This window comes from Brevibacillus sp. NRS-1366 (assembly GCF_050467985.1).
This window is the reverse complement of the sequence record NZ_JBITPN010000060.1, coordinates 1-57,671: the sequence shown is the minus strand read 5'-3', so window position 1 is coordinate 57,671 and position 57,671 is coordinate 1. Positions and strand designations below refer to the sequence as shown.

General features: G+C 48.1%; 54 protein-coding genes (1 of these 54 running past the window's edge). 14 read left to right on the top strand and 40 right to left on the bottom strand.

What is annotated here, in order from left to right; translation table 11 throughout:
• From ACIFQN_RS32985 to ACIFQN_RS32955, 7 genes are all read right to left on the bottom strand, one after another.
• A protein-coding gene (locus tag ACIFQN_RS32985) for an ABC transporter ATP-binding protein (protein ID WP_429837285.1) crosses the window boundary here: on the bottom strand, positions 1–560 show its 5' portion. 463 nt of this gene lie to the left of the window's left edge; only the first 560 of its 1,023 coding nucleotides appear in the window; it begins with the start codon at positions 558–560; the stop codon falls past the left edge of the window.
• A 60-nt stretch (positions 561–620) separates the two neighbouring features.
• Positions 621–1,556, bottom strand: coding sequence for an ABC transporter permease (locus ACIFQN_RS32980; RefSeq protein ID WP_429837360.1), 936 nt, complete (start codon positions 1,554–1,556; stop codon positions 621–623).
• A gap of 9 nt (positions 1,557–1,565) precedes the next feature.
• Complete coding sequence (locus ACIFQN_RS32975) at positions 1,566–2,498, bottom strand: ABC transporter permease (RefSeq protein WP_429837284.1); 933 nt, start codon at positions 2,496–2,498, stop codon at positions 1,566–1,568.
• Between the two features lie 15 nt (positions 2,499–2,513).
• Complete coding sequence (gene pepV, locus ACIFQN_RS32970) at positions 2,514–3,947, bottom strand: dipeptidase PepV (RefSeq protein ID WP_429837283.1); 1,434 nt, start codon at positions 3,945–3,947, stop codon at positions 2,514–2,516.
• Positions 3,940–6,021: a sigma-54 interaction domain-containing protein gene (locus tag ACIFQN_RS32965; RefSeq protein WP_429837282.1), complete on the bottom strand. Its 2,082-nt coding sequence runs from the start codon at positions 6,019–6,021 to the stop codon at positions 3,940–3,942. Before ACIFQN_RS32965 ends, pepV begins: the two co-directional genes overlap by 8 nt.
• Positions 6,022–6,093: 72 nt before the next feature.
• Positions 6,094–7,758, bottom strand: coding sequence for a peptide ABC transporter substrate-binding protein (locus ACIFQN_RS32960; RefSeq protein WP_429837281.1), 1,665 nt, complete (start codon positions 7,756–7,758; stop codon positions 6,094–6,096).
• Positions 7,759–7,827: 69 nt separating this feature from the next.
• Positions 7,828–8,853 (bottom strand): asparaginase, encoded by a 1,026-nt coding sequence (locus ACIFQN_RS32955; RefSeq protein WP_429837280.1) that lies wholly within the window; start codon positions 8,851–8,853, stop codon positions 7,828–7,830.
• Between the two features lie 386 nt (positions 8,854–9,239).
• On the opposite strand from ACIFQN_RS32955, the gene ACIFQN_RS32950 reads away from it, so the two are divergent.
• Positions 9,240–10,358: a deoxyribonuclease IV gene (locus ACIFQN_RS32950; RefSeq protein WP_429837279.1), complete on the top strand. Its 1,119-nt coding sequence runs from the start codon at positions 9,240–9,242 to the stop codon at positions 10,356–10,358.
• A gap of 74 nt (positions 10,359–10,432) precedes the next feature.
• Here the strand turns inward: ACIFQN_RS32950 and ACIFQN_RS32945 are convergent, their stop codons facing one another.
• Genes ACIFQN_RS32945 through ACIFQN_RS32935 form a run of 3 tightly spaced genes read right to left on the bottom strand, consistent with a single transcriptional unit; the run spans position 10,433 to position 13,641 of the window.
• The gene (locus ACIFQN_RS32945; RefSeq protein WP_429837278.1) at positions 10,433–11,404 is read right to left on the bottom strand and encodes a GDP-mannose 4,6-dehydratase; all 972 of its coding nucleotides are present in this window, start codon (positions 11,402–11,404) and stop codon (positions 10,433–10,435) included.
• Between the two features lie 30 nt (positions 11,405–11,434).
• On the bottom strand, positions 11,435–12,478 hold the full coding sequence (locus ACIFQN_RS32940; protein WP_429837277.1) for a beta-propeller fold lactonase family protein: 1,044 nt from the start codon (positions 12,476–12,478) through the stop codon (positions 11,435–11,437).
• A gap of 35 nt (positions 12,479–12,513) precedes the next feature.
• Positions 12,514–13,641, bottom strand: coding sequence for a glycosyltransferase family 61 protein (locus ACIFQN_RS32935; RefSeq protein ID WP_429837276.1), 1,128 nt, complete (start codon positions 13,639–13,641; stop codon positions 12,514–12,516).
• Positions 13,642–13,859: 218 nt separating this feature from the next.
• On the opposite strand from ACIFQN_RS32935, the gene ACIFQN_RS32930 reads away from it, so the two are divergent.
• Entirely contained in the window at positions 13,860–14,123 is a 264-nt protein-coding gene (locus ACIFQN_RS32930) for a hypothetical protein (protein ID WP_429837275.1), read from the top strand.
• Positions 14,084–14,596: an adenylyl-sulfate kinase gene (gene cysC, locus ACIFQN_RS32925; protein ID WP_429837274.1), complete on the top strand. Its 513-nt coding sequence runs from the start codon at positions 14,084–14,086 to the stop codon at positions 14,594–14,596. The genes ACIFQN_RS32930 and cysC overlap by 40 nt, the downstream gene beginning before the upstream one ends.
• Before the next feature lie 85 nt (positions 14,597–14,681).
• On the opposite strand, the gene ACIFQN_RS32920 is transcribed toward cysC, so the two are convergent.
• Positions 14,682–15,401, bottom strand: coding sequence for a class I SAM-dependent methyltransferase (locus ACIFQN_RS32920; protein WP_429837273.1), 720 nt, complete (start codon positions 15,399–15,401; stop codon positions 14,682–14,684).
• A 133-nt stretch (positions 15,402–15,534) separates the two neighbouring features.
• Between ACIFQN_RS32920 and ACIFQN_RS32915 the strand changes: the two genes are divergently transcribed.
• Positions 15,535–17,274 carry a phospho-sugar mutase gene (locus ACIFQN_RS32915; RefSeq protein WP_429837272.1) on the top strand — a complete coding sequence of 580 codons (1,740 nt, stop codon included), beginning with the start codon at positions 15,535–15,537 and terminating at the stop codon, positions 17,272–17,274.
• A gap of 21 nt (positions 17,275–17,295) precedes the next feature.
• Here ACIFQN_RS32915 and ACIFQN_RS32910 read toward each other — a convergent pair whose 3' ends face one another.
• The 9 genes from ACIFQN_RS32910 to ACIFQN_RS32870 form a co-directional block, all read right to left on the bottom strand.
• Complete coding sequence (locus ACIFQN_RS32910) at positions 17,296–17,844, bottom strand: dTDP-4-dehydrorhamnose 3,5-epimerase family protein (RefSeq protein WP_429837271.1); 549 nt, start codon at positions 17,842–17,844, stop codon at positions 17,296–17,298.
• 13 nt (positions 17,845–17,857) lie between these two features.
• A complete protein-coding gene (locus ACIFQN_RS32905) occupies positions 17,858–18,769 on the bottom strand; it encodes an NAD-dependent epimerase/dehydratase family protein (RefSeq protein WP_429837270.1) in 912 nt (303 codons plus the stop codon).
• Between the two features lie 77 nt (positions 18,770–18,846).
• Positions 18,847–19,404 (bottom strand): dTDP-4-dehydrorhamnose 3,5-epimerase, encoded by a 558-nt coding sequence (gene rfbC / locus ACIFQN_RS32900; RefSeq protein ID WP_429837269.1) that lies wholly within the window; start codon positions 19,402–19,404, stop codon positions 18,847–18,849.
• 112 nt (positions 19,405–19,516) lie between these two features.
• Entirely contained in the window at positions 19,517–20,263 is a 747-nt protein-coding gene (locus ACIFQN_RS32895) for a class I SAM-dependent methyltransferase (protein WP_429837268.1), read from the bottom strand.
• Positions 20,264–20,277: 14 nt separating this feature from the next.
• The gene (locus ACIFQN_RS32890) at positions 20,278–21,306 is read right to left on the bottom strand and encodes an N-acetylneuraminate synthase family protein (protein WP_429837267.1); all 1,029 of its coding nucleotides are present in this window, start codon (positions 21,304–21,306) and stop codon (positions 20,278–20,280) included.
• A 16-nt stretch (positions 21,307–21,322) separates the two neighbouring features.
• Positions 21,323–22,117 carry a cytidylyltransferase domain-containing protein gene (locus ACIFQN_RS32885; protein ID WP_429837266.1) on the bottom strand — a complete coding sequence of 265 codons (795 nt, stop codon included), beginning with the start codon at positions 22,115–22,117 and terminating at the stop codon, positions 21,323–21,325.
• 22 nt (positions 22,118–22,139) lie between these two features.
• On the bottom strand, positions 22,140–22,898 hold the full coding sequence (locus tag ACIFQN_RS32880; protein WP_429837265.1) for an SDR family oxidoreductase: 759 nt from the start codon (positions 22,896–22,898) through the stop codon (positions 22,140–22,142).
• A 20-nt stretch (positions 22,899–22,918) separates the two neighbouring features.
• Complete coding sequence (locus tag ACIFQN_RS32875; RefSeq protein WP_429837264.1) at positions 22,919–23,890, bottom strand: Gfo/Idh/MocA family protein; 972 nt, start codon at positions 23,888–23,890, stop codon at positions 22,919–22,921.
• A 16-nt stretch (positions 23,891–23,906) separates the two neighbouring features.
• A complete protein-coding gene (locus tag ACIFQN_RS32870) occupies positions 23,907–25,223 on the bottom strand; it encodes a glutamate-1-semialdehyde 2,1-aminomutase (protein ID WP_429837263.1) in 1,317 nt (438 codons plus the stop codon).
• A 120-nt stretch (positions 25,224–25,343) separates the two neighbouring features.
• On the opposite strand from ACIFQN_RS32870, the gene ACIFQN_RS32865 reads away from it, so the two are divergent.
• The gene (locus ACIFQN_RS32865; protein ID WP_429837262.1) at positions 25,344–25,991 is read left to right on the top strand and encodes an acetyltransferase; all 648 of its coding nucleotides are present in this window, start codon (positions 25,344–25,346) and stop codon (positions 25,989–25,991) included.
• On the opposite strand, the gene neuC is transcribed toward ACIFQN_RS32865, so the two are convergent.
• The 16 genes from neuC to ACIFQN_RS32785 form a co-directional block, all read right to left on the bottom strand.
• Positions 25,988–27,139, bottom strand: a complete 1,152-nt coding sequence (neuC, locus tag ACIFQN_RS32860) for a UDP-N-acetylglucosamine 2-epimerase (RefSeq protein ID WP_429837359.1) — start codon at positions 27,137–27,139, stop codon at positions 25,988–25,990. The genes ACIFQN_RS32865 and neuC overlap by 4 nt on opposite strands.
• An 18-nt stretch (positions 27,140–27,157) precedes the next feature.
• Complete coding sequence (gene neuB, locus ACIFQN_RS32855; RefSeq protein WP_429837261.1) at positions 27,158–28,189, bottom strand: N-acetylneuraminate synthase; 1,032 nt, start codon at positions 28,187–28,189, stop codon at positions 27,158–27,160.
• Complete coding sequence (locus tag ACIFQN_RS32850; RefSeq protein ID WP_429837260.1) at positions 28,186–29,307, bottom strand: DegT/DnrJ/EryC1/StrS family aminotransferase; 1,122 nt, start codon at positions 29,305–29,307, stop codon at positions 28,186–28,188. The genes neuB and ACIFQN_RS32850 overlap by 4 nt, the downstream gene beginning before the upstream one ends.
• A 36-nt stretch (positions 29,308–29,343) precedes the next feature.
• Positions 29,344–30,360, bottom strand: a complete 1,017-nt coding sequence (locus ACIFQN_RS32845; protein ID WP_429837259.1) for an SDR family NAD(P)-dependent oxidoreductase — start codon at positions 30,358–30,360, stop codon at positions 29,344–29,346.
• A 100-nt stretch (positions 30,361–30,460) separates the two neighbouring features.
• The gene (locus ACIFQN_RS32840) at positions 30,461–31,894 is read right to left on the bottom strand and encodes a hypothetical protein (RefSeq protein ID WP_429837258.1); all 1,434 of its coding nucleotides are present in this window, start codon (positions 31,892–31,894) and stop codon (positions 30,461–30,463) included.
• A 27-nt stretch (positions 31,895–31,921) separates the two neighbouring features.
• Positions 31,922–32,785, bottom strand: a complete 864-nt coding sequence (locus tag ACIFQN_RS32835) for a hypothetical protein (protein WP_429837257.1) — start codon at positions 32,783–32,785, stop codon at positions 31,922–31,924.
• Between the two features lie 123 nt (positions 32,786–32,908).
• Complete coding sequence (locus tag ACIFQN_RS32830; RefSeq protein ID WP_429837256.1) at positions 32,909–34,336, bottom strand: hypothetical protein; 1,428 nt, start codon at positions 34,334–34,336, stop codon at positions 32,909–32,911.
• A gap of 39 nt (positions 34,337–34,375) precedes the next feature.
• The gene (locus ACIFQN_RS32825; protein WP_429837255.1) at positions 34,376–35,815 is read right to left on the bottom strand and encodes a hypothetical protein; all 1,440 of its coding nucleotides are present in this window, start codon (positions 35,813–35,815) and stop codon (positions 34,376–34,378) included.
• Between the two features lie 108 nt (positions 35,816–35,923).
• Positions 35,924–36,658 (bottom strand): TylF/MycF family methyltransferase, encoded by a 735-nt coding sequence (locus ACIFQN_RS32820; RefSeq protein WP_429837254.1) that lies wholly within the window; start codon positions 36,656–36,658, stop codon positions 35,924–35,926.
• A 74-nt stretch (positions 36,659–36,732) separates the two neighbouring features.
• Complete coding sequence (locus tag ACIFQN_RS32815; RefSeq protein WP_429837253.1) at positions 36,733–37,431, bottom strand: class I SAM-dependent methyltransferase; 699 nt, start codon at positions 37,429–37,431, stop codon at positions 36,733–36,735.
• 60 nt (positions 37,432–37,491) lie between these two features.
• Positions 37,492–38,262, bottom strand: coding sequence for a glucose-1-phosphate cytidylyltransferase (rfbF, locus tag ACIFQN_RS32810; RefSeq protein ID WP_429837252.1), 771 nt, complete (start codon positions 38,260–38,262; stop codon positions 37,492–37,494).
• Positions 38,259–39,386 (bottom strand): CDP-glucose 4,6-dehydratase, encoded by a 1,128-nt coding sequence (rfbG, locus tag ACIFQN_RS32805; protein ID WP_429837251.1) that lies wholly within the window; start codon positions 39,384–39,386, stop codon positions 38,259–38,261. Before rfbG ends, rfbF begins: the two co-directional genes overlap by 4 nt.
• A gap of 6 nt (positions 39,387–39,392) precedes the next feature.
• Positions 39,393–40,082, bottom strand: coding sequence for an FkbM family methyltransferase (locus ACIFQN_RS32800; protein WP_429837250.1), 690 nt, complete (start codon positions 40,080–40,082; stop codon positions 39,393–39,395).
• A complete protein-coding gene (locus ACIFQN_RS32795; protein ID WP_429837249.1) occupies positions 40,079–41,035 on the bottom strand; it encodes a GDP-L-fucose synthase family protein in 957 nt (318 codons plus the stop codon). The genes ACIFQN_RS32800 and ACIFQN_RS32795 overlap by 4 nt, the downstream gene beginning before the upstream one ends.
• Positions 41,032–42,423, bottom strand: a complete 1,392-nt coding sequence (locus tag ACIFQN_RS32790; protein WP_429837248.1) for a sugar phosphate nucleotidyltransferase — start codon at positions 42,421–42,423, stop codon at positions 41,032–41,034. Before ACIFQN_RS32790 ends, ACIFQN_RS32795 begins: the two co-directional genes overlap by 4 nt.
• Before the next feature lie 257 nt (positions 42,424–42,680).
• On the bottom strand, positions 42,681–43,424 hold the full coding sequence (locus ACIFQN_RS32785; protein ID WP_429837247.1) for an FkbM family methyltransferase: 744 nt from the start codon (positions 43,422–43,424) through the stop codon (positions 42,681–42,683).
• A 296-nt stretch (positions 43,425–43,720) separates the two neighbouring features.
• Here ACIFQN_RS32785 and ACIFQN_RS32780 point away from each other — a divergent pair, with 296 nt between their 5' ends.
• The gene (locus ACIFQN_RS32780; RefSeq protein WP_429837246.1) at positions 43,721–44,929 is read left to right on the top strand and encodes a glycosyltransferase family 2 protein; all 1,209 of its coding nucleotides are present in this window, start codon (positions 43,721–43,723) and stop codon (positions 44,927–44,929) included.
• Between the two features lie 20 nt (positions 44,930–44,949).
• Positions 44,950–46,146, top strand: a complete 1,197-nt coding sequence (locus ACIFQN_RS32775) for a glycosyltransferase family 2 protein (protein ID WP_429837245.1) — start codon at positions 44,950–44,952, stop codon at positions 46,144–46,146.
• 16 nt (positions 46,147–46,162) lie between these two features.
• Here the strand turns inward: ACIFQN_RS32775 and ACIFQN_RS32770 are convergent, their stop codons facing one another.
• Positions 46,163–46,510: a DUF1360 domain-containing protein gene (locus ACIFQN_RS32770; RefSeq protein ID WP_429837244.1), complete on the bottom strand. Its 348-nt coding sequence runs from the start codon at positions 46,508–46,510 to the stop codon at positions 46,163–46,165.
• Positions 46,511–46,571: 61 nt separating this feature from the next.
• On the opposite strand from ACIFQN_RS32770, the gene ACIFQN_RS32765 reads away from it, so the two are divergent.
• Together ACIFQN_RS32765 and ACIFQN_RS32760 are read left to right on the top strand one after the other, a co-directional pair.
• Positions 46,572–46,937: a hypothetical protein gene (locus tag ACIFQN_RS32765; RefSeq protein ID WP_429837243.1), complete on the top strand. Its 366-nt coding sequence runs from the start codon at positions 46,572–46,574 to the stop codon at positions 46,935–46,937.
• Positions 46,934–47,152, top strand: a complete 219-nt coding sequence (locus ACIFQN_RS32760) for a CAP domain-containing protein (protein ID WP_429837242.1) — start codon at positions 46,934–46,936, stop codon at positions 47,150–47,152. The genes ACIFQN_RS32765 and ACIFQN_RS32760 overlap by 4 nt, the downstream gene beginning before the upstream one ends.
• A gap of 175 nt (positions 47,153–47,327) precedes the next feature.
• Here the strand turns inward: ACIFQN_RS32760 and ACIFQN_RS32755 are convergent, their stop codons facing one another.
• A complete protein-coding gene (locus ACIFQN_RS32755; RefSeq protein ID WP_429837241.1) occupies positions 47,328–48,773 on the bottom strand; it encodes a hypothetical protein in 1,446 nt (481 codons plus the stop codon).
• A gap of 152 nt (positions 48,774–48,925) precedes the next feature.
• On the opposite strand from ACIFQN_RS32755, the gene ACIFQN_RS32750 reads away from it, so the two are divergent.
• Positions 48,926–49,810, top strand: coding sequence for a glycosyltransferase (locus tag ACIFQN_RS32750; RefSeq protein WP_429837240.1), 885 nt, complete (start codon positions 48,926–48,928; stop codon positions 49,808–49,810).
• A 15-nt stretch (positions 49,811–49,825) separates the two neighbouring features.
• Here ACIFQN_RS32750 and ACIFQN_RS32745 read toward each other — a convergent pair whose 3' ends face one another.
• Entirely contained in the window at positions 49,826–50,695 is an 870-nt protein-coding gene (locus ACIFQN_RS32745) for a hypothetical protein (protein WP_429837239.1), read from the bottom strand.
• An 18-nt stretch (positions 50,696–50,713) separates the two neighbouring features.
• On the opposite strand from ACIFQN_RS32745, the gene ACIFQN_RS32740 reads away from it, so the two are divergent.
• On the top strand, positions 50,714–51,196 hold the full coding sequence (locus ACIFQN_RS32740; protein WP_429837238.1) for a hypothetical protein: 483 nt from the start codon (positions 50,714–50,716) through the stop codon (positions 51,194–51,196).
• A 141-nt stretch (positions 51,197–51,337) separates the two neighbouring features.
• Here the strand turns inward: ACIFQN_RS32740 and ACIFQN_RS32735 are convergent, their stop codons facing one another.
• The gene (locus tag ACIFQN_RS32735; protein WP_429837237.1) at positions 51,338–51,589 is read right to left on the bottom strand and encodes a hypothetical protein; all 252 of its coding nucleotides are present in this window, start codon (positions 51,587–51,589) and stop codon (positions 51,338–51,340) included.
• Between the two features lie 130 nt (positions 51,590–51,719).
• Here ACIFQN_RS32735 and ACIFQN_RS32730 point away from each other — a divergent pair, with 130 nt between their 5' ends.
• The 3 genes from ACIFQN_RS32730 to ACIFQN_RS32720 all read left to right on the top strand — a co-directional run.
• Positions 51,720–55,193, top strand: coding sequence for an SBBP repeat-containing protein (locus tag ACIFQN_RS32730; RefSeq protein WP_429837236.1), 3,474 nt, complete (start codon positions 51,720–51,722; stop codon positions 55,191–55,193).
• Between the two features lie 242 nt (positions 55,194–55,435).
• Positions 55,436–55,687, top strand: a complete 252-nt coding sequence (locus ACIFQN_RS32725; protein WP_429837235.1) for a hypothetical protein — start codon at positions 55,436–55,438, stop codon at positions 55,685–55,687.
• A gap of 316 nt (positions 55,688–56,003) precedes the next feature.
• Positions 56,004–57,671: hypothetical protein (locus ACIFQN_RS32720; RefSeq protein WP_429837234.1), on the top strand; the 1,668-nt coding region annotated here is incomplete at its 3' end.

Below are 57,671 nucleotides of genomic sequence, written 5' to 3'. Positions count from 1 at the left end.
AGCGCAGTTGTCGGTTCGTCTGCAATCACCAGCTTGGGCTGACATGCGAGAGCGATAGCAATGACCACGCGCTGACGCATTCCACCGCTAAATTGGTGAGGATACTGGTCTACCCGTTGTTCTGGATCAGGAATACCTACCAGCTTGAGCATCTCGATAGCTCTTTTGCGCGCTTCTTCCCTCGTCACCTTTTGACTGCGGACAAAGCCCTCGACAATCTGCGTTCCTACCTTCATCGTCGGATTCAGCGCAGTCATCGGATCCTGAAAAACCATCCCGATCTGCGTCCCGCGAATCCCCAGTAATTCTTTCTTTGGCAGCTGACTAATTTCTTCCCCTTCGAAAACGACCTTGCCGCCGACAATCTTCCCGGGAGGATTCGGAATGAGGCCCATGATCGCCTGAGCGGTCACACTCTTTCCACAGCCGCTCTCTCCCACGATCGCGACCGTCTCCCCCTTGTCCACATGAAAGGAGACACCGCGCACAGCCTGGACTTCGCCGCCGTATGTCTTGAAGTTTACTTTCAAATTTTCAATTTCCAGCAAATGCGGTTTCATCGCCATTTCTCCCCTCTTCTCTAGCCGCACAAGTGCGTCTCTCGTCACCCTTGTGCGTCTTTAGTCGCGCAGGCGCGGATCCAGAGCATCCTGCAGGCCGTCGCCGAATACGTTAAAGGCAAACATCGTCAGTGAAATCATCAATGCGGGGAAGAACAGACGCCACCAATCACCGGTCAAAATAACGCCAAGACCGTCGTTTGTCATCGTCCCCCAGCTCGCTACCGGCGCTTGTACACCTAACCCCAAGAAGCTCAGGAACGACTCCGCAAAGATTGCAGAAGGAATCGTAAAAGTCAGATTCACGATAATGACGCCGAATGTGTTTGGAATCAAATGCTTGAGCAAAATCCGTGTGAATTTTGCACCGAGCACTTGGGCAGCCAAGATAAATTCCTGGTTCTTCAGTTGCAAAATCTGTCCACGCACCAACCGGGCCATTCCAACCCAGCCTGTGGCTGACAAAGCGATAATAATCGTAAGCATTCCTGGCTCCATGACCACCATCAACAAAATGACGACCAACAGATACGGAAGTCCATACAACACTTCAATCACACGCATAATGATCGTATCGATGCGGTCCCCACGCTTGCCGCGCCCTGCCATGTAACCGGCGATCCCACCGACAGTCACACCAATCACCAGGTCGATCAAGGCTGCTACCACACCGATCGTCAATGAAATTCGCGCCCCGTACCACGTACGCGCAAACATGTCACGCCCCAGTTCATCTGTCCCGAACCAATGCTCGGAGGATAACTCCTGATTTTTTGTCAGCAGACTTTGGTCCGAATAGCTGTACGGAACGAGACTCGGACCAATAATGGCCATTCCCACCAGCATGATGATAATGACCAGTCCTAACATTGCCAATTTATTTTTGATCAGCTTACGAATGACTTGCTGCCCATTGCTGAGACTCGGCCGAGAAATGACATTGGCCTGCACATTTTTGCTCAACGGGCGAAATAACGGGTCAATTCTTGGTTCCATCGCCACAGTTTATCTCTCCTTGTTGGTCAGCTTGATCCGCGGGTCAATTAGGGTGTACGCGATATCAATCAAAAAGATCGTCACAATCAGAATCGCGCTGTAAAAAATAGTTGTACCCAGAATCACCGGATAGTCACGATTGAAAATCCCATCAACGAAGTACTTCCCGATACCAGGAATCGCAAAGATTTTTTCGACGACAAAGGTCCCTGTAATCAAGGAAGCGATCAGTGGCCCCAGGAAGGTGACAACCGGTAGAATCGCGTTGCGAATACCGTGGCGGATGACGATGATCCACATCGGAATGCCCTTTGCCTCTGCCGTACGGATATAATTCTGATTCATGACTTCAATCATGCTTGCACGCATATATCGCGTGATTATTGCCACTGGGCCAAAAGCCAGGGCCAGAGATGGCAGAACTGTATGCATCCACGTACCCCATGTGGCTACTGGAAAAATGGTTAGTTTGATTGCAAAGTAGTTGATCAAAAGCGGTGCCATGATGAAGCTGGGAATCGCAACCCCCATAACAGCGAGTGCCATCGCTACATAGTCCAGCCATTTGTTGCGATTGAGCGCGGCAATAATTCCGAACAAAATACCAAACACCAATGCAATCCCAATCGCTTGAGCCCCCAACCAAGCGGAAGCGCTAAAACCATCAGAGATCATGTCATTGACCCCGCGCGAATCGGATTTAATGGATGGTCCCAGATCGAACATAAGCAAATTTTTCAAATAAAGCACGTATTGGACGGGCAGCGGTTGGTCCAAATTGTATTTCGCTCGCAGGTTGTTGAGAATTTGCTCCGGCAACTGATCTGATTCAGAGGCAAATGGGTTACCGGGGATCGCATGCATCAAGGAAAACGTCAGCGTCACAATGATCCAGAGCGTGACGATCATCATCAAAACACGTTTTACCAGATAGTTTGACATCGAAGTCCTCCTTGTTTACTTAGCCAGCTCGTAGATCGCATGGGCATAGATCGCCATCGCACGCAGCAGGTCATCAATCTCAGCGTATTCGTCAGTTAAATGAGCGGTAGATTCTTTGCCTGGGAAAAGCGGTCCAAAAGCCACACCAGAGCTCATGATCTTGGCGTACGTCGCACCACCGGAAGAAAGCAGATTCGCTGGCAGTCCGGTATGCTCCTCATAAACACGAGACAATGTTTCAATCACCGGATGATCTTTTGGAACATAATGCGACTTAGAGGTTCGCAGATTGGAGATCGTCCAGCCCAGCTCGTCCACACGCCGCTCCAGTTTTTCCACATACTCCTGGCAGGAAATGGTCGCCGGATAGCGGATATTCAAGCGGACACTGCCTCCTTCGCTTTGGCTGTAGCGCAAAATCCCCGCATTGACCGTCAGCTTGCCCGATACCTCGTCCTCACAGGCCATGTGCAGCCGTTCGGCGTAATGATCCTCGTGCAAGATGTCGGAGAGGAGAGAAAGAAACGAATACTCGGATGCTTCAAACGAGAACGCTTTCAAAAAACGGGCTAAGAGCGTGCCGGCATTCACCCCGCGATGAGGCTCCATGCCATGTGCTGGTTTCCCCGCCAAAGAAAATCGCACCTGTCCTGGCTCTGTTTGTTCCACCTGTCCTGTTGTCTGGTGTACCTGAAGATACGTCTCCCACTGTTTGGCAACCTCTTGGAGAACGGTCTCGTCCTGCGCCGAATCCCCCACGTCAATGATTGCAGTCGCTTTGTCCGGAACGCTGTTGCCCTGATCCCCTGAGACGAAAGATACTAGCCGCCAGCCATCGAATGTTTCCGCAGGTGAGCTGGGGGCGATCGTCAGTGTCGGATTGATTTGTCCTTTTTCGGCATGGGTCATCGGGAACGAAGAGTCCGGTGAAAAACCGACCTGCGGTACCTGATCGTGCTCGGCAAAATATTTCATGCAGAGCCATCCACTCTCCTCATCTGTGCCAATGATGAGGCGAACGCGCTTTCGAAGCGGCAGCCCCGAGTCCTTCACCATTTTCAAAGCATAGTAGGCGGCAAGCGCTGGTCCCTTGTCGTCGATCGCGCCGCGCGCATAGATTTTCCCATCCCGGATATCCGGTTCAAAAGGAGGTGTGGTCCAGCCTTCTCCTACTGTCACGACATCGATGTGAACGAGAACGCCGATCTCTTCCTCTCCGTCCCCGTACTCGATCGTTCCAGCATACCCCTGTAGATTCTTCGTTTGAAATCCAGCTCGTTCACCGCGCTCCAGCATCGCTGTGAGCGCTTCTGCTACCCCTTTGCCAAAAGGCTTGCCGTCTGTTGCTGTCGACATGTCTTCGATGCTGTTGATCGACAGAAACGATATCAGATCAGCCACATACGCGTCTTTTTGCGAAAGCGCCCGCTGCTTCCAATAATCACTCATGCAATCCTCCTCCTCCTTTTGTCCGATGAAAACAGGTGAGAAAAGCTTCTCCTTTGGAAGAAATCTGACTTCCTTGTCTTCCTTTGCCTACATGAATCAGTTCATCCTGCTGCAACAGCTTTAAACGATAGCGGAGCTGTTGGGGTGACATCACAAGTCCAGTCTGCTGCAACTGCTCCTGCAAGACATATCTTCCGGTGCCGCCCTGTTTTAGCTTCTGTAATATGGAAATTACTTCTTTAAGGAATCCTCGTTTCTCATACTCGGCGCGGATCGCATCGCATTCGTCTGAGAGACCTTCTTCTGCCAGCGGCGACTCCAGCTCCTCGCGCAGAAACGGCAGATGGTACACATAGGCCTCTTCCTCCACCACATGCGCCAAATACTCCACCACATTTTCCAGCTCGCGAATGTTGCCGGGCCAATCGTAGCGCTCCATCGCTTTGAACGCTTCACTCGTCAGCGTGAATGGAGGACGACGCAAATCAAACGAGTATTTTTTTATAAATTGCTGGACCAGCCAGCCGATGTCTTCCCGGCGGTTTCTGAGAGGTGGCAGATGGATCGGCAATATGTTCAAGCGATAGTAAAGGTCAGCCCGGAAAGAACCTTCGCGTACCATGTGCTGCAGATCCTGATTCGTAGCTGCGATAACGCGGATATCTGTCGGAATCACTTTATTGCCACCGACCCGCATGATCTGCCGCTCCTGCAGTACCCGCAGCAGTCGGTTTTGAATCGCTCCACTGGCATCGCCGATCTCATCGAGAAAAATCGTGCCTTTGTGAGCCAGCTCGAACCAGCCCATATGCCCACCTTTTCGCGCACCGGTAAAGGCTCCTTCCTCGTAACCGAACAATTCGCTCTCCAGCAGCGTTTCGGAGATGGCTGCAAAGTTGACGCCAACAAACGGCTCACGCCGACGCGGCGAGGCATTGTGGATAGCCTGGGCGAGCAATTCCTTTCCTGTCCCTGTCTCTCCGAGCAAAAGCACAGTGGAATTACTTCGGGCAATCTTTCTGGCAATCTGAATGACTTTTTGAAAGGAAACACTTTCTCCGTAAATGTCTTCGAACTGGTACTTGGCTACCAAACCCTTGCTGTAGAGACGCAAGCGATAGTCATGCTCCAGCTTTTCAATTTCAGCCGCCTTGCGAAACAGAAGCAAGCTCCCGAGAAAACTGCCTTCCATGACAATGTGCATTTTGCGGAAAAAGTAGGTTTTGTTCGCCCAATCTACCAAAATATCCTCATTTTCTTCGCATTGCGAAATCAATTCGTAGAAGTCCTTTGGCAGACAATTTGCCGAGCTTTCCCCAACTACACTGCTTCCTGCCAGATTGAGAGTATCAATTGCCTTCTGATTGACAAACTGGATCTTCTCGTTTTCATCAAAGGCAATGACGGCGTCCTCAATCCGGTTGACAATGGACTCTAAGTATTGGCCCAATAAGTGGGCATGTTTGATCTCGTGATTCAACTCTTTCGTAATGTAAATCAGGGATTGCATAGCCCGTGCTGTCACACGCTGAAAATTGCCGCTGTTAAAATGGGCGTAAATCGCAAGCCAGGTAGACAAGTCGATACTGCGAAATCCGATATCCACTACTTTGCGAATATGGAGAGGCACATGCTCTGGCTCTCCGGGGGTGACAGCCACCTCGATATCTGGCGGATACGAGGCACCTGGATAATACGGGTAAACATCAAAGTCGATTCCCGATGCCCGCAGAAGCTCTACGTTTTCAAGCGCCGTCTCTTCTGTATCACTTACCAGCAGCACCTTGACTCCTTTAGGAATCTCCAGCACACCCCGCAGATTGTGGTAAGGCAGCATCCGCTTCGCCACAATCATGCTTGAGCCAGAAGGCAAATAAGGCTCTACTTGCGAAACGATGCTATTCGTTGAAAGAACAACCAAGGCACCCTGGGTAATCGGACGAAACGGCAATTGATCTACCCGGATTGCCTCAATATGAATATCCTCCGAAACCCCTAATTCATGGCACTGACTGACGACTGACTGTAAAAATTCATCCATTTTTGCAACAAATGTTACTGTTTTTTTCTCCATCTCACTCGCTCCAGGATGTAAAGTGAAGACAAGAGCTTTCTATAAGCACAGCTCTTGTCTTCATTTATCTTACTATTTTTTGCCGATCTCCACCCATTTGAAGTCGAGTGTTCCTACAGGGTGACGAATGATGCCTTTTACGTTTGGCTGATCCATGAATACTTTTGTCATAAAGTAGATCGGAACGAGCGGCATATCATCCATGAAAATCTTCTCTGCGTCATGCATCAATTTGAAGCGTTCTGTCTCATCTGCGGTGTTGCGGATTTTTTCGACCAATCCGTCGTACTCTTTGTTGCTGTAGTTGATCCGGTTTCCTGGATGATCGGTTACATAAAGCTCCAGGAAGTTGATCGGGTCGCCATAGTCTGCTGGAATAGTCGAGCGGGAGAACTGCAAATTACGAGCTCGCTGGTCAGCCAGGAACACTTTCCATTCCTTGTTTTCCAGCTTTACATCTACACCCAGGTTTTTCTTGTACATTTCCTGCAGTACTTGTGCGATCGACTTATGCGCATCGCTCGTATTGTAGGTCATGGTTACCGGCGGTAGGGTCGTCCAGCCTTCCTCTTCCATTCCCTTTTTCAGCAGGGCTTTTGCTTGCTCGATGTCGTTATCCTTGATGAAATCCCCGCCCTTTTCGCGGAAATCTCCGCCGGTCGGCTCTGGGAAGCCGGTCGGTATGTGAGCCAATGCCGGAGACTGTTTGCCTTGCACCACGTTATCGATCAACGATTGGCGATCGATGGCGAGGGCAAACGCCTTGCGGATGTTGACATTGTTAAATGGCGGCATTTTGGTATTCATGCGATAGTAGTAAATCGATGCTTCCGGTTCTACTTTGGCTTCACCGGAGTCAATCAGCTTCTTTTTCATGTCGTTCGGCACGGTTTGCACCATGTCGAGCTGACCTGTTTTATACATTTGATACTGGGTATTTTCATCATTGACCATGACCCAGTCGATTCCGGCATACTTAACAGAATCCTTGTCCCAATAGCCATCGTTCTTGACGACCTTGACAGATTGATCGTGCACCCAATCCTGCATTTTGAAAGGACCGTTGGTTACGAGGCTGGAAGCATTCTCTGCCCATTTCGGATTGCTCTCGGCGACCTTTTTATTTACAGGGAAGAAAGTCGCCTGGGTGAGGATGTGCAGGAAGAAGCCTGCCGGTGCTTTGAGCTTCACTTCCAACGTCTTGTCATCAATCGCCTTCACCAAAACGCCATCTGCGCTTCCTTTGCCCGTGTTGTACTCTTCCGCGCCAGCGATGTAGTACGCGAGAAAAGCGGAAGGGAATGCATTGTTCGGATCGAGGATGCGCTTGAAGGCAAACTCAAAATCTTGGGCGGTCACCGGATCTCCGTTGGACCATTTGCTGTCACGCAGTGTGAACGTGTAGGTTTTGCCATCTTCGCTCACTGTCCATTTTTCTGCCATAGCCGGTTGTGGCTTATGATCCTTGTCCAGACGTGCCAAGCCTTCCATGGTGGCGTTCAACACTTCATTGGATGTACTGTCAAAGCCTTTTGGCGGATCAAGAGAAGGTGGTTCCGTCTTCAAATTGAGCTTGAGCATTGCCGCCATATCAGCTTGTCCACCATCTGCTTGCGGCGACTGTCCTGTGGCTGCCCCTGGTTGTGTTGGAGCTGCTGATTGGCTACAGCCTGTTACTGTCAGAACAGCTGCCAAAGCAGCCGAGCTGAGCAGCTTCCACCCTTTTTGCAACTTCATGAAATAATGACCCCCTTTGTCTTTGTGAAGGAATGGTTATAGATAAACGGCTCCCGGGTGAGATGCCATTTATGCACGCAGGGAATGATTCTCTGGCTGGAGAGTAAACGCAGCCTCGATGCGGCCAACGACTGTGCCGCTCATGTTCGTAATCTCTGGATTGGTGTATTCCGCAAGATTTTTCAATGGTCCGTCGATCCCGATTCCTAGCTGGCGAAGCACCTCATTTACGACGAGGTTGATAGCACGTGCTCCTCCGTCTTCGATCTTCACTGCAATGCCAAGCCCCGTCTCGCGGTCACCCAAGCAGTACACGGATTCAGCACCCGCTTTCCCTACAATCCTGCCACCGAAGGCACTCATCAGGTCTGTACAATATCGGTTATTTCCCCCTACCATTTCGGGGTGGGTGGTCATTGCATCCGTGATACGCTTTACCGCTTGTTGGCGCTTCTGACTGGAAATGACCTCTGGTTTAGCCAGCTTGGCAAAAGCCCAGGCGTAGTTGGCAAGCGGCAATTGATGTACCGGCACCCCACAACCGTCTGTCCCCATGTAAATTTTTTCTTTTGGGTAACCCGTCATATCTTCCACGACCTCGAGAATCCGCTGTTGAACGGGATGCTCTGGCAAGTGATACGTAGCAACATCTTCCCCCATGTACGTCGCCGTGGCGATCATTCCGGAGTGCTTACCTGAACAGTTGCTGTAAACAGGCGTGAGCGGCTTACCCTCGCGGATCAACTGCTTGTAGCTCTCTTCATCACGGGGAACGTGGGTACCGCATTGCAGTACTTCTTCGGGCTGTCCAGCGCGCTCAAGCATTCCCATCGCCCGTGATCGATGCCGCGGCTCTCCGCTGTGAGAGGCACAGCAAAGGGATAAGTCAGCAGGCTCGAGATGATAGTGATCGGCAGTTCCGGTTTCCACGACAGGAATGGCCTGCATCGGTTTCATGCTGGAGCGCGCATACGTAGGGCGATGCGGATCTCCGTATGAATAAAGCAGTGTACCGTCCGAATTGACGACAGCGATGTGACCGAGATGAGAGCTCTCTATCTTTTCTCCTCGGTATACGTTAGCTACCACGTTCATAAGTAGTCTCCTTTTGATTGCGAATATTGGAATGTTTGTACTTTTCTACAGTAGCAAATGTCGTGCCAACAATAGGAAATATCCCATAACGGTGAATTTTCTGCCGATTAACAAAGGAAAACAAGTAACTCACTACCCCTTACAGCTATTAATAGGTTGTCCTATTATAATTAATAGGTTGTTCTATTCTCGCAATAGGTTTATCTTTCTTTTCTCAGACATAGAAGTACCCCTTTTTCTCGTCATTTGCAGAAAATAGGGGTAGCAATATACACAGCCGCTCTTCCCATTGGACGAAACGGGAATCTTGCGTTACTTTTATAGATAGAGATATTGCGCTTGGAACACTGCCTACATTTTTTGAGAAGAAAGAGGGAATACAATCTATGTTAAAAATAGGTTCACACGTATCTTTCTCAGGTAAAGGACTTCTGAATGCCGCCCAAGAAGCTACTTCCTATGGCTCAAGTACATTCATGATCTATACTGGAGCACCGCAAAATACACGCCGCAAACCGATTGAAGACCAATTCATTTCAGAGGGCAAAGAAATCATGGTCAAGCATGACATCGGTGAAATCGTCGTCCATGCGCCTTACATCATTAATCTAGGCTCTTATAAAGAAGACACCTTCGAGCTTGCCGTTCGCTTCTTGCAAGAAGAAATTCGCCGCACGGATTACCTCGGCGTGAAAAACATCGTTCTCCATCCGGGCGCGTACACCGATAAAGATGCGGAATACGGCGTTGCGCGAATCGCGGAAGGGCTGAACGAAGTGCTTGCCGGTGTCAAGGCCACGGATGTGAACATCGCCCTGGAAACCATGGCTGGCAAAGGGACAGAAATTGGCCGTACCTTCGAAGAGCTCGCTGACATCATGGATAAAGTAGAGGACAATGGAAAACTGAAAGTATGTATGGATACATGCCACATTCACGATGCTGGCTACGATATCGTCAACGACTTCGATGGCGTGCTTGAGCAGTTCGATAAGATCATCGGTCTGGATCGATTGTCGGTCGTACACCTAAACGACAGCAAAAACTTCCGTGCAGCCGGCAAGGACCGTCACGCGCCTGTAGGTGCCGGACTGATTGGCTACGACGCGATGAAATACATCGTAGAACACGATAAAATTCGTCATTTGCCCCTCGTTCTAGAGACACCTTGGATCTCTAAGGAAAAAGGCAATGAGCGCCCGATGTATGAAGCTGAGATTGCTTTGCTTCGCGGGAATGTAGAGAGCCGGTTCGGCAGCGATTTTCTCGATCATGTAGAGCAGTTGGAGTTCTTTTTCCGAAAAGCTGAGGTGGACCGACGCCAGTTTGTCGTAGACACGTGGGAGTTGCTAAAGAACGACGCCAAAGCGAAGAAAGCGGACGGCCGCGAGCCACTGGAACGTCTGTACGACATGGTTGTGGATGCCAAGCTGTTTGAGGATTTGAGTGAAGAGCAGATCAACCATCGGATTACCGCATGGTTCGCTGGCAAAAAAGCGTTTTAATCTATTTGAATTAGCAAGAAACAGAAAAAACGAGGACGGCGACTGCGCAGCCTCGTTTTTTCATTTCTCGATTTTTATGGAATGCTTGCCACTCGCTGCAAATCGGCTTCTACCATCATGTGAATCAATTGCTCCAGCTTTGTTTTCGGCACCCAGCCCAGCTCCTGCTTCGCCTTCTCTGGGTTTCCCAGCAAGACATCCACTTCCGCTGGCCGGTATAGATCCGGGTCGATCACCAAGTAATCCTGATAGTCGAGTCCCACGTAGTCAAAAGCGATTTTGCACATCTCCTCGACCGTTGCCGTTTTCCCAGTCGCTATGACAAAATCATCAGGCCGATCCTGCTGCAGCATGAGCCACATCGCTTCGACGTAATCGCCAGCGAAGCCCCAGTCTCGCTTGGCCTGGATGTTACCCAAGCGCAGCTCTTTTTGCTTTTTATGCACGATTCGCGCGACTGCATGCGTCACTTTTCGTGTGACAAACTCAAGTCCCCTAAGCGGAGATTCGTGATTGAAAAGGATTCCGTTACAGGCAAACATTTGAAAGCTCTCCCGGTAGTTTTTCGTCATCCAGTATCCGAACAGCTTGGATACCGCGTAAGGGCTTCGCGGGTAAAAGGGGGTGTCCTCCGATTGCTTCGGTTCCTGGATCAAGCCGTACAGCTCACTCGACGACGCCTGGTACATTTTGATGGCCGGATCGGTTTCGCGAATCGCCTCCAGCACATGCAAAACACCCATTCCGGTAGACTGTGCCGTGAGGATCGGCTGCTCCCACGAGGAACCTACAAAGCTTTGAGCTGCCAGATGGAACACTTCATCCGGCTTGGATTTTTTGATCGCCCTGGTCAGGGACGAGAGATCCAGAATGTCCCCGTCCTGATATTCCACTTCATCCGCAATTTTCAAATACTCCAACCGCCAGCGGTCTACTGTGCTGCGGCGAGGAACCAGCCCCACCACTCGGTATCCTTTTTCCAGCAAGAATTTTGCGAGGTATGCACCGTCTTGGCCGGTGATTCCGGTTAGGAAAGCTGTTTTCACAGGTCCACCTCTCCCCTCTTGCCATGAGTTTTATTCTTGATAAAAGACTTCCTTCGTGGAATAGATCGTAATTTTGTCGTCTCCATAATTTGAAACAGCCAAGTAATGATTATCTGACGAAAGAGAAAGACCATGTGGAAAATAAAGCTGTGCATCCGGATTGGTAAACGCAAAGAAGCGCGGATCAATCTGTTTGTTGATCTTGTCAAAAGAATAAAAAAGAACAGTATCATTTACTTGAGACGGAACGACAATGATGGAAGACATCGCATCATGTGAAAAGGAAACATCGTCGGGATACGATAATTCAGGAGTCTCTTTCAATTCGCATAGAGGATGAGGACTGATTTTTCCTGTATCGTTGTCAAAAGCATAGACTGCCAGCGCCCCATTGAATGGATAAGAATCGGCTGCATTGGGTCCGTAACAAACAGCCATAAGGGAACCATCACCAGAAAAATCAATCGATTTCGGCTTCAGGGGTGAGTAGTGGTTTTGCAAAACCTGTGAAAGAGTAATATGGAGTGCCCCGTTTTCATCAGACTCAAGCTTATAAATAAGAATTAGACCAGCATGATCGATTGAACAGCTCACCAGGTATTGGGAGTTTGTGGAAAATTGTACGCCATGAAAGATAGCTTGCGGGTGTTCAATTACTTTAATGGGAATAGGTTGAATCAAGTTTGTTTGAGGATCAATGTTATACAGATTTACTGAAGGCCTGTTTCCTTTGATATTCGTGATGGCGAGATGCTTACCGTTTGGTGAAAATGCTAATTTGTCTGGCCAATGCAATTGCAAGCCATCTTGGTTGTTCAGCGATTGTACTAATGTGAGTGTATGATCTTGTGACTGAAAAGAGTAGATATGAAGAGATTCAGCTCCAAAATTTGCGCTTGCTAAATACTGGTTATTATTGAACCATTCAACATCTGTGCACGTAGAAAATCGTTTTCGATTCATCATCGTGTAGCTAGGCGAAAATTCATGTGGTTGACTACGCTGCAGAATGGAATCGGGTGTATAAACAACCGCTACGGGAATTTGAGATAGTAAAGGGAGTCTTGAAAACATTTGATTTCCCTCCAGCTATGGATATTTACTTCCTTTTACGAAATACCGGCACTCCTTAGCTTTTTCTTCAATTTCCTCATGTCGACTGTGATATCGGCTTCCAAAGCATGAAGAATTTCAGGTAGTGGTGCAGAAGGTGTAATAGGAAGTATCGGGCCTCCGCAAACCAATCGATCATAATCAAGATCACCGTGCTGGCTGATCCACCAGTAGGTGTGGCGCACCCAGCGTGGGGAAAACAGTTCGATAACCTTGGTTCCCGGTTTGGAAAAAACGAGGTTGGTCAGAGCTGCCCCATGGGGAGCGATAATCATTTCCGCCGAGAAAAAGATTTGGGCCTGTTCAGCTACCGATAGTCCATCCAAAAGTAAGCAAGCAAATCCATTGTTTTTCAGAAAACCCATTACTTCTTGCTCATTTTTTACATGTCTTCGTTTTGCATCGGCCCGGCTGATGTAGATCCGTTTGAAATCCTGTGACGGCTTTATCCCCGTTTTTTGCAAGAACTCTTCTCTGAGAAAATCGCACGCCCATTTCGGCGTCATTCCCGTATCAGCCACCAAAGGCGTGACGATCAGTTCAAGTCCTTGAATATGGGTAAGATTGTCACAGATGATTCGTTTTTCTCTAGAGACGCCAAGTTTCATTAACGTCTCCTCCTGAAACGCACGTGTCATCGATGCGAGGACATACCTGTCGCTTTGAATGCCGTTGCGGCGCAATAATTCAATGCGGGCCAAAACATCAAACATCCAAAAATAATAACTGTATCCTTCCATATGGGTAAGAACGGCCAAATTTTCTGGAATGAAGGTGACAGGAGGCAATTTCGACTGAGAGAAGATGGAATGTTCACGAGGTTTCCTCATGATTTCATGAGAAGCATCCCAGATCAATTTGTTGTCAGGACTAACGACGGCTCCATTTCCCCCCCAGACCCGCCCTTTCGGCATGATGACAATGTAGTGCGGCCGCGGTTTAACCAGCTGGGGCCAGCCCATCTTCTGTTTTCGGAATATTGGCTGGAATGGAATGTTTTCAATGGGACATTCCTTGTAGAATGGTTGGAGTTCCTCTGGATTGTCAAAACACGTATGGATCCATTGCTTTGCAGAATAGTATAGATCTTTTGGAGGGGCTGATTTATCGAAAATACTCCTCATGACAATCCTCCACACAACGAATGAATGTACTGCTTGCACCCGGAATTGATATCTCTTATGAATATGTCAGAAAACATTGTTTCGTTCTGGTGTTACGGAACAACTGTACGGTTGGTAGGGACTTTATCAGGCAAAATGAGAAAAGCGCTTATGTCAATTCTTCATCCCGCGGATAAACTATTCTGAGAATATATGGTTACCAGAAGGAGGGTGGAGTCTTGCGAGCGGATAAGCTCTTTATTTTTTTACACCTCCCCAAAACGGCCGGCACATCCATGAATACATTGTTAGTAAACCAGTTCGAACGAGAGCACGTTGCATTTTTGCATGAGGGCAACCCGTGGTCGACGGAGCGGTTGGTTCAATTGTGCAATGAGGAGAGCAGCCCGATTCAGGTCATTTCTGGAATCAGCACAAAAGTGGCGTACTATGGTTTACTGGTTTGTCAGGCTCCGGAAAATCCACCTTGGCAAATGAAATAGATAAACGTTTCTACCAAATGGGCATTCATAGTTGCGTGCTGGATGGTGATGACCTCCGATTTGCACTGAATAAAGACTTAGGATACAGCCGGGAGGATCGGAAAGAGAATATTCGAAGAGCTGGGGAAATCTCGAAAATGATGGTAGCTGCCGGCCTATTGGTTTTAGCATCATTCATTTCCCCCTATCAATCTGACAGGGATATGGTGCGCAGCATGTTTTCTCCTGGCGAGTTTATCGAAATATACGTGCAATGCCCTTTGGAAGTATGTCAGGGCCGGGATCCAAAAGGGCTTTACAAAATGGCGCAAGAAGGAACAATTAGAGAGTTTACAGGACTCTCATCCCCTTACGATCCCCCCGGAAACCCAGAGCTAGTTATTCCTACTGACCGGTTGTCAATTATAGAGTGCGTAGACATGGTTATGTCGTATTTGATACACCGATCATTTTTGCTCGATATTCCAATCTAGAGTAGGAATTCATTATCCATTACAAAACCGTCAGGGATAAACACTCTGACGGTTATTGTTCCTCTATTATCAGGAACTGACCAATCTACCCGACTAACACAAGCCGGCCATGATCCAATGGTTTTTTGGAGGCAATAAAAATTTCACGGATAAGGTGACCATTTTGGTGGGACTCATAATTGTTTTGTTTTGTATAGTGAAATTCAGGGTGAGCAGGTTTTTCTATCGGTTCGTAAATGAACGGAAATCCCGCTTTTTTCAAGCAAAATATGACGTAGGCTGGACTCGGGCGGGAACCGGCATGATGAATAGACTGGGAGTTGTTTGTTCCGTCCTCCACCACAATCTTACAGATTGGTTCCACTGCATCTGTAATGCATGTTTCAATCAAGATCATGTCGCTGCATAGTTTTTCCGCGTTTTTAATAAAGTGCAACGGATCCGAGAGATGGTACAAAATGCCATAACAAAACATGATATCAAAGGGACCGTATTTTAACAAATCGTCAGTTTCCAAATCCACAACTTCTGCCTTGACGTGGGGATAGAAAATTCGCATTTGCTGTATGTTGTCTTCCCTTCCATCGACTCCAAAAACGTTTGCTCCTTGGCCCACAAGAAACTCAGTCAAACGTCCAGTTCCACAGCCAACATCTACGATGGATTTCCCAGATAATTGAAGTTGCAAGGACGCTAGATGGGAAAGCCTCGCGTTCGTGATTTCAAGGTATCCTTGCATGTCGAAGACTGCAGTCTTCACATTAATATATGGCTCCACTTTGTTCACCCCAGTTTTCTGGTTCATGATCGTTACCAGACCTTCAGAAAAATGACCGGTCATTCCTTAGATGAATCAGAGATTTTTTAATCATGCACGCCTTCCCGTTGATGGTAATAAGGTAAAAAGACTGTACCTTCCAACAGGAGTGAAACAGACAATGTCAGACGAATGGAAAAAGCATTACCGCCGTTGGGCGTCTTTTGCAGCTCTGGATCGGGAAATGAAGGAACTCCTGACCATCCTGAAGGAGGACGAAGTGGCCCTTGAAGATTGTTTTTATAAGAACATCGAATTTGGCACGGGTGGAATGCGCGGGGAACGAGGGCCAGGAATCAATCGAATCAATGTGTACACTGTGCGGAAAGCATCCGAAGGGTTAGCCCGATACCTAATCGAACAGGGAATCGAAGCAAAGGAAAGAGGTGTAGTGATTGCCTACGATACCCGGCATAAATCCCACGAGTTTGCCTTCGAAGCGGCAAAAGTTCTCGGAAAACATGGCATCCGTGTGTACGTGTTTGACATCCTTTGCCCGACTCCCCTTCTTTCTTTTGCCGTTCGCCATTTAGGCGCTTCTGCCGGCATCGTTATTACGGCAAGCCATAACCCGCCCGAATACAACGGGTATAAGGTGTATGGACCAGACGGCGCTCAAATTACACTGTCAATCGCCCAACAGCTTATGACCAAAATCAACGAAGTAGACGACGAACTAGAAATCGACTTATCGGATGAACTGACTTTGAAGAAAAACGGCCTATTGAAGTTGATCGGCACCAAGCTGATGGAGGTGTACCTAGAACAGATAAAAAACTTGCGGGTCCAATCAGGTAAGGCATCGTTAACAGCCGATCAGATTCGCATTGTGTTTACGCCGCTTCACGGCACCACCATGGAGGCAATAACTCGTGGGCTGAAATCGTTCGGCTATCCAAACGTGACCGTGGTGCAGGAGCAAGCTAAACCGGATCCCGATTTTTCCACAGTCGCCTCTCCCAATCCAGAGGAACATCAGGCTTTCACGTTGGCCATCCAATACGCTAAGGAAGTGGATGCCGACTTGATTCTCGGAACCGATCCGGATGGTGACCGGCTCGGGGTGGCAGTCAAATGGTTGGATGGTGAGTATACGGTGCTGACAGGCAACCAGACCGGCGCCCTCTTGCTCCACTATATGTTGTCTCACAAACAAAGAATCGGGCTGCTGCCGAAAAACGGCGCCGTTTTAAAAACGATCGTCACTTCAGAGTTGGGACGAGCGATTGCCGCTGATTTCGGTATGGCAACGATTGATACGCTAACAGGGTTCAAATATATCGGGGAGAAAATTGGAACGTATGAAATTACGAAAGAATATTCCTTTCAATTCGGATATGAAGAGAGCAACGGGTACTTACTTGGCGACTTCGTGCGAGACAAAGACGCCGTACAGACCGCATTGATTATAGCGGACGTATGTGCCTTCTACAAAACCCAAGGAAAAACCATTCACGACGCCTTGCTTCAGTTGTTCGAAACGTACGGATTCTATGATGAGGGACTGCATTCCTTGACGTTTAAAGGAAAAGAAGGCATGAAGAAAATCAGGAACATCATGACCCTCTTTCGAAGCCGTCCGCTGACGGAGATGTCCGGAAAAAAAGTAATCGCAATCGAGGATTATCTGGCAGGCACACGCAAGGAAATGCAAACCGGGATCATCGTACCGCTTTCCCTGCCAACCTCCGACGTGGTAAAAGTCCAATTGGAAGGCGAATCCTGGTTTTGCGTACGGCCTTCGGGGACAGAACCAAAATTGAAGATATATTTTGGAGTGAAAGGTGACTCCCTAGAAGACGGAAAACAAAAGCTTGCCCACATCAGACAATTCGTACTGAACTATATCGAGACTGCATGAGTTCTCGGTATCCATTTTGTTTTACTTCTGATACACAAATGGGCTCAAAAAGAGCGGAAACGGCACAAGAGTACTGTCCTTCTGTGACACGACAGGATTTTTGTCCTCCCATGGAATCCCCACCGAATCCCACCTGATACCGCAATCATGTTCTGCCGAATAGACAGTCGAGGCATTATTCACGACCACTGCGCTTTCACTCACGACGTAAAAACCGTGGGCCATGCCGGCCGGAACATAAATCATATTCCCCTTCTCCGCGTGCAGATCAAACAAGGCAAACTGCCCAAAGGTCGGAGAACCTGCTCGCAAGTCTACTACCGCATCGACAACCTGGCCGAAAATGCAAGTCACGAGCTTCACATGCTGATGAGGGGGCAGTTGAAAATGCAACCCTCTCAGCACTCTTTTTCGGGAAGTAGAATAGTATTGCTCGACAAACCGTGTTTGAAGGTGATGGGCAGCAAACGTATCCTGATGAAAGGTTTTAATTAATCTGCCCCGTTCATCGTGGAAGCTGTCGGGAATGATTTCATAGCAATCGACCAGTTTCGTTTGCTGAATGATCATCGTTTATCACCCCTTAGTGCGGCACTATTTTTTTGATCCCCGTTTCCAAATCAATGAGTGGTCGCCAATCCGGCACGATGTCTCCCTGGTTCCACGGTACCATCACTTCACGTGGACGGTAGGGACGGGCTCCCCATTGAATGTTCACTTCCCTTCCGATCGCCTTTTCATAGGTGGAAACAATGTGTTTGAGCGTCACCGGGTTTCCTGAGCTTACGGCAAAACTTTCACTCTTGCTGGCGTTTTTTCCCTCCAGCAGGTGCTCTGCCGCTAAGCAGAAAGCATTGACGACATCATCAATATAAACGAGGTCAAGTAATTGCTCCCCGGCAGACATGGGCAACGGTATTTGCTCTCGTGCAGCTTTTTGAAGCAAAGTAAACAGCTTGGGTCTGGTATCGTCCGGGCCATACGTATCGAATAGTTTCAAAGTGACGGCTTGTAACGGGGTAGCTTCCGTATAGTACGCCAAAATAGATTCGAATGCTTGCTTGGTTGCGGCATACAGGCAAACCGGGCTGTATTGCTTGTTTTCATAATGCTGCCAGGAAGTTCCGGTATTGACCAAACGGCATACGCCGGATGCGTTCATCGCTTCCAACAGCTGCGTCGCAAACGTAAGGTTGCTTTGGATCATTGGCGTGACATCCCTTGCCTGATGCTGCGCCAGGAACAGAGAGGCAAGATGGAATACAAGATCCGGCTTTATTTCTTTCATGATATCAATCATGTCTAGTGTTGATCCGTAATGTCGGTGTATCGTGATTCGGTCACTCATCTGAAGAAGCGAAAGCGATTTGGATACCGGGCGCACAATGGCATGGACATTCCACCCGCTGGAAACGAGATGGCGCGCCAGGTGCGAACCGACAAACCCGGTTGCCCCGGTAATTACGGCCGTCTTTGTGCCCAAGGCAGGATTCATTTCCTTACCTCCTTTGACTTGCAGATCCTTGATAAAGAACCAAGTCTTTGGGTACTGGCTTGCCCTTGCTCGTATTTCTACATTTCTTGGTAACGGAAAGGACTTTTAAATTTATGAAACGGGGGGAGTTCACTGTCTTTCTCGGAAATGATGGGGTTCCTGTCAGGCCACTCTATTCCCAGTGAAGCCCAATGAATACCGCTATCAAATTCCGGTGCGTGTACCGTCGAAGCTTTGTACATGACGATAGCCGGCTCACGGCATACATAAAAACCATGAGCCAAACCTGTTGGGATGTAGACCATATTTGCTTTGTCCGCCGACAATTGGAATATCTCATAGGCCCCATACGCTGGGGAACCCACCCGCAAATCCACTACTACGTCCATGATCTCTCCAAAAACGCAATACACGATTTTGACATGGTCTTTGGGCGGGATTTGAAAGTGCAATCCTCTCAATACGCCTTTCGAGGAAATCGAATGATACTCCTCCGCAAAATGAACGTGCAATTGATTTTCCGCAAACTCATCCTTGTGGAACGTTTTGATAAAGGCGCCTCGCTGATCGGTAAATCTTTTCGGTACCATCTCATAGCAACCCGGTATCTTCGTTTTCTGGATGGCAAAATTCAAGATCCATCACCTTCCGTTTCCCCATGGACTGACCGAACCCTTGCATTCGTACCATCTTATTCTCCGTTTCGCCATTTGTATTGGACGAAAACCGGATGGAACGCGAAAATCATCATTTTTGTGCACATAAAAAGTACCAACTCATCAACACCGGGCCGGAAATTTGCAACCTTCGGCCATCTGTCAATTTTTCCGTATAACTGCCCATGCCAGTCTTTTCACTTTTTGGCAAATCGATATCGATCTCAAAAGGAATGGACGAAAACTTTGTATACCCATTTTCCTTGAAGAACTCCTTTACACGATTCAATGAATAAATATTGTAATAACTTTGCCTGTAGTTCTCCCCACCGATCGACTGGGTATAGTCTTTTACCGTAATTGTGCAATCCACGTCACCGTCGAAAAATAAGGAAGTCAAAGCGATCCAATCGGCATCCAGTTCCATCATTTTCCTCAGTGGCGTTTGATACTCAGGCAGCCATGACAATGTTTGGTAACTGACTACCCCGTCGTATAACCCGATATGCGCTTGGTCCAGTTGGTAGAGATCCCCCTGCAACAATCGGCAATTTGTTAAGTGATGGTCCTGGAAATACCTGTTTCCCTGATCAACCAAGCATGCGTTCAAATCGATGCCCTTGAAGCCACTAGCGGGAAATTTTTTTGCCATGTAGTTCAGATTGGCTCCCTGGCCAGCACCAATATCGACGATTTTTTTATGGTCATGGGCATTCAATAACCCCTTTTCCTCTAGCCATTCACAAAAAAGCACGGTGCTTCTGTAAGGTATACCGAATTGCTTCTTATGATAATCAGTCGTGATTTCCATCCATTCTTCCTTAGGCTGTTGATCCATGCTGTAAGCCTCCCTTATCTGTCAAGATCCTTCCAGCAAAAGGCAGTCCCTTTTCCGATTTTCCGCTTCAACCTCTGACCGACAATCTGTGGGAAATCCCGCGGTTGCGTGTCACCGACGCCTTCCGTCAACCTACATGCAATATCTTGCTCTTGCAGGATGATTCCCGGCGGAATCTCCCTGGCCGCAACAAGATGTTTCCGGACTTTGCCGTAGGCTTTTTCCCCTTCATTTAATCCCCCAACGGTACCAGCCATTTGAACAACGACATCGAGCGTTTGCTTCAACTGCCTGAAGCCGTGCACATCCAGGGCTGCCTCGTCGTCCTCCCGTTTTTGAGAAAGATCTAACGTAACATGCTGTTCAAAGATACGCCCCCCCAAACTGTAGGCCGTTGCAAACGCCAGATAACGATTGACAACCTCAGTAGAAGCCATATGGTCCGCATAGCCCACAGGAACCCCGAATTGCGACTGATATAGAGGGATTTTTTGCAAATCAATGAACTCGGGAGGGGTCGGATAAAGCTGAATCCCGTACATCAAGATCAGGTCCTGTTTGGAAGCGAGCATATGCAGGGCATAATTGATTTCGTCCGGAGTTGCTCCCCCAATCCCTACGAACAGCGGCTTTTTACTGACAGCCAAGCGCTTCAGCATAAAGTGGTCATTCAGGCTTGTCGCATGGATTGCCAGCGCATCCACTTGTTCTTCCAATAAAAACTCCACAGAGGGGAGCTCATCTGCCAGTCCGATCACTTCCATCCCGGCCTGGCGGCAGCGGCGAAACAACTGGCGCCACTGATCCTTTGTAAACAGCCATTTCTTGAGCGTAGGGTATAACGTGTGTTCAGGCACCATATACGCGTCCAAATCCAGCATGATATGGAATTTCACCGCATCCGCTCCCGAGCTTCGCAGAGCATCCATCAGCTGCAGAAAGTAATCAAAATCCCCTTCATGATTGTAGGCGGTTTCCGCGATCCAATAGGGATGGCTGATCAATTCTGAACGTCTTTCCAGCAACTCTTTTACGTATGCCATCTTTTCCATGCACCTTTCATTTACGATAGTTTTTTTCCTTCAGTTCTAAGAACCTTTCCCTTTGGCTCGTAAAACGCGCTTCGATTTCCACCTTGATTTCATCCGGCAGTTGCCTTTGCACGATGCTCCGATTGACCTGACGTTCCGGCGGGAATTGATCGATGATGCGTAGCAGGGCGTGATAACTCATCGCCTCTTCGTTGGCAAGATTTTCCCCCAACAGCTGCAAAAACATCAAATCTTCGTACGTATCCAGAGTCAATCTGACATCCCTGCGGTCTTGCGGCGGAGCCTGTAGCGTATGGACATTGAAGAACCCAGGCTGGTTGAACCAGTAGCCCCAAATTTCTGTATCCACCTGATGCTTGAATTCGATCACGGTTTTCAGCGCTTCGAAACGTATTCCGTATATTCCGACACCGATTGGCAGTCCCTCTACATACATAAAATCTGGCTTGTGCAGATAAGCCTCATTGACCATCCGATTCGCATACTCGATCGAGAAAAACGGATCGTCTGCCGTGACGGAGAGGATATAATCGATGTGAAAAAAATTGGCAGCGTCATACAATCGGCGAAGCACGTCATCCGGATGTCCGGTAAAATAGGAGACGCCCTGCTTTTGGGCCACTTCTACGAGTGGGGCATCCTGAGGAACAAATGATGTGCAAAGAAACACTTGATCGGAAATGACAGCTTTGCACCGTTCAATCACATGCTCAATCACACGCTTTCCTTTGATCATGTGAAGCAGCTTGAGGGGGAGACGTGTCGATTTCAATCTGGCCGTGATCAATACACCGATTTTCATCGTTGATCCCTCCAGCAAAGTCCTACCATGCAGACCAGCCTCCATCCACCGCTAGATTATGTCCGGTCACATAGGATGATGCATCACTCAATAAGAAGATAGCGGCTCCGTCCATCTCATGTTTTTCGGCCATCCTCCCAAGTGGAGTCCGTTTGCTGTAACGGTTGACAAAGATTTCGAGCTGTCCATCCTGAACTCCACCCGGCGTTATTGCATTGACCCTCACTCCACAGCTTCCCCAATAGGCTGCCAGGTATCTGGTCAAACCCAGAACAGCCGCTTTGCTGGCCGCATAAGAGGGCGGTGTGTTGAAGGAGAGATCTTCATACAATGAAAAATCCGGTCCATTCATCCCATAGATGGATGAAATATTGACCACGCTTCCTTCCCCCCTCTTTGCCATGTCACCCCCGAAAACTTGCGAGCAGAGAAAGAGTCCATCCAAATTGACCGCCATGACTTTTCGCCATGTTTCCAAACTGTACTGTTCCATGGGACGAAAAAATCCTTCAGGCTGCAGACAGGCATTGTTGATCAAGCCAAAAACGGGTGCCATGTTTCGCCGAATTTCCTCTGCCGCCTCCTTTACTTGTCCGGGATCGGTAATATCGACAGACAACCTAAGTTCCCTGTCTGATACTCGCTCGGAATTGGTAAATCCGGGATCCAGCAGGCAAACTCTGCCCCCATGCCTCAAAACCGCCTGGGCAAATCGTGTCCCCAGTCGTCCTGCCCCCCCTGTGATCACCACAACTCGATCCTGCAAAGAAAACTCATCCATTCTGACTCATCCTCACTTCCTTATAAGATGGCTTCCCGCTCCATCTGTTCCAAGGTCTTGAGAAGCGACAAATCGCGCACATAATCATGGGGAAACGGCCTTCCCTCTATCGCAGCAAGAAATGCCTTCATTTCGCTGCAATACATGTCTTCATAGTGAAAGGGACGTCCTTCATGCAAGACGGCGATCGTAGTAGTTCGTTTGCCCGAACCTGTATACAGGATGACGTCCCGGGAAAAGAAATCCCATGTAATGGTTCCTTCTTCCCCTATGAGAACAAAGCGGCGCGTCGGAATGCGCGAAACGACGTCGATCGTTATTTGCCCGCGGGTCCCGTCAGAGAGGGATACGATCATCTGGTATACATCATCAATTTCCGCATCCAACTGGCTGACCTTTCCGATGGCGGCAGACAAGCCGCGGATGGGGCCAAAAATCGAAGTGATCCACATCCATTCGAAAGGAACAATCTCCCGGCATCCTCCTGTTTCTTTTTTGGAAACATAGTAGGTCCGATAATCTTCATAGGGATGCCAATCAGGCAAATACTGCCCGGAATGATAATGAAAGAACATCTTTTCCCCGACCGCTTTTCGCTTCACCAAGTCGTGAATAATTGAAACGGCTGGATGAAACATCATCGTACAGGACGGCGCAGCTATGAGTTCTGGAGTGGCCGACAATTTTTCGATTAGGGAAGCAATTCCATCCGATGTGACGCTTGCCTCCGTAAAAAAGGGGATTTTCCGGTCTGCAGCAATATGAGCATACTGCATGTGCGTATCCGGAGGCGTGGAAATGACAATGGCATAGATGGATTCCTGCATAGCGGCAACCAGTGAGGAAAATGTACGGATGCCGAAGCGCTGCTCTGCTTCCTTCCTCCTGTCATCCCGGGGATCCCAGCCGGTCACTTCCCTTTCCTGCAAAGCGAGCAAATCGCGGATCCTGCGCTTGCCCATTGAACCTAAACCGATAACCAGAATAGGCATACCAACACCACGCTTTTTAATTGAATGGGCGAAAAACTGGCTTGACTGGCGGGCCTACTACAAATTTTTGCACTTCGCCCTCCAGTGCCTTTTGGTACACTTGACACGTCCGCTCTAGTGCTTCGATGGTGAAGTCGATTTCTTTCTCGTTGTGGGAAAAACTGATGGAAATATAAGGGATCAACACACCGTTTCGGATCATTTCCTGGAGAAAGAGCGTGCGGAACCACGCGGAGGGCTGTTTTTGCCGGTCGAAACAGGTGACGACGGGACTGCAGGGATAGCCCCCGACGACGAGATAATCTTCGAGCTTGAAAAGACGGACAGTCTCTTCCCATCTTTGCATGAGCTGCGAGCCGATCCGTTCCATATGGCCAACCACATCTTTTTCCCGGTATTCCTGTATGGTTTCATTCACTGCAGCCAGGGCATGTGTTTCTGCGCCGTGAGTTCCCGACAGCAGGAAAACACGGGGGTGGCTATGCTTGAGTCCTCCCAGTTCCATGATCTCCCTTTTCCCTGCCAAAACAGCGCAGGAGAAACCGTTCCCGATCGCTTTTCCGAACGTGGACAAATCCGGCTCGACACCAAAGCGGGTTTGCGCGCCAGGTAGCCCGAAGCGAAATCCCGTGATCATCTCGTCAAAAACAAGGATCGAACCTTCCTTTTTTGTCAGTTGGCGAACCTGCTGCAAAAAGCTTTCTTTGGGGGGCTCGGAGGTGACAGGTTCCAAAATGACTGCCGCAATATCCCCCGGATAACGGTCATAGAGATCCTGCAAGCTTTTGATGTCGTTGTAGCGGAAGGAAAGCGTTAATTCCGTAATTTCATCCGGGATGCCATTGTTGCAGGGTGTCGTCCCGATGAACCAGTCATTAAAACTAAAAAAAGGGTGCTCCTTGCAGATGGCGACCCGCTTCCGGCCCGTGTATGCACGGCTCAAGCGCACAGCCGCAGAGGTAATGTCAGACCCGTTCTTAGCGTATTTGACCATTTCCGCAGAAGGAATGAGGTCGAGCAACCGCTCTGCGAGTTCTGTTTCAATGGGGGCAGGACGGGTGAAATTGCTTCCTAACTGGACATACTCGATCACTTTTCTTACGACGCGATCGTATCCATGGCCGAGGGATACCGAGCGCAGGCCCATTCCCCAATCCAGAAAGGCATTCCCATCGACATCCTGCACCCAGGCTCCTTTTCCCGAACGGATAAAACCCGGGGACAGCTGCGGGAACTGGTCATCCCCTTTGCTGTACGTATGACAACCGGCCGGAATGAGCCTATGGGCTTTTTCCCGCATTTGACTTGAGTGTAAAAACCGTTGCTCTGTCATCGGGCAATGCTCCTATCTTCTTAAAAATGACATAACTCACCTGGGATGGGACAAATTGCAGACCAAGCATAGCCCACATAGGTTAAAGCGACAGAAAGGAAACGAAAGAGAGGCGTTACCATGATCGGCATCATAGGTAGTGGCGGGCATGGCAAGGTAATCGCAGACATCTTTATACGAGCGCACGCAAAACCAAATTTGATCTTTTTCACATCCCCTCCCCTTCCCCCTTCCGCCGTTTTTCAATCATTCCCCATGTATCCGGACACCCCCGAGCAGTTGCTCGCTTCCCAGGTCGTTATAGCCGGATGGCACGTTGCGATCGGCAATCCTTTCACTCGAAAAAAAAAGATAGAATTCCTTTTAGAACAAGGGGGAAAGCTCTTCCAAGCGATCCATGACCGAAGCATCATCTCTTCATCGGCTGCCATCGGGGAAGGCACTTCCTTGATGGCAGGGGCTGTGATCAACCCGGAAGTCGTGATCGGGAAAGGCTGCATCATCAATACAACAGCCAGCATCGACCACGACTGCTCCATTGGGGATTACGTCAATATCGGCCCGGGCTGCAAACTAGCGGGAGGGGTGAAAATCGGCGAATGCACCGATCTCGGAACCGGGGCAATCGTGATTCCCGGTGTAGAAATCGGCAATTGTTGTTTGATCGGAGCGGGTGCAGTGGTCATCGAACCTATTCCAAATTATTCAGTGGCCGTAGGAGTGCCTGCCAAGGTGATCAAACAGGTGGAACATAAGGGCCTCCCTTAGTCAGGCCAAGTCACCAGTTTCTTATGAAGCACATCCGGCATGTTCACAAGGCGCTTCAGTTGCCTGACCACCTCCAGCTCCGGGGAATCGAACAGTTCGTAGGGATTCTTGCCTTTTTTCCTGTTGCTCTCTTTCAGGGACAGGCAGATCGCCTCGCGTATCACATCCGCCTGATAAGGAACATTGACGACATTGTCCCCTTGGTCCCGCCCTTTTTGCCGGTCACCGACATTCACAAAGGGCAATCCGAAGAAGGGGGCTTCGATAATTCCGCTGCTGCTGTTACCGATCATCACGTCGGCCTGGGAAAGGAGAAACAGATACTCTTCCACAGGAATCGATGAAAAATAATGACAATGTCTACCTTGCCCCGCGTAGGCAAGCAGCCTTTCCCGAAACAAATCTCCCCCGGCATCGCTGTTCGGTCCAATGATGATGATCCCGCCATCCCCGATCTCGCCCAACGCCTCCAATACTGCCCCGATCTGGCTTTCAAACGACAGCGGATCCTTTGAATCCGGATGCATCGCAAGCAGGATTTTTTTCCCCATCGATGCCAGTTGGTATTTGTCGATCAGGAGCTGTTTTTCTTCCTCCGCGAGGTGCCGAATCCGTTCGATTTCCCGCTTCTGAAGAGAGCCGACAGGAACGACCCGCCACTCTTCCTCCCCGAGCATGACCAAATTTCTTTTGGCCTGAAGAGTTGAGACAAAATGCAGATGGGCCAGCTTGGAAACCGCATGCCGAACCGCGTCGTCTGCAGATCCGCTGATTTCCCCACCGTGCAAGTGGACGATCCGGATATTTTGGTAATGCGCGGCGATCGCCGCGGCCAGCATTTCCCCGCGGTCGCCAAGAATAAGGAGTACATCAGGCTTGTGATAGTGAAAAATATCCGAAAAATAAACAATCCCCATACCTACCGACTGGGACATGGCATATAGAGAATCTCCCTTTAACAGGATCGAAGGCGTTGCGATGATCGGAAATGGGTCCTTTCGAATGCCTTCCAGCGTATATCCATAATCGGCGACAAGATGCATGCCCGTGGCCACTAGCTGCAAGGAAAAAGCAGCGTCCTTGTTTATTTCAAATAAGAGAGGGCGAAATATGCCATAATCAGCCCGCGTTCCGGTGATGCATAACATTTTCACGCTGCTTCCCTCCTAACTGAAATCCTCGAACGAAAAAGGCTCTCCTTTTTTCTTTGGACGACGCAGTATTTTTCCAATCACTTTTTGATAATCACAAGCTTCTATCGAGCTGAGTGGCCGTAGATAAAGCAAATCATCCAGACCGATCAGTACACCAGGCTCAAGGTCCCGGCCTGCAAAGATCCCCCTTCTCACAAGTCTTCTTGTTTCCGATTCGGAAGGCGCGATCCGCTTGATCGATTTTCCCACTGCCGCTTCAATGTGGCGAATTGCCTGTACCATCCGTTTCATCTCCGCAGGGTCCAGGGAAGCCCGATGATCTGGCCCTTCCATAGATGTGTCCAGCGTGAAGTGCTTTTCTATCATCGTATAGCCCATCGCGACGGCTGCGATCGGCACTTCTACTCCAAGTGAATGATCGGAATAACCGATCGTCTTGCGAAAAGCAGATCTCAGCGTCTCCATCACCCGTAAATTGAGATCCTCGTATGGGGCAGGGTATGCGGATGTGCAATGAAATAGAGCAATCGAACAGGAATCACCCAGAAAGTCAAGAACAGCTTCGATTTCACTTAGCGTAGACATGCCGGTCGACAGCAGGATCGGCTTCCCATAGGATTGGATTTGCCTAAGCAGCGGATAATGGGTCAAATCTCCACTACCAACCTTAAAGGCCCCCACTTCCAACCGCTGAAGAAAATCTGCGCTTTTCCCGTCAAACGGTGTGGAGAGAAAGGTGATCCCACGCCCGTCGCAATAGAGCTTTAATTTCGCAAAGTCCTGCTCGCTTAACTCCAACTGACGAAGCATTTCATGTTGGCTACTGTAACCTGATCGTTTCTGGTATTCGACTAGCCCAGCCTGGCCGGATACCAATTCTTCGTGATGGAACATCTGGAATTTGACGGCATCAACCTTCGCCTCATGAGCGAGGTCGACCAGCTTTTTCGCCAGCTCAATGGATCCGTTGTGATTGACGCCGATTTCCGCGATGATATAGGCTGGCTCCTGATCCGAGACAGTTCTGTTGCCGATTCGGATCATGTCGTGTCCCGGCCTTCCAGCGCTAGAGACAGATGATGAATGACATATTCCTGTTCCTCGGGTATAAGATCGGTGTAAAAAGGAATCGCCAGTGTACGCTCCGACATCTTTTCACTGATTGGATATTCACCAGGCTTGAATCCGTACCGGGAGATGTAACTTGATTGCAAATGGATAGATGGGAAGTACGGTTTGGTCTGGATTCCTTTTTCCTTTAATCGCTGCATTAATGGCTTGCGATCTGCAGATTCGGGAAGGATCACTACAAAAATAAACCAGCTCATTTTGCAATCCGGGGAAATCTCCGGTAGGCTGATGGGTGGCTGGTATTCCTCTATCAAGCGGATATATCGCATGGCCGCAGCTTCCCTTTTTAGCAGGATTTCATGAAGACGTTCCATCTGTGCAACACCGACCGCGGCCTGGAGATCGGACATGCGGTAATTGTAGCCGATCACAGGATGGTCGAGCCATTCGCTCTCCAGGTCTCGTCCCTGATTGCGATAACTGCAGGCCATTCTGTATATGGCTTCCTGATTGGTGAGCAGAATCCCGCCTTCTCCTGTCGTAATCTGCTTGTTCGGGTAAAAGGCGAATACCCCGGCATCCCCCAGCAGTCCTGCCTTTCTCCCTTTCCACTCGGCACCAAGGGATTCGCAAGCATCCTCGATCACGCGAAGGTTATACTTGACTGCAATTCTTCCGATTTCATCCATATCACACGGCTGGCCGAAGACATGAACGGCCAGAATCGCTTTCGTTCGGGAGGTAATTTTCTCCTCGATCCGGGTGGTATCCATATTTAGTGTACGGGGATCAATATCGACAAAAACAGGCGTTACCCCTTCGTACAGCAGGCAATTGCTGGAGGCAACGAAGCTGTATGGTGTTGTAATTACCTCGTCCCCCGGACCGAGGCCGAGAGCTTTGACCGCAACATGGAGGGCGCTTGTACCACTGTTCATAGCCACGGCATATTTTGCCTGGAACTCGTTTCGGAATGCTTCTTCAAACTGATTCAGCTTCGGCCCAAGACTGAGCTGACCGGATTCGAGGACTTGTAAAACATAAAGTTTTTCCAACAAACCGATAGCTGGCTTCGACAAAGGAACAAACATCGTCTCAAATCCTTTCTTTTGAGGTACACTCTATCCCTATTGAAAAAGTTGATGGAGAAGATGGACCATTTTTTCCTTCGTAATCGCATTAACCTGGTCAGAACGGTAGGCCTTCAGTTTAGTTGGTTGGAAATGAAGAAACGATGTGTGATCCACACACTCCCGAATGACATAAAGTTCGTCGTCTTCGAAGGCTTTGTCCACTTCATCTGCTGTCATCAGCTCTTCATACAGCTTATCTCCCGCCCGAACACCGATGAGCTTCGTTAATGGAACCGGACTTCCCAGTCTCCGGCAGTATTCCTGTACCGCTTCGACCAACTCATTGATCCGCAGAGCCTCCATTTTCAAGATGAACGTTTCTCCCCCTTGGCTGTAATAGGCTGCCTTTAGGGTCAAGGAAACAGCTTCTGATATCGTCATAAAAAACCGGGTCATATTCGGATCGGTAATGGTCAACGGCCGCCCCGATTTAGCTTGGTTCATAAATAGGGGAATGACTGAACCGCGTGAACCGATCACATTACCAAAACGCACAGAGCAAAATTTCGTATATCCGTTATTCAACAGGATATTCGCCTGCTTGAACTGTTTTTCCGCAATGAATTTCGTCGCTCCCATAATATTGATCGGATTGACCGCCTTGTCAGAGGAGATATTGATCACTTTGCCCACTTTGTTTTGAATACTTGCCCGAATCAAATTTTCGCTACCTATAATATTGGTCATCGCCGCTTCAAACGGATTCGTTTCACAAATAGGAACTTGCTTCAAAGCTGCCGTATGGAAAATCAAGTCCATTCCGCGGGTTACAAACTCCACTCGGTTATCGTCCCGAATATCCCCTAAGCAAAAGCTTAGATTCCCTTGATCGGCATAATTCTGTTGCATGAGGTACTGCTTGCTGTCATCCTTGCTGAAAACAACCACCTTGGCAGGATCGTATTTGAGAAGTTCGGAAACCATTTCCCTTCCGATTGAACCCGTTCCACCTGTCACAAGGATCTTTTTATTTTTCAAAAAATCTTTTATCTGTTGTGGCGGGATCTTCATGCTTCCCTCCTCCCTCCTTCCATGGTCATAATATCCTCTCGCTTTCACTCGAGAGGATGGGAGCAAAAATCTCTACACTAAGCATCTGTCCTTGCGTGCCTTATCTGTAAAATGGAGGCCTGTTGCTTGGATTGATAAATGAGGTCCCCGTCAATTTGTAGAGTAAGTCAAAGAGTTCCTTGGTAGCGTTTTGTTTCGGGTACCTCCATTTAACAAAATCGTCTCTTTTGATGCGATATTGATGATGTATATCACTGTTGCCATTAAGTAGCGGGATTGCCATCTCCGCAAGTTTGTTCGGATTTGAATTCGTAAAGCTCCCCATCGCATCATAGAAATCGTTAATAAATGTAGGAACAGGCTTTTCCTTCTTGAAACACAACACCGGTTTATTAGCTAACATCGCTTCGAGACCTGTAGTTGAATGTCCAATAACAACGACGAGATCGACGTACGGGAGTAGATGATAGAAAAAATCATTGACCAATTTGACTCCTGGAAGTCGAAGCAAATGATTGTAGATGTGAATGGATTGAAAAGCATATTCATGAGGGTGGGGTTTGATCAAAATGTCGGGAGCACAGTTTACAATAAGATTTTCGATAAAGTACGTTAAATTAACGATTTCCACATCTTCTTGAGAGGTGATCAACACGGTTTTCTTGTGCGGATTCAAACCAAATCTCTTTTGGAATTGTTCCTTGGATGAAGGCGCCCCCGCGAAAATGACATCATGTCTGGGATGTCCCGTGATTTCCAGCCGATGCTCAGGAACCCCGCGTCTCAAATACCATTCCTTTTCGTAATGCCCTAAAACAGCGGTTTTGGTTGCATATACAGGCATGAATTGTTCTTCAACGGAAATGACGCCATGTTGCGTATTGATGCTGGGAATACCCCTTTGAGCTGCCACAACGCATAGAATTCGACTGACAGCATCTACGGTAGTCCCAACCATGACACACGAAATGGGGACTTGGTCAAACAGATTATCAACTTGAATCAGCAAATTTAAAATCGTTGGAAAATACGTTTCCAAGATAGACTGCTGAAATCCCCCATTAGAAAGGAATGGTTGTGTCGTACACTGTTCAAAGATCGTTTTTGCTTGACGTACCAATTCATTCTTGACTTCACTTTTTTCAATATGGTACTGCGCCAAGATCTGCAGAACATTGTCATGGTTCATCATAAAGATTTTGGAAGGCTCAAGGAAATGTACGAAAGAATGCGCCGCCAGTACATAATCGTAAAGCAAGACCTTGCCATCACGCCGGGTTTTTCCGGGTACAGTGTTCATGATGGGATTCATGATGGCATCATAACTTTTTTGTATCTCATGTTCTTGTTCGATTCGAATCATCAAAGGGGCCCTGAATGACTTTTCTAGCATGATCGACTTTGAGTCGTTCGCGACCAACCCATAATAGAAGTTGTAAAATAACGCTAAAGGGATTCCTTTATACTGCACCGATTTAAATCGATCAACAAAATCCAAACTCAAAGAGTGAAAATTCAACATATACTCGCTCATATCTGATCCTCCATGGGTACTCCATTGCTACAACTGTGCAGGCACCCATCTACAATTGTTGTAATCGAAATAAAACGTTCCATTGGCCAGCGGAACCAGACTTGGTCCAAAAAAATAGGGAATATATTTTTTATTGGCTGCCGTGGTGAAATGCACCGAATTTACCTGAATAAATTGGGTGGAGTTTTCCTTTCTGCAATGTAAATAGCCGTTTATCATGTACAGTTTTTTCCTGTTATCCAGTGTCTCGACACCGGGAAACGAAAAGTACAAATTGTTGTCAAAGAAAGAATTGCCGATTATTCCGTGTGTCCTGTCCCTTTTCAAAAACTTTTCGAGATACAGCCTTTGGGTAACCATGTCGGACAATGCCAGCATTCCCGTTTCTTTGATGTAGTTTCCAGTTTCTTTCGTAAACGTTTTGAGATCTTCAAATAATCGGGGATCCCTGAAATGGTTCAGGGTAACCGAACAAAGCTCTTCTAGTTCTTGTAAAGACATATATGTCGTCCAGGTAAATTCACTGGAAAATCTTTTGTATTCTTCCAGGTTCAAGTTGGCATACAGCATGACATCTGTATCAAGCGTCCAGCATTGGGAAATATTGTTTCCACGCATATAATCCCTCAAAATAAACCACCGCTGAAAGCAAAACAAATTATAGACATATTCACAGGGGCTCAAGTGCTTATACACGTTTGCGAATTCAGATGCCCCACCATGATAGTGTGCGATCATGGCATGTTTGATGCCCATTGACGCATATTTGCTGTTGGACGAGTTCCCAATCAACACCACATCGGATTCCGGGCTGGCCAATTTTGCTTGTCGCAAAATAAAAGATAAGTAATCATCATCTGTTCGATGCATAAAAATAATAGGTATCGACATGATTTGCCTCCCCCAATTGTCTTCAATTTGACCCAAGCAAATCTTTCACATTCTTATTTATATGCATGTCAAATTTTGGTGAAATAGTTGACAAACCTAATTGTTGGAAAAATAGGGATCAACCTAAAACGGGGGCTTATGATTGGGATTGATAAACGAGGTGCCGGTTAATCTGTGAAGTAAGTCAAACAATTCCTTGGTGGCGTTTATTTTCGGGTACCTCGATAAAACAAATTCATTTCTTTTCATTTGATATTGTTCGGTTACGTCACTGTCATTGGAAAGCAATTTGATCGCTTTTTCGGCAAGCCTGCTCGGATGGCTATCCGTAAAGCTGCCCATATCATCATAAAAGTCTTGGATCAAAGCAGGATCATCCTTTTCTTTCTTTAAACACAGCACGGGTTTATTGGCTAACATCGCCTCCAGACCGCTAGTCGAGTTATTGATAACAACGACAAGATCTACATGAGGAACGAGATGATAGAAAAATTCATTAACCAACTTGACCCCTGGAAGTTGGAGCAATGGATTGTAGATGTGAGTGGATTGGAAGGCATATTCATGAGGATGCGGCTTTATCAGAATCTGGGGGGAACCGTTTAGGACGAGATTTTCAATAAAGTAAGTCAAATTCGTAAGCTCTACATCTGCTTGGGACAGGATCAACACGATTTTTTTCTGCGGATCCAAACCTATGCTCTGCAGGAACATTTCCTTTGACGCTGGCGGTCCTGAAAAAATCACATCATGTCTGGGATGACCCGTGATTTCTAACCGATGCCAGGGAACCCCGCGTCTTTGATACCATTCCTTTTCGTAATTCCCTAAAACAGCAGTTTTTGTTGCAAATACCGGCATAAAAGATTCTTCAAGCACAATGACACCATGTTGTGTATTAATGCTTGGTATGCCTCTTTGAGCCGCCATCACGCATAGAATTCGACTGACAGGATCATGGGTCGTACCAACCATGACACACGAAATGGGGACTTGGTCAAATAAATTTTCAACTTGAATCAGCAAATTCACGAAGGTGGGGAAAGATTTTTCCAAGATGGATTTTTGAAATTCTTCATTGGAGAGGAAGGGGTGTGTCGTACACTGTTCAAAGATCTTTTTCGTTTTACGTACCAATTCATTCTTTATTTCACTTTTTTCAATATGGTACTGTTCCAATATCGGCAGAACATTGTCATGGTTCATCATGAACATTTTCGAAGGATCAAGGAAATGCATGAACGAATGAGCCGCCAGCACATAATCATAAAGCAGTACCTTGCCATCGCGCCGTATTTTTCCGGTTGCGGTACTCATGAGCGGATTCATGATGGCATCATAGCGTCTTTGTATCTCTTGATCTTGATGGATTTGAATTTTGAGATGGTCTCGGAAAGACTTTTCTTTTAATAATGACTTTGCATTGCCTTTATTTAAAGCGTAAGAAAAGTTATAAAATAACGCTAAAGGTATTCCTTTATACTGCACGGATTGAAACCGTTCCATAAAATCGAAAGTCAGAGAGTAAAAATTCATCATATATTCGTTCATATCGTATCCTCCCCGGAGGTACTCCTCTTCTCCGATCACCTATCCATAAGAATAAAATGGGGGCCTATTATCGGGATTGATAAACGAGGCACCGGTTAATCTGTAAATCAAGTCAAACAATTCCTTGGTGGCGTTTTTTTTCGGGTACCTCGATGAAACAAATTGATTGCTTCGCAGTTGATATTCCTGGTTTGCAGCACTGTCATTGGAAAGCAATTTGATCGCTTTTTCCGCAAGCATGCCGGGAATGTTATCCGTAAAGCTGCCCATGCCATCATAGAAATCCTGGATAAAAGAGGGATCCTCCTTTTGTCTCTTTAAACACAGCAGCGGTTTATTGGCTAACATCGCCTCCAAACCGGCAGTTGAGTTATTGATCACAACGACAAGATCCACATGAGGAACGAGATGATAAAAAAATTCATTTGTCAACCTGACCCCTGGAAGTTGCAGCAATGTATTGTAGATGTGAGTGGATTGGAAAGCGTATTCGGAAGGGTGCGGCTTTATCAGAATCTGGGGGGAAACGTTTAGGACAAGATTTTCAATAAAGTAAGTCAAATTCGTAAGCTCCACATCTTCTTGAGACAGGATCAACACGATTTTTTTCTGAGGATCCAAACCTACGCTATGCAGGAACATTTCCTTTGACGCTGGCGGTCCGGAAAATATCACATCATGTCTGGGGTGACCCGTGATTTCCAATCGATGCTCGGCAACCCCGCGCCTTTGATACCATTCCTTTTCGTAATTCCCTAAAACAGCCGTTATGGTTGCAAATGCCGGCATGAAAGCTTCTTCAAGCACAATGGTTCCATGCTGCATATTAATGCTCGGTATTCCTTTTTGGGCTGCTGCCAGACACAAAACGCGACTGAGGGGATCCATGGTTGTCCCAACGATGACACAAGAAATGGGAACCTGGTTAAAAAGATTTTCACCTTGAATTAACAAATTACATATTGCCGGAAAATGATCGTCCAAAATGGAAGTTTGAAATCCGCCATTTGAGAAGATGGGGTGTGCTGTACATCGTTCAAAGATCTTTTTCGCTTTTCGTACCAATTCATTCTTTATTTCACTTTTTTCTACATGAAACTGTGCCATGGTCTGCATGGCATTGTCATTAGTCAATAAGAAGGTTTTAGAAGGATCGAGGTAATGGATAAACGTATGGGCTGCCAGCGCATAATCATATAGCAAAACCTTGCCCTGGCGGGGTTTTTTGATGCTGCTGTTCATGATGGGATCCATGATGGCATCATAGCGTTTTTGTATCTCTTGTTCCCGGTTGATTTTCACCCCTAACTGATCTCTGAATGATTTTTCTTTTAGTAACGACTTTGTATTACCACCACCAAAGACAGCATAAAAAAAGTTATAAAATAACCCTAAAGGTATTCCGTTATATTGAATGGATTGAAATTTTTCAACAAAATCAATACTTAACGAATGAAAGTTCAACATATAATCATTCATAGCTTTCCTCCCGATCCCTGAAAATTTACCATACCCAGGGAAAAGCCCAATCGACGGTAGCCGGATCCTTGCAAACAGAAAAGCCTTGGGCCAATCCCCTGGGTTTATTTATTTTGTTTTCCTCCAATAAACGCCAGCATTGTCAATGATCACAAGAGGATCGTCAATCCCGAATTCTTTTCGATAGTCACATACCGCAGCCGCACAAGTCGGCACTGCAGCGAAATCATCGATGATCACGTATCCGCCGACCGAAACCTTCGGATAAAGGCTGCTCAAACTGTCCATGGTCGAGGAATACATGTCCCCATCCAATCGGGCAACCGCGATGCTCTCGATCGGAGACGTGGGCAGCGTGTCTTTAAACCAGCCTTTCAAAAAGCGGACTTGCTCATCCAATAAATCGTATTTCCGGAAATTTTCCATCACTTGCTCCAAAGAGACTTTCAAATAATCAATTGTATGAAACATATAGCCTTTATCATTTGGATAATTCACAACATCGGGTTCGGGCAATCCTTCAAAAGAATCGGCTACCCAAACACGTCTATCAGTGATTCCATGGGCTCTGAGAAAGCCCCTCATAAAAATGCAGGCTCCGCCTCTCCATACCCCTGTTTCAATAAAATCACCCTCGATGTTATCCTCCACTACTGATTCCATGCATTGCTGAATATTATCCATCCGGACTCTTCCGATCATGCTGTGGGCAATCGCCGGCCAATCTTGACCCAGCCGTCGAGATTCGGGGGTTGCTCCTTGTTCATGTTCCAACCAGATCTCATACAAAATTGTTTTTTTAAGCAATTCCAAATAGTATTCGATAGCCGCATGTTTAGGCATTCTCACACTTCCTCTGCGTTTTTTGAAGTCAGAACAATACCTTGGCTCACGATTATCATTAGACGGGTCTCGGACTACAGTCCCGAATGTTTCGTGATCATTTCGATATACGTATCCGAATCCCGGTTTGCCTCCGTAATGATTACCAGCCCATTATTGGAAGTGAGACGGAAGAACGAAAGGGGAATGTTGGTTTCACCCAAAAAATCTTCAATGGCTGTAAGTACCCCGTTTCTTTCCCCATTTTCGTGGATGGCATGGTAACCGCCTTCACAGAACCCACCTTGATCCACCAGTTCACTCCGCCCGTAGACAATGCCTTTTTGGGCATACGGCTGTCTGAATTCGGGCGGTATGGTTTCAGGATCGTGATAGAGATCTCGTCGTCCATAGGGCCACTCGGTATCATGTACGAAAACGAGAGGGAACTTGCCGCTTTCCTCCGCGACGCTCTCTATATATTTCAATTCGTTGTACACCGTGTACCAATTATGGTCACCATCGATCAGAACAGCATCAACTGAGCCGATTTTTGGCATTGCTTCCAAGCTTTCTTCTTTTAAAACATGTAAATATGGACGATATCCTTCTATCCGCTGATCTTCCTGCAAAGCTGAGAATGGATCAATGATGAACAGTTTCCCGTCTTTGTTGTGGCAATAATGCAACAATTGGATTGCATTTTCTCCCAAAGGTGCTCCGATCGCAACCACTCTCTTCGGTTGCTCTTTTTGAAACAACAGAGAAATGATTCTATCCCAAAATCTGTTCATGATAACGCCTCCTCATCATTTTTTTGTTGTCTGTGAGGACAGTCCATTGCGGGGGAGTCTTTACTTTTTCCATTCTGCTTTCCCTGACTTCCATAGGTCTTCCAGATAGTTTTTATCCCGTAACGTATCCATTGGCTGCCAAAAGCCGGGATATTTAAACGCCATCAGTTGACCGTCTCTGGCCAGGCCCTCCAACGGCTCTTTTTCAAATGTGGTCTGATCGCCTTCAATGTAGTTGAATACTTGAGGCTCCATCACAAAAAACCCCGCATTGACCCAACCGCCGTCTCCCTTAGGTTTTTCTTGAAATCCGGTAACGCTGTTTCCTTCCTCCAGGTTTAATGCGCCGAACCTTCCTGCTGGCTGCGTCGCTGTCACCGTTGCCCATTTTCCGTGAGAACAATGAAAGTCCACAAGCTCCCGGATGTTGATGCTTGATACTCCATCTCCGTAAGTTAGCAGAAAGGGTTCGTCCCCCACATATGGTCGAATCCGTTTTACCCTGCCTCCCGTCATCGTATCTTTTCCGGTATCGACCAACGTAACTTTCCAAGGTTCTGCACATCGGTTATGAATGATCATCTGGTTATCGTTGCGAAAATCAAAAGTGACGTCGGATTGGTACAGAAAGTAATGGGCAAAGAACTCTTTGATCAGGAATCCTTTATAGCCTAAACAGATGACGAAATCGTTGTAACCATAATGGGAGTAGATGGACATGATGTGACAGATAATCGGTTTGTCTCCAATTTCAATCAGCGGCTTTGGCCGCAAATGCGATTCTTCGCTAATCCTGGTGCCATACCCGCCAGCCAAAATAACGACCTTCATCCAGCGTCCTCCTTCCTTGTGGCCCCCTGCCTATCCGATTGGTTCAAGGCGCTGTATTGTTCAATCTGCCTCAAACAAAGAGCCCTGAGGTTCTGTTTTTGTTGGTAAGCGCGGGTCCAATCGAGGATGAGATCGAGTGTGTCCTCGAGATTCCATTTCGGCTTCCAACCGAGCTCACTTCTGGCCTTGGAACAATCCAACTTCAAAGAATGGGCCTCATGCAACTGGGCATCAGGCACGATTTCAAATGCAGCGTCTTCTCCCCATTTGGCGCAAAGCTTTCTGACAATCCACTCGACCGTTTGCGCACCCTGATCGTATGGTCCGAAATTCCAACTCTGTGAAAACCGTCTTCCGTCCTCCCACAGCTTTTGAGCTAAAAGAAGATACCCCCCTAGGGGCTCAAGAACATGCTGCCATGGCCGGACCGCTCCGGGATTGCGAATTTTCAGTTTCGTTCCTTCAAACAAGGCACGAATGAAATCGGGTATCAGGCGGTCTGTGGCCCAATCACCCCCGCCGATCACATTTCCGGCTCGGGCCGATGCCAGTGCTACTCCGTGGGTGCCATACTCAGCGGGATTAAAAAAAGAATGACGATAGCTCATCGTGACCAACTCGGAGCACGCCTTGCTGTTGGAGTAAGGGTCATATCCTCCCAGTGCATCCTGCTCGCGATACCCCCATGCCCACTCCTTATTTTCGTAACATTTGTCGGTCGTTACATTGATAACCGCCTTGATAGGAATACCTTTTTGTGCAGCCATCCGAACCGCTTCCAGAAGGTAGACGGTCCCCATGACATTGATCTCGTAGGTTTCGCCGGTAATGTCATAAGAAGACCGGACTAACGACTGGGCAGCCATATGGATGACGATATCGGGTTTTGCATTCAAAAGAGCTTCTTGCACGCTATCCTTTGATCGTACGTCCCCAATGATGGAACAAACCAAAGAATCAATTCTGCATAATTCAAATAAATTTGGGGTTGTAGGGGGGGACAGGGAAAATCCGGTGATGTTTGCGCCCAAAGAGTGCAGCCATAAGCAGAGCCAGGAGCCTTTAAAGCCGGTGTGCCCTGTAATGAAAACTTTTTTGTTTTTCCAGAACGTCTTATCTATCATCTTTGGTCACCCTTTTTGCCTTGCATAAACATCTCCCCACATAAATCGCTCTGTGCGCTGTCCGAGATGGCTGCAAATCGTTGCCAAATCAACCCATTGGTTGAATTCTAGAGACGTGTTATCCCCTTTGACGCAATTAAACTCATAGTCGCCCAATTCTAGAAGGCGATGGATACAGTGAACGGAGTTGTGAATCGTCTCTTCGGCAAATTCGATTGAGAGGGCTGGCAGCGGTAGGGACAATCCTTGCAAAACATGCCATTCATACCCTTCCACGTCTATTTTGCAAAAAGCGGGAACACCGTGCTGCTCAATTAATCTGTCCAACGATGTAAGAGGAACGGAAATTTGGTTCCTCCAGAGTGCCCCCTGGAAGCGCCCGCTTTCCTGCATGCGCTCGATCCACTCTGTTGACAATGTGGAAAGGACGTCGGCATCGTTCAGGTACATGATTCCTTCCCCCTCACCTGTCCCAAGCGCCTTATCAATGATGATACAGTTTGGGTTAAGTCCAAATTTGTTGCGGAGGATGTCTGCGCACTTTATTTGCGGTTCGACTGCGACGACTCTGGCTCCCAACTCCAGAAAAACGTTTGTCTTGTCCCCTGAGTTGGCTCCCACGTCAAAACACAGGTCTCCCTGAGCGATGAACTGCCTGTAAAAAGCCGCTTGCGGAGATTCCATCGGCCGATTCATTCTGCATGATTCCTTCCTTCCGTCAGATTTGCATACCACTGGATCGTTTTTTTCAATCCCTCTCTCAAGCTCACCTTGGCCTCGAATCCAAAGTAGTCTTTGGCCTTTTGCACATGGAGACATCTTCGCGGCTGACCGTCCGGCTTTTCGGAATCCCACCGAAATTCGCCGAGAAACCCTGTTTCCTCCGCAATCAGCTCTGCCAGAGCCTTTATCGTGATTTCCTCTCCGGTTCCGATATTTACCGGCTCTTCTCTATCGGAACGCTCCGCCGCAAGCAGAATCGCTTCCGCTGCATCCTCTACATAGATAAATTCCCTGGTCACTTTCCCTGATCCCCATACCGTGATGTGGTCCTTGTTTTGTTTTTTCGCCTCCAGGCATTTTCTGATAAGAGCCGGAATGACATGGGAAGTCTCCAAATCGAAATTGTCACGGGGACCATACAGGTTGACCGGGAGCAGGAATATGGAATTGAAACCGTATTGTTGCCGGTATGCCTGACTTTGCACCAGCAGCATTTTCTTGGCCAAACCGTATGGGGCATTGGTTTCTTCAGGGTATCCGTCCCACAAATCCTCTTCCCTGAACGGAACGGAAGCGAACTTGGGATATGAACAGATCGTACCGCAGGCCACGAATTTTTCCACATTACCGAGTCTGGCCGCTTCCATCAAGTGGATGCCCATGCATAAATTATCGTAAAAAAACGATCCAGGATTTTTACGATTCGCTTCTATTCCACCTACCGAAGCGGCCAAATGTATGATCAAATCGGGTCTTGTTTTGGCTACGAGGTCGATGCTGGCCTGCGGATTTCGCAAATCGTATTCCCTGCTCCGTGGGACGATAATCTGTTTGCATCCTTCTTTGCGTAACCGTTCCACGACGTGTGAACCGAGAAAACCAGCTCCTCCGGTCACCATGATGTTCTTATCTTTCCAGCGCCTCATGGCTTGCCCCCACGCCCTCTCGTGTTTAGATATGCTTTCAACTCTTCCCAGGACATGAAGAGACGAATGATATCTTCTTCCTCCAGCCTGCTCCCCATCTGCACCTCGATAATGTCGATATCATTGATCGCTTTGATCCCATGCTTCGCGCCTACAGGGATTTGCAAGACATCTCCCGGACCGACCAAACTAAGACAATCGTCTTTGACAAACTCACCTTCACCAGCAACGATCACCCATACTTCGCTACGCTCTCGGTGGTATTGATAGCTCAAGTTTTTTCCTGCATGGATGTGTAGCCTTTTTGTCAATATTTCTTCCTTTTCAAACATTTTTTGGTAATCGAGAACATGATACCAGCCCCATCTTCGTTCCTCGAACATCGGCCTTTGGTTCATATCCTTCATTACATTTTTTACCAGATGGCTTTTCGCTTTATCTGAAACCAATATCCCGTCCGGACTGACTGCGACTACCATATCGGATAAGCCGATTACGGCAACGGGCAGATCCAACTCATTGATGACATGGGTATTCGTGCAATCCTCCCCCATAAATCCTCTACCCACGAAGTTAACATCCATTTCCTCCGTCAACGTATTCCAGGTACCTAAATCCTTCCAGCTTCTTTCATAGGGGATTACAACGACATTTCCTGCCTTTTCAACCACCTCATAGTCGAAGCTGATTTTAGGCAGGCTTTCGTATAGTTGAATGAACCTATCATATTCGGTGGGCCATCCCTTTTCTTCAAGAAGCTCAATGATATAGCCCAATCGAAATGCGAACACACCACAATTCCATAGTGCATGCTGTTCCAATAGCCTCATTGCCTCTTCTTCGGACGGTTTTTCCTTGAAGCTATGAACCGTTTGATAGGCCTGTTTGTCTCCTTCTTCCTTGCGAGGAATCATGTAGCCGTATTTTGTAGAAGGATAGGTGGGCGTTACCCCGATTAACGCAATATCTGAACCCGATTTGATAATCGTTTCCTCTAACTGCTTCATCTTTGTAAAAAACAGTTCCTCTACGTATGGATCAACCGGCATGACTGTAATGATTTCGCAAAGATCGACACTGCGTTTCGAATAGAGATAGGTAGCAGCCAATGCGATAGACGGGAATGTATCTCGTGATTCAGGTTCGATGATCAGTTGCACATTCGTTCCCAATTGGTTCTGAATCAAATCTACTTGCGATTTGCTTGTTGAAATAAACGCTTCTTCCGTTAAATGGTTCGAACTCAATTGTCTCCAGATCCGTTGGACCATGGATTCCATCTCGCCATTGGGATTCCTAAGCATTTGTAAAAATTGTTTCGATCTCACATCGTTGGACAGCGGCCACAACCGTTTTCCTGAGCCGCCCGATAATAATACCAGTTTCATCCGATGCACCTCTGTCCGATATACTCTTGGCATGAGTCATCATATGAACTGGGGGGAGCAGATGCTCTATAAATCAATGAAAATAGTCGATTCTCTCGATAAGCGTGATAGAGGCCTATCCTTCCTACAATTAGAAAACTCGGCGATGCTGAGCCTTTAGGCGACATCAGAGCCGTAGTTGTACTTATACTGGTTAAGATTTGTTATAAATTCTTATCTGTATAAAGAAGACCAGCACATTGATGTGCTGGCTGCCGTTATCGTCTTAGGAATATGCCATCAAACTGGAGAACTTCGCCAGTGGTTTGGTCGGAAAATCCTCTTTCCATCCAAACCAGATCAAAGCCTAGAATGTCCAGATATTGAATCAACTGTTGGTATAATATTTGACGATCATAAAGAGGAACAACCGATAATTCCAGTTCGATTGCCTCCACCTTGTCTAGGACACGCTCGCACCCTTTGAGAACCTCCATTTCGTATCCTTGTGTATCAATCTTCAAATAAATACGCTCATGTCCTCCTAAGATCTCCTGCCCGAGTGAATCCAGCCGTGAAATCGAAACCGTTTCCTTGCCTACATAAATGGAGTCCGGTGCATTGGAGAGATGCTTATCCAGCATCGGAAGGATTGAACTGCTGTAAGAATTGCCCGCTCTATTCATTTCACAAAGGCCGTTATAACTACCCAGTGCCATATGCTTGCATTCCCACTTGGGGTCTTGGGACGCATTTTCGCTTAATTGGGCAAATTCTTCTGACAATGGCTCGAATGACAAGATATTCCCAACATACCCCTGTTGTCTAATGGTGCCTACATATTGTCCTGTATTCGCTCCGACATCCAGAACCAGCGAGATATTTTTATACTCAATGAGTTGACATCTGATTGAGAACTGCACATGCAATCGATCAAAATCAAAGTCTTGCAACGTATTTTTTGCCAACGTTTTAAAATGTAGGAGCTCGCTTTCCGTCAGAATGGTCAGTCCCTCCTTCATATCGTTCTAATTATCTTTCCCTTCCCGCTCAATCCACTGGACATACCACCAGACCCGATGTGCCTGTACATTAAATGCAAGCGACTGTGTATCGATTGGAAATCGCAACACTTTACCATATGTCGAATGAATACTACCAGAAACGGCTATTTATGTATGAAAAATGCCCGATTTTCTATCGTGGATACCTGCTTGAATTAATGAACCTAACCCGGTTCAAACCCGAGCCCTTGTACATATCCTGTTCGTAGCATTACCATGTAATCCCAGATTCTATCCCTATTGGAGTGATGCCAGTGGTTCATCAAAGTTTCCCATTAGTAAGTGTTATCACCCCTTCCTACAATCAAGGCAAATATATCCGGGAAACGATAGAAAGTGTCCTCAATCAGGACTATCCCAACATCGAATACATTGTAGTTGACGGGGGTTCTACGGATGACACGCTTGCTATCCTGGAGGAATACAGCCAGTTTGAGGAGCGCATCCGTTTCATATCGGAGAAGGACCGTGGCCAATCCCACGCAATCAACAAAGGATTGGCCATGACAAAAGGGGAGATCATTGGTTGGCTAAATTCGGACGACACCTATTTGCCTGGCGCGATCCAACAAGCCGTAAATGCGCTGCAGGGACACCCTGACTGGGCGATGGTGTATGGCAAGGGGTATACGATTGACGAGAACAGCAAAAAACAGAGTGATTACTATGTGGCACCGGCTAATTATCAACTATTGTTTGACGGATGTATGATCTGCCAACCTGCTGTGTTTATCAGAAAGAATGTGTTTCTAGAGGTAGAAGGAGTAGATGAAATGCTCCATTTTTGTATGGATTACGACTTGTGGATCCGGATCGCCAAAAAACATACCATTGGGTTCATACAAGCCGCTTTGGCAAATGCCCGAGCCCACAGTACATGCAAAACATCCACCCTCTGGAGCACGGTCGGAATCCCTGAAGTTCTGAGGACCAGCGTGAAACATTACGGAACCATTTCGAAAACATGGTTGTTGGCCTACCAAAACCAACATGGTGACAAAGGAATTACAGGTCTCTTACATTTCCTGAGAAACCAGTCCGCTTTTGACTGTTTGCCCATGGTAACTAGTATGAACAGGTATGACGATTTATGGGTTCCTCCTCGGTTTACATTTTCCGTCGAAACAGATGCGTGCTGCCCGGTGCACTCTTTGATCATTAAAGGAAAGATTCCCTCTGCATCGGCTCCCCATCTTCCCGAGCATTACAAATTTCGATGTTCTGTCCAGGTAGATGGGCAGCCGGCCGGAAACTATATCGTAGGATCGACTTTTTTGCTGAATATACCCGTGCCGTCGAAACAAGAAAAGTTTGAAGTGGATATACTCTCCTCATTCTTTCTTACTTCAGTAGATAAAAGAATGGTGAGTTTTGTTGCGGATGAGGTAATACCTCTATCAATCGAAGAATCAAAAGTGTTCAACTCGATATCAAATTCATCCGTACTTTTGAAAATTGGCTAGCTGAATTGGAGTGATTGCCTGTGAATAATCAGAGCCTACCGTTAGTGAGCGTGATTACCCCTTCTTTTAATCAGGGCAGATTTATCAAGGAAACGATAGAGAGTGTCCGGAATCAAGACTATCCAAACGTCGAACATATTATTGTCGACGGCGGATCGACAGACGCCACAGTTTCGATCCTGCAACTGTACAGCCACATGGGCGACCGTTTCCGATTCGTTTCTGAGAAGGATCGTGGGCAGTCCCACGCCATCAACAAGGGCTTGACCATGGCGCGGGGAGAAATTATCGGTTGGTTGAATTCGGACGACACCTATCAGCCGGGTGCGATCAGAAAGGCGGTCCAGGCGCTACAAACTCGTCCCGATTGCGGCATGGCGCACGGAAAATGCTATGTCATAAACGAACACAGCCAAGTGCAGACGGCGCTACATGTCACTCCTGCGGATTACAACAACTTGTACCACGGTTGTGTCATCTGCCAGCCCGCCGCTTTTATCAGGAAAAACGTATTTCAAGAAATGGACGGAGTGGATGAAACACTCCATTTTTGCATGGACTATGACCTCTGGATCCGGATTGCCAAAAACCACACCATTGCCTATGTCAATGATTTTTTGGCCAACGCAAGAGTCTACAGCACGACGAAAACCGCAACCCAATGGAATACGGTTGGAATCAGTGAAGTCCTTATGACGGTGGAAAAACATTATGGATCCGTCTCCCCTACCTGGTTGAGACATGCCCCGCACTACCGGAAAAAGGCGGTTCAGTCTCCTCCGGTAAATGTCGGGCAGACAAATATCCCCTCCTCATTTGGACATCCGGACAAGATCACTAGCATGAACCGGTACGGAGATTTATGGGCTCCACCCTTGTTCAGAATCAGCGTTCAAACGGATCCGGGCATTACCACTTTGCTTGTGAAAGGCAGAACCCAGTCCATCCACGGCGGACAACCGATCCATTTTCCGTGCAATGCTCTTGTAAACGGGTCAGCGGTCGGAACCTACATGGCATCTTCGCCGTTCTTCGTTTGGGACATTCCTCTTAACACAAGTATACCTGAGAATCAAGTAGACATCCTTGCTTCTAAATTCATGAAGGATCCAAGTGGCCAAAACCGGATGATCTGTTATATCGTAGACGAGGTGATGCCCCTTACTACCGAAGAAGCAGCATATTTCAAAAGAAGCCAAGGCTTTTTCAAGAGATGATGGTACCGGGACTCCCTCATCCCGAATACATCTTCGTCTCAATCATGGCCGCTGCCCCCGCTATCGCCAAAATCAGCAGGAGGGGGTATGCAGCCGGTACATAAAAATATAGCGCTACGATGGCTACACCTGACCAAATTCCCACACACCAGTGGCAACTGAGCAGCTTTCCGATCCACTGTCGCAAACCACTTCCCTTGAAATGGGTGTTCCGAACGACCTGTCCTGCCGAATCCACCTCATACGTAACGGTAAAAAATGGTTCTCGAAGAAACGTCGTGATTTCATCAAAGACGATCAAGTGAGTGAGGCGAAAGCTGGCCAATATCAGAATCGCCAAGTCCATCCATGACAGATCATACATTTGTTCTCCATCCCTTTCCAATATATGTGCATTGTTTTTTTAAACCTGACTCTAGTAACATTTGGGGCGACAAACCAGCGAAAGGCGTGATGCCATCAATCGCAACATTCCGAAGATTGCAGCAACCCTTTCCCTGTTCGTCTCGCTCTCCACAATCGGACAACCCGCTTATGCCAAAGCATCGTTTGCCCCGTTGAAAAACGGGATGCGTAATGCCCAAGTGCAAGAAGTGGAAAAGATGCTTGCCGCCTTGAATTTCGACTATAAGTTGAAGGTGGACAAGAAAACGCTTGAGAAGATCGAGCAACAATACGCCAAGCTGAAAAAACAAGATACCGTAATGAAACCAGACAGCCAAGTACTCCGCAGCAACCTGATTCTCAAGTACCACTGCCTTCCGACTCTACGGCAGATGAGAAAGAAATGATTCAGCTTGTGAATAAGAAGCCCGCAAATAACGGACTTTCCCCTCTTCAAGTCGACATGAAGCTGGAAAATGTCGCGCGAGTAAAAGCACAGGATTTGGTGAAAAACGGCTACTTCAGCCACACCTCACCTATTTATGGATCGCCATTCCAGATGATGAAATCGTTCGGCAGCCGAAAATCTTGCCCAGAACTCGACAGTTGCCGCAGGACATAAGATGTTGATGGATTCTTCCGGGTACCGCGCGAACATCTTGAATCCTTCCTACAACTGTTGCCATTGCGGACGGAGGTCCATACGGCAAAACCTTCGTGCAAATGTTCATCGAATAGGGAAGAAGATAAGCAGTAGCCATCGCTTTCGGAGAGCGATGGCTTATTTTTTTGGGGAATCAGAACGAAATGGCGATCCGGTTGTTTGCCGGAAAATGGACTTCCTGTTCGTTAAACAGGACAACCCCTTCAACGGAAACCGTGTTCCCGGTTTCTGGTTTCTTGATGGAAATCTGGAAGTTTTGGAAAGGCTCCGTCGCTTTCGGCGCAATGATTATGGGCTGAATGGGCGCAATCCAGTACTCCCCTCGCTCTTGTGCCCGTGAAAACCAGTCATCCTCCAGGTATCTCCATCCTTTGATTCCTGCCGAGCTTTGCACGCCCATGGTTTCCACCAGATTGGGCGGTAGGATTTGCCCGCCAAGCTTGATGCTCTCGACAGGAGACACGCGAAGGCAAACAATAGGATTGATCAAGTTTTCCGTCCCCGTGTTTTTTACATACAAGTTTCCCATGAGTAAAAACGGCCTGTGCTCCGCATCAGAATGGAATAAGGTGTAATCAAAGAACACTTCCGCCTCTATCCGCTTTTCATCCAGCGTTTGTTTTTCTTCATCAAGTAAGGCTGCCTCTTCCAGCGATTCTTCTTGTTCTTCCTTCCCCGGTTCGGTTTGTTCAGACTGGTCCTGTTCATGCTCCTGTTCTAGTTCCTGTTCTAGTTCCTGTGCTAGTTCCTGTTCTAGTTCCTGTTCTAGTTCTAGTTCTTGTTCTAGTTCTTGTTCTTGTTCTTGTTCTAGTTCTAGTTCTTGTTCTTGTTCTTGTTCTAGTTCTAGTTCCGTTTTTAGTCCTTGTTCTAATACTTGTTCTTGTTCATCTTCATGTCCCGTAGGAAGTACTGAATCCTTCCATACGCTGCCAAAGAATTCTTTCAGTATGTGAGGCGGCAGATACGAGATTGGCAATATTTGCTGGGCTGCCTGAAAGTATCGTAGAATTCCTGATGCGAGGTAAAATGCAACTTTTTCTCCGTAAGCCTTCCGCCTCGACGCATCGGTGGCTTTGGGGAGATGTAATTGTATGGCCAAAAAAGCGTTAGCGGAACGTGTCTCTTTTTGCCCTTTTAACACACAGGTGATTCCCGTATGTTTCAACTCCACTTGAAGGCTGTTGATCAAGCTTTTGGGCTTCTCGTTATCACTCTGGTACAGTTCCAATTTTGGTTTCACTACCGTGCGTAGTTCTTTTGCGCTGAAGCGGATGGCCACATCCATGTCTTTCGGAATTTCCGACTTTTTCTCGAAGAGTACCACTTCAATTCCAAAATCAGACAGAAACCTGTGCACTTTGCCCAATATCTCCCTTTCATAGGCAGTCTCGCTAGCAGCCCCGCCCAAAGCCAGAACGCAAATTTTCCCCTTCAGTCCCGAATCCAAATCAATCCGTTTGTTTTTGGCATCCCACTTTATTTGAAATCCGTTCTGTTTGCAGAACAGACGAAAAGCAGGCAAAACCGTATACGGCATGGTCCCGCCCCGTAACCCGCCATAATAGACCTCGACATCCATGCTGCTCACTCCTTTGCAAATGCTCGGATACACCCGTGTCTATTGTATGAGTGCCTAACGCCTGGAGTGATGAAACGGTCACGAATTTCTCAGGTACGGATATCCCCTTCCATGGGCTATGCATACCATGGAAGGGAGAAAGGAGTGGTCACATGTCAGTTGAGCAGCTGCCGTTGGTCTCCATCATTATTCCGGCCAAGAATGAAGGAGAAAATGTGCACAATACGGTAACGTCCGCTCTTCAATCGAAAACTGATTATCCGTTTGAAATCATCGTGGTCGACGACGGCTCGACAGACCATTGTTGCCGGCTTATCGCACCCAAAGTTGATGGGGATAAGGTGAGATTGATCACCACGACTGGAATAGGAGCGGCACCTGCAAGGAACCTTGGAGCAGAGCATGCAAAAGGAGACTATTTGATTTTTTGCGACGCCCATCTCTATTTTGAAGATTACTGGATTGACCGGTTGCTGGAACTGATCCGTTCCGGAGTGGCTGACGCCGTGTCGCCAGGAATCGCATCCACAGATCACCCAACTTACATTGGATACGGTCAGACACTGAATCCGCGATTAGGCATTTCGTGGCTCCGCCAACAGAATCATCCCACCGAGGTCGCCATTCTTCCCGGTGGCTGTTTGGCAGTATCGAATAACGTTTTCTCCGATATTGGCGGATTCGATCACGGATTCCGTGTATGGGGTTTTGAAGACATCGAAATATCCATCAAACTATGGCTGTTTGGATACAAATGCTTTGTTCAGCCAGCCGTGAAAGTACTCCACCTGTTTCGTAAATCCCATCCATATCCCGTAACCAACGAACACGTGTACTACAACATGCTGCGAATGGCGTACAGCCATTTTAACGATTCCAGAATCTTGGCGTGCAAGAAACTAATTCTCCATTCCAATCCCATGGAAATCGATAAAGACGTTTTACGGCACGGCGCTGTGGCGCAGCGAATCCGGTATCATTCAAGGCGAAAGCATGATGACGATTGGTTTATCCAAAAGTTTCAGATTCCGTTTTGAGTCTGGATATTCCATTTATTTGGACAACAACCTAAAAATAGGCATTCGTTGACAAGCAAAAATCCAGTTTCCCCCATAGTATGTAAATGCAAAAGCAAATACCCATGGAAAGGAAGGATCACACTGGTGAATCACATGAAGCCCATTAAGGGTCGCCAACAGCCGACACCGACGCCTACTCCGACTGCATCTCCTCCAATTTCCAACAACCTGCAGGAAGAGTGCATCCGCGTCCAAAAGGTGTACGACTGGGTAGTTGCCGCCAACAGAGACCGGAACAAGGTTCCGATCCCGGACGATTGCCGTCCGCTGGTAGACGCAGCGATACGTGCTGGTCAAAATATCACCATTCAATGCGTGGAACCGATGGTTCCTCCGACATTCCCGCTGATCCCGAAACCTCAACCCACACAGTCGCTGGACTTTTCTTGCACCGTCATCGGCATCCGGCGCGAAAACATTATCGTAAATGGAAACACCGTTCCCGTCGGTATCGTTCGCTTCTTGTTCGGCGCAACTCTCTTGATCCGTGTATTTGCCAACGGCACGCTGTTGTGCGAATTCCCAGCCACCATCCAATTCGATGACGAAATCGTGCTCTGCCTGCCCCTGCCGCTCGATGAATCCAACATCCTCTGCCGCATCACCGCCGTCGAATGCATGCCGATTGGTACTGTACTCCTTGGAGGCATGGTGGAACTGGAAGTCATCATCTGCAAAGAGATCCAGGTGGAAGCGGAAGTGAAGCTGGAAGTGTTGGCGAAGTTCTGTCAGCCGCGTCCAATCATTCCAGTGCCGACTCCGACTCCTTCGTTCATCTGCCCACCGATCACGTTCCCGCCGCAGTGCCCAGATCTCTTCCCACGCAGAAACTGCGACTGCCAAGGAACAGCCAACGTCCTCTTGACCAACTCCATAGTCTTCTTCGACGGTGTGGCAGAAACGGGGACAGAACAATTGCTCGCCGATATCTGCCCGAGTTGCGATCCGGGAAGCAGCACGTTCTCGTATACGTTTGTTGATATTGTACCTCCACCCTCTCCGACACCAACACCATCCGATATTCCAGGTGATTTCAGCTTTGTCTTTACACCTGTTGAAATCGGCTCGCCTACTTGCACAGCGATTCCTGGCGGCGGCTTGTCACTGGTGGTCTCCGCTACTGGCATCCGGACGTTTACTGCAACTGGCACCACAGAGACTCTAAGTGCCGAGCTTACCCTTAGCGAACTCCCAGGCGCATTTGACACATTCCGCCTGATCCTGCGTAACTCCATTGGCGCGGTTGTGTTCGATACGTTGGTCAAATCCGTACCCGATGCCAATATCAATGTTCAGGATTGCATTACGTTCCCAGATGTGATCCCAACACCGTCCTTCCCGTAATTGCATAGAAGAAAGCGAAGCGGACGGGAGAAGAAAGATCTTCTCCCGTCTTTTTCTACGCCTAATTCGTACAACCAAAACTTCGACACCGACACCGACCGACGAAATTCTAGGCGATTTCAGCTTTGTTTACACACCTGTCTAGATCAGCTCTCCTGTTTGCACAGCCTTACCCGGCGGCGGCCTGGAGCTGGTGGTCACCGCTACCGGTATCCGGACCTTCACTGCAACCGGCACCTCAGAGACTCTCAGTGCCGAGCTTACGCTGAGTGAACTTCCAGGCGCCTTTGACACATTCCGTCTGATCCTGCGTAACGCCATCGGCGCGGTTGTATACGATACGCTCGTCAAATCCGTATCCGATGGGAATATCAACGCCCAGGATTGCGTCACGTTCCCAGATGTCATCCCAACGCCGTTCTTCCCGTAATTGCATAGAGGGAAGGAACAGGGACGGGAGAAGAGCGATCTCCTCCCGTTCTCTATGAAAAAAAGAAATGGAATATGAAAGGAGAATTTCACCATGTCCATCACAGAGGAGACCAGACAGCATGTTTTGAGACGTATGGGAAATATGTCCCCCTTTTTTGTTCCGAATGTTGGTCAGACGAATCCCAACATTCATTATTATGTGCGTGGATCAAGCCAGGAAGCGTATTTCCTGCCAGGAGAGGTTTTGTTTACCTTTCGGGAGACACCAGCCGGCAGCAATCTGATGGATTCGGCGCCTTCTTCCCCTATCCGTCAAAAGCAGGCTCCCCAAGTCCGCGGAGTTCGCTTGTCCCTACGGTTTATAGATGCCGATCCGGATGTGAAGCCAATCGGCCAGCAGCAGGCAGAAGGGAAAATCAACTATTTTAAAGGAAATAATCCCGCAAAATGGCATACCGATATTCCAACCTTCGAGCAAGTTTTCTATCCGCAGCTTTGGCCAGGCATTGATCTTGTGTTCCGCTGCGAGAAGAAGCAGATCAAGTATGAATTTGTGGTTCAGCCCGGTGCGAACGCATCCGCGATTCAGTTTGCCTATCGCGGGGCAAAAGAGTTATCTTTGGACGAGCGAGGAAACCTTCTGATTCATACGGAGATCGGGGAACTCAACGATGCCAAGCCTGCAAGCTATCAGGAAATCGACGGCAAGCGGACATCGGTATCCAGCTCCTTTCTGATCGGCCATCAGGAAGATGGAGAATGGGTCGTAGGTTTTCGGATTGGGAAAGACTATCATCCAAGCTCCCCCTTGATCATCGACCCCGGTTTGGAATACTCCACCTATTTGGGCGGAGGGCAAACCGATCTTGGCTCGTCCATCGCCGTTGATGCCGCCGGGAACGTCTACGTGACGGGAGGAACCAGCACCCCTGAAACAGACCCCGTTCCGTTCCCTCTTACTCCTGGCTCCTTTCAAACCGTCTACGGCGGAGGGGGATTTGATGCTTTTGTGACTAAACTAAATGCCGCTGGAAACGCTCTCCTGTACTCTACCTACCTGGGCGGAGGGCAAGTGGATTTCGGGAATGACATCGCCGTCGATTCCCTAGGAAACGCTTACGTGACGGGAAGCACGAGCACCCCTGAGACAGATCCCGTTCCGTTTCCCATCACTCCGGGGGCCTTTCAGACGACGTACGGAGGCGGAACAGACGCGTTCATCACCAAGCTGAACGCCGCCGGAAACGCCCTCCTCTATTCCACCTATTTGGGCGGAGAGGGACCCGAACTAGGAATTGGCATCGCCGTCGATTCTTCGGGAAACGCCTACGTAACGGGAGACACGGATACCCCGGAAACGGCTGCTCTTCCTTTTCCCATAACCCCTGGGGCATTTCAAACAACATTCGGAGGCATCACTGATGCCTTTGTAACCAAGCTGAACGCGGCAGGGACTACCCTCCTGTACTCCACCTACCTGGGCGGAAGCCAGCTGGATCAAGGGTTTTCCATCGCCGTTGACAGCTTGGGAAACGCGTATGTGACAGGCTCCACCCAGACTCCTGAAACAGATCCTATTCCTTTCCCTATCACTCCCGGTGCCTTTCAGACGACCTTTGGGGGCTTATCTGATGCCTTTGTCACCAAACTCAACTCGGCAGGGAATGCTCTCCTTTATTCCACCTACTTGGGCGGAAGCCAAAACGATTCCGGAAATGGAATCGCGATCAACAGCTTGGGAAACGTTTACCTGACAGGCTCCACCCAGACTACTGAAACGGATCCCGTTCCCTTCCCCATCACTCCAGGAGCCTTTCAGACGACCTTCGGCGGGAGCTTTGACGCGTTCATCACCCAACTGAATCCAGCAGGCAATGCGCTCGTTTACTCCACTTACCTAGGCGGCGGGCAGTTGGATCTCGGAAATGCGATCGCTGTCGATTCCTTGGGCAACGCCTACGTCGTGGGAGTTACACAGACACCTGAAACGGATCCCGTTCCCTTTCCCATCACTCCCGGTGCCTTTCAGCCGACGTTCGGAGGAGTTGAAGATGCGTTTGTAGCCAAACTAAATCCAGGCGGAACCGCTCTCATCTACTCCACCTACCTGGGCGGAGGGCAAGATGATTCGGGTGCCGGGATCGCCGCCGATGACTTCGGAAACGCCTATATTACGGGATTGACGAGCAGTCCTGAAACGGATCCCATTCCGTTTCCCATTACCCCGGGCGCTTTTCAAACGCTGTATGGGGGTGGACCCGCTGATGCGTTTGTGGCCAAGATCAGTACGCCCACGCCTCCTCCTACCCCCTCTCCAAGTCCATCCGTACCTCCCACTTCCGCACCAACACCGCCGATCATTCCGACCCCGGAGCCTATGGCAAACAACCTGCAGGAAGAGTGCATCCGCGTCCAAAAGGTGTACGACTGGGTAGTTGCCGCCAATAGGGATAGGAACAAGGTTCCGATCCCAGACGATTGCCGAGCGTTGGTTGATGCAGCGATTCGTGCGAGTCAGAACATCACCATCCAATGCGTGGAGCCAATTGTTCCCCCGACGTTCCCGCTCATCCCCAAACCGCAGCCCACACAGTCCCTGGACTTTTCCTGCACCATCATTGGGATCCGGCGCGAAAACATCATTGTCAACGGAAACATCGTTCCTGTCGGGATCGTCCGCTTTCTGTTCGGCGCCACCCTTCTGATTCGCATTTTTGCCGATGGCACGCTGCTCTGCGAATTCCCGGCCACCATCCAGTTTGATGACGAAATGGTGCTTTGCTTGCCAGAGCCGCTGGATGAATCTAATATTCTGTGCCGCATCACTTCCGTAGACTGCACCCCGACAAACAGCGTCCTGTTAGGCGGTATGGTGGAACTGGAGATAGTCATCTGCAAGGAGGTACAGGTAGAAGCGGAAGTCAAGCTGGAAGTACTGGCTAAGTTCTGTCAGCCTCGCCCGCCTATTCCGGTACCAGCGCCGACTCCTTCGTTCATCTGCCCGCCGATCACATTCCCGCCTCAGTGCCCGGATCTCTTCCCGCGCAGAAACTGCGACTGCCAGGGAACCGCCAACGCTCTTCTGACCAACTCCACGGTCTTCTTCGACGGGGCGGCAGAAACAGGGACAGAGCAATTGCTCGCCGATATCTGCCCGAGCTGCGATCCGGGGGCCAGCACGTTCTCCTATACGTTTGTCGATACGGTGCCAACTACTCCGACCCCGACTCCGACAGACGAAATTCTTGGCGATTTCAGCTTTGTCTTTACGCCTGTTCAAATCAGCTCGCCTGCTTGCACGGCCCTCCCTGGCGGCGGCCTGCAGCTGGTCATCACCGCTACGGGTATCCGGACTTTCACCCTGACCGGCACCACCGAGACACTCAGCGCCGAGCTGACCCTGCAAGAGCTTCCAGGCGCATTCGATACCTTCCGCCTGATCCTGAGAAACGCCATCGGTGCGGTCGTATTTGACACGTTGGTCAAACAAGTATCCGATGCCAACATCAACGTTCAAGACTGCATTACGTTCCCGGATGTGATTCCGACGCCGTCCTTCCCGTAATCGCATTTGGACGGGAGAAGATTTAACCTTCTTCCGTCTTTTTTTTATGTCTTGTTTGTACAATCATGTTTTTCGCAAAAGAGTCAATTTTTGATTCTCTGTTTGCCGTTTTCCTTTCGCGGAATTCCGTTATCCGCCTATTCCGCCCAATCCAATCCTGTTGGATAGACATAAACATAGATGGCAACCGTCTAAATCTGCGTGAATCACTTTTGAACCAATTGAGAAAGGAGATATGCACAATGCCCACGCAAACCTTTTCATATACAGGCGGGCTTCAATCGTTTACCGTTCCTCCTTGTGTGGCCTCATTGACCATCAGGGCTATAGGGGCTAGAGGTGGTAGCTCCACCGGTCCCGGTGGCGAATCAGCTGGAAGAGGTACAGCGATACAGGGGGACTTTCCCGTCACCCCCGGTGAGGAATTGAACATTCTAGTAGGTGGGGCCGGTACGGACAGTCTTTTCGGCGGCGGCGGCTCGTTCATTTGGTGAACCACGAGCTTCGTTACGCCTTTCAACCTGCTGGTCGCAGCCGACGGTGGCGGCGATGCCAATATCAATGTCCAGGATTGCATCACATTCCCTGATGTGATCCCAACTCCGTCCTTCCCATAATTGCATAGAGGAAAGCGTAGCGGACGGGAGAAGAGTAATCTTCTCCTGTTTCTTTCTCTCATAAGGTCCTATTTTGAAGCAGAATAGCGTCAGCTCAAGGAAGGAAGAGCCTTCTTCTCCCTTAGGGCATGCACACATCCTTCCCTATTACATATGTCTATAGGGGAACACACACAAAAAAGGAGGGACGAGTGTGGCTCTAAAAAAGAAAAGCTCCAGCAAAGCGACAAGTTCCAGCAAAGCCGCAGGCCCTGGGAGAGAAAAGCTTCTCTTGCTGAAGCAGCAGGCCCATTACTACGAAGAAAAAGCTATGCAATTGAGCAATGATAACCAAGATCTGCAAGAACAGCTGCATCAGTACCACGAACGAGATCAATGGTACTCCAAACAGTTGGAGCAGTTGAATAATGCGATACAGGCTCACCAATTAAAGGAAGAAGAATTAAACCGAGCGACAAAGCGCTCCAACGCTTTAGTTGAGAAATTGGAAAACAAAGTGGAAAGTATCGAAAAATTGCTAGGACAACGGGAAACGGCGATCTCCCATTACAAACAAAAAGAAGCGAAATGGGAACAACATCTGGAACAAATGAAGGAGAAATTGCGAGAAGCGGAAAAGTCGCAACAAAATAGCAATTACGAGCAAATATTGAAGCAAAAAGACGAAGCTCTCGCGCGATTCCAGTCCCAGGAAGCAACATGGAACGAAACCTTGCAACAATTGAACCACCAGCTTCATGCGTATCGGAATAAAGAAGAAGAATACACGCTGCTTTTCAAACAACAGGACAGTACCATCAGAGATTATCAGTCCCGGGAAGCAACATGGAACGAGACCTTGAACCAAGTAAATCGCCAGCTTGATGCGTACCAGATCAAAGAAAAGGAATACGAAGAACTTCTTAACCGACACGACGGGTTGGTCAGTGACTTTCAGTTGAAGGATAGGGAATGGAACAAGATTTCAAACGAATTGAACCAAAAATTGGAAAATTATCAGCAAAAGGAACTGGAATGGAACGAAACGGTGGAACAGCTGTACCGTCGTCTGGACGAAATTCCGCAAACCGAAGCACAATGGAACCAAACCTTGGCAGAGCTCAACCGGCAACTGGAGGCGCATCGTCTGCAAGAAGCGGAATACGCCCAGCTTCTCAAGCAGCACGAAGACACCATAGCGAATTACGTATCGCAGGAAACGGAATGGAACATGACACTCGAGCAGCTGCGTCAAGAACTCGAAGGCTCTAAGCAAACAGAAGCCCATTTGAACGAAACGCTGGAAGAGCTCCACCGGCAACTGGAGACCTACTCACAAAAAGAAACGGAATACGAACAGCTTCTCAACCAGCATGAAGAGACGATTGCAAATTATGCGTCACAAGATATGGATTGGAGCATGACACTCGAGCAGCTGCGTCAAGAACTCGAAAGCTCTAAGCAAACAGAAGCCCATTTGAACGAAACGCTGGAAGAGCTCCACCGGCAACTGGAGACCTACTCACAAAAAGAAACGGAATACGAACAGCTTCTCAACCAGCATGAAGAGACGATTGCAAATTATGCGTCACAGGATACGGATTGGAGCATGACACTCGAGCAGCTGCGTCAAGAACTCGAAAGCTCTAAGCAAACAGAAGCCCATTTGAACGAAACGCTGGAAGAGCTCCACCGGCAACTGGAGACCTACTCACAAAAAGAAACGGAATACGAACAGCTTCTCAACCAGCATGAAGAGACGATTGCAAATTATGCGTCACAGGATACAGATTGGAGCATGACACTCGAGCAGCTGCGTCAAGAACTCGAAAGCTCTAAGCAAACAGAAGCCCATTTGAACGAAACGCTGGAAGAGCTCCAC

Bases quoted from the DNA above. Each gene is read 5' to 3' on its own strand.
- ACIFQN_RS32980 (WP_429837360.1), bottom strand. From the start codon at position 1,556: ATGGAACCAAGAATTGACCCGTTATTTCGCCCGTTGAGCAAAAATGTG.
- ACIFQN_RS32975 (WP_429837284.1), bottom strand. From the start codon at position 2,498: ATGTCAAACTATCTGGTAAAACGTGTTTTGATGATGATCGTCACGCTC.
- pepV (WP_429837283.1), bottom strand. From the start codon at position 3,947: ATGAGTGATTATTGGAAGCAGCGGGCGCTTTCGCAAAAAGACGCGTAT.
- ACIFQN_RS32965 (WP_429837282.1), bottom strand. From the start codon at position 6,021: ATGGAGAAAAAAACAGTAACATTTGTTGCAAAAATGGATGAATTTTTA.
- ACIFQN_RS32960 (WP_429837281.1), bottom strand. From the start codon at position 7,758: ATGAAGTTGCAAAAAGGGTGGAAGCTGCTCAGCTCGGCTGCTTTGGCA.
- ACIFQN_RS32955 (WP_429837280.1), bottom strand. From the start codon at position 8,853: ATGAACGTGGTAGCTAACGTATACCGAGGAGAAAAGATAGAGAGCTCT.
- ACIFQN_RS32950 (WP_429837279.1), top strand. From the start codon at position 9,240: ATGTTAAAAATAGGTTCACACGTATCTTTCTCAGGTAAAGGACTTCTG.
- ACIFQN_RS32940 (WP_429837277.1), bottom strand. From the start codon at position 12,478: ATGTTTTCAAGACTCCCTTTACTATCTCAAATTCCCGTAGCGGTTGTT.
- ACIFQN_RS32935 (WP_429837276.1), bottom strand. From the start codon at position 13,641: ATGAGGAGTATTTTCGATAAATCAGCCCCTCCAAAAGATCTATACTAT.
- ACIFQN_RS32920 (WP_429837273.1), bottom strand. From the start codon at position 15,401: ATGAACCAGAAAACTGGGGTGAACAAAGTGGAGCCATATATTAATGTG.
- ACIFQN_RS32915 (WP_429837272.1), top strand. From the start codon at position 15,535: ATGTCAGACGAATGGAAAAAGCATTACCGCCGTTGGGCGTCTTTTGCA.
- ACIFQN_RS32910 (WP_429837271.1), bottom strand. From the start codon at position 17,844: ATGATCATTCAGCAAACGAAACTGGTCGATTGCTATGAAATCATTCCC.
- ACIFQN_RS32905 (WP_429837270.1), bottom strand. From the start codon at position 18,769: ATGAATCCTGCCTTGGGCACAAAGACGGCCGTAATTACCGGGGCAACC.
- ACIFQN_RS32895 (WP_429837268.1), bottom strand. From the start codon at position 20,263: ATGGATCAACAGCCTAAGGAAGAATGGATGGAAATCACGACTGATTAT.
- ACIFQN_RS32890 (WP_429837267.1), bottom strand. From the start codon at position 21,306: ATGGCATACGTAAAAGAGTTGCTGGAAAGACGTTCAGAATTGATCAGC.
- ACIFQN_RS32885 (WP_429837266.1), bottom strand. From the start codon at position 22,117: ATGAAAATCGGTGTATTGATCACGGCCAGATTGAAATCGACACGTCTC.
- ACIFQN_RS32880 (WP_429837265.1), bottom strand. From the start codon at position 22,898: ATGGATGAGTTTTCTTTGCAGGATCGAGTTGTGGTGATCACAGGGGGG.
- ACIFQN_RS32875 (WP_429837264.1), bottom strand. From the start codon at position 23,890: ATGCCTATTCTGGTTATCGGTTTAGGTTCAATGGGCAAGCGCAGGATC.
- ACIFQN_RS32870 (WP_429837263.1), bottom strand. From the start codon at position 25,223: ATGACAGAGCAACGGTTTTTACACTCAAGTCAAATGCGGGAAAAAGCC.
- ACIFQN_RS32865 (WP_429837262.1), top strand. From the start codon at position 25,344: ATGATCGGCATCATAGGTAGTGGCGGGCATGGCAAGGTAATCGCAGAC.
- neuC (WP_429837359.1), bottom strand. From the start codon at position 27,139: ATGTTATGCATCACCGGAACGCGGGCTGATTATGGCATATTTCGCCCT.
- neuB (WP_429837261.1), bottom strand. From the start codon at position 28,189: ATGATCCGAATCGGCAACAGAACTGTCTCGGATCAGGAGCCAGCCTAT.
- ACIFQN_RS32850 (WP_429837260.1), bottom strand. From the start codon at position 29,307: ATGTTTGTTCCTTTGTCGAAGCCAGCTATCGGTTTGTTGGAAAAACTT.
- ACIFQN_RS32845 (WP_429837259.1), bottom strand. From the start codon at position 30,360: ATGAAGATCCCGCCACAACAGATAAAAGATTTTTTGAAAAATAAAAAG.
- ACIFQN_RS32840 (WP_429837258.1), bottom strand. From the start codon at position 31,894: ATGAGCGAGTATATGTTGAATTTTCACTCTTTGAGTTTGGATTTTGTT.
- ACIFQN_RS32835 (WP_429837257.1), bottom strand. From the start codon at position 32,785: ATGTCGATACCTATTATTTTTATGCATCGAACAGATGATGATTACTTA.
- ACIFQN_RS32830 (WP_429837256.1), bottom strand. From the start codon at position 34,336: ATGAACGAATATATGATGAATTTTTACTCTCTGACTTTCGATTTTATG.
- ACIFQN_RS32825 (WP_429837255.1), bottom strand. From the start codon at position 35,815: ATGAATGATTATATGTTGAACTTTCATTCGTTAAGTATTGATTTTGTT.
- ACIFQN_RS32820 (WP_429837254.1), bottom strand. From the start codon at position 36,658: ATGCCTAAACATGCGGCTATCGAATACTATTTGGAATTGCTTAAAAAA.
- ACIFQN_RS32815 (WP_429837253.1), bottom strand. From the start codon at position 37,431: ATGAACAGATTTTGGGATAGAATCATTTCTCTGTTGTTTCAAAAAGAG.
- rfbF (WP_429837252.1), bottom strand. From the start codon at position 38,262: ATGAAGGTCGTTATTTTGGCTGGCGGGTATGGCACCAGGATTAGCGAA.
- rfbG (WP_429837251.1), bottom strand. From the start codon at position 39,386: ATGATAGATAAGACGTTCTGGAAAAACAAAAAAGTTTTCATTACAGGG.
- ACIFQN_RS32800 (WP_429837250.1), bottom strand. From the start codon at position 40,082: ATGAATCGGCCGATGGAATCTCCGCAAGCGGCTTTTTACAGGCAGTTC.
- ACIFQN_RS32795 (WP_429837249.1), bottom strand. From the start codon at position 41,035: ATGAGGCGCTGGAAAGATAAGAACATCATGGTGACCGGAGGAGCTGGT.
- ACIFQN_RS32790 (WP_429837248.1), bottom strand. From the start codon at position 42,423: ATGAAACTGGTATTATTATCGGGCGGCTCAGGAAAACGGTTGTGGCCG.
- ACIFQN_RS32785 (WP_429837247.1), bottom strand. From the start codon at position 43,424: ATGAAGGAGGGACTGACCATTCTGACGGAAAGCGAGCTCCTACATTTT.
- ACIFQN_RS32770 (WP_429837244.1), bottom strand. From the start codon at position 46,510: ATGTATGATCTGTCATGGATGGACTTGGCGATTCTGATATTGGCCAGC.
- ACIFQN_RS32760 (WP_429837242.1), top strand. From the start codon at position 46,934: ATGATTCAGCTTGTGAATAAGAAGCCCGCAAATAACGGACTTTCCCCT.
- ACIFQN_RS32755 (WP_429837241.1), bottom strand. From the start codon at position 48,773: ATGGATGTCGAGGTCTATTATGGCGGGTTACGGGGCGGGACCATGCCG.
- ACIFQN_RS32750 (WP_429837240.1), top strand. From the start codon at position 48,926: ATGTCAGTTGAGCAGCTGCCGTTGGTCTCCATCATTATTCCGGCCAAG.
- ACIFQN_RS32730 (WP_429837236.1), top strand. From the start codon at position 51,720: ATGTCCATCACAGAGGAGACCAGACAGCATGTTTTGAGACGTATGGGA.
- ACIFQN_RS32725 (WP_429837235.1), top strand. From the start codon at position 55,436: ATGCCCACGCAAACCTTTTCATATACAGGCGGGCTTCAATCGTTTACC.